Here is a 53914-nt window from a genome sequence, read left to right on the forward strand (position 1 = left end):
CGGTCATTCTCAGGCCCTGGGCGGTCTGGAAGCACTGGCGCGTCGTGCGCTCGAGCGTCGCCTGGAACACCAACTTGTTGGGATCAGCCGTGCCGTCAGGGCCCTTCTTGACGCCGCGCTCATATTCGCGGAACACCGCGGTGCCTTCCCGGAGATAGATCTGCGGGCACTGGCCCTGCACGACGACCTGGGCCGGGGTGGCGTTGGCCGGCGCGGGCTCGGCCTTCACGGTCGGCTTGAAGCCGCGATTGCTGTCGGGATAGGACGGAGCCGTGCAGCTCGCGAGGACCGCGAGAGCGGCGAAGGAAGAGATAAGTCCGAGAAGTCTCCGAGACACGTGCTACGCCCCACCCTGATGTGACCACGCCGCGCGATGCGGACGATTCACCACTGTTTTCTTTCTCTTTCGGACCTTTTCATGGCCCGGCGATGTGGTCTATACCAGCGGCCAAACAAAAAATCGATTGGCCGAGATAAAGATTCAGCCATTTTCCGGGGCTTTCCGGACGCAAAATGGACAATCGCGCGGAGCCCGCGCTGATAGGTTTCACCCGGCTCAAGCGACATCAGGAGAGGCAGCACGTGCGCTATATTTCCACCCGGGGCGAAGCCCCCAAGCTCGGTTTCTCGGACGCCCTGTTGACGGGCCTGGCGCGTGACGGCGGCCTCTACATTCCCGAGGAATGGCCGCATTTCTCCAAAAAAGAGATCCGCTCCTGGCGCGGCCTTTCCTACCAGGACATTGCCTTCAACGTGCTCTCCCCCTTCGTCGGCGGCGAGATCGACGACGCGGATCTGAAGCGGATGATCGAGGAGGCCTATGCGACCTTCAAGCATCCCGCCGTGGCGCCTCTTGTGCAGTCCGGGCCGAACGCCTTCATTCTCGAACTCTTCCACGGCACCACGCTCGCCTTCAAGGATGTGGCGATGCAGCTCCTGGGGCGGCTGATGGACCATGCGCTGGCTGTCCGCGGCGAACGCGCCACCATCGTCGGCGCCACCTCGGGCGACACGGGCGGCGCTGCGATCGATGCCTTCGGCGGCCGGGACCGCACCGACATCTTCATCCTCTTCCCGCATGGCAAGGTGTCGCCGGTGCAGCAGCGCCAGATGACCACGACCAGCCACGCCAATGTGCACGCCATCGCCATCGAGGGCGATTTCGACGACTGCCAGAATCTCGTCAAAGCGATGTTCAACGACATCAAATTCCGTGATTCCATGGCGCTCGCCGGCGTCAATTCGATCAACTGGGCCCGCATCATGGCCCAGATCGTCTATTATTTCACGAGCGCGATCGCGCTCGGCGGCCCCGACCGCAAGATCTCCTTCACCGTGCCGACCGGCAATTTCGGCGATATTTTCGCCGGTTACGCCGCCAAACGCATGGGCCTGCCCGTGGGCAGACTGGTGATCGCCACCAATGACAACGACATTCTCACCCGCACGCTGAAGACCGGCCGCTACGAGATGAAGGGCGTCAAGGCGACGACCTCGCCGTCGATGGACATCCAGATCTCCTCGAATTTCGAGCGATTGCTGTTCGAAGCCTATGACCGCAAGCCGGAAAAGGTCCGCCGCGCCATGGAAAGCCTCAAGCAATCGGGCGCTTTCGAGATCGAGGCCGAGGCGCTCGCCTTCATCCGCAAGGACTTCAAGGCGGGCCGCGCCACCGAGAAGCAGGTGGCCGAAACCATCAAGACCCATCTTGCGGAAACCGGCTATCTTCTCGATCCCCATACGGCGATCGGCGTGCATGTGGCGGCGAAATACGAGAAATCCAACGCCCCCATGGTGACGCTGGCCACGGCGCATCCGGCAAAATTCCCCTTGGCGGTCGAAACCGCTTGCGGTATTAATCCTGCGCTGCCATCGTGGCTTGCAGGTCTGATGCAAAGGGAGGAGCGCTTCGAAGTGCTGAGTGCGGACATCGAGACGGTGGAGAATTTCATCGCCAAACATGCCCGGATCAGGTCCTGACCGAGGCGACTTGAATATTGGTCATGAAAGTTGAGTCCACCAGACTTCCTTCGGGATTGACTGTCGTTACCGAGGATATGCCGCATCTGGAGAGCGCCGCTCTCGGCGTGTGGGTGAAGTCGGGGTCGCGTAACGAAGCCGCCGATGAGCATGGCATCGCCCATCTTCTCGAGCACATGGCCTTCAAGGGCACGGCGCGCCGGACGGCGCGCCAGATCGCCGAGGAGATCGAAAATGTCGGCGGCGAGGTCAACGCCGCGACATCCACCGAATCCACCTCTTACTACGCCCGCGTGCTCAAGAACGACGTGCCCTTGGCTGTCGACATCCTCGCCGACATCCTGACCGAGTCGGCTTTTGAGGAAGAAGAGCTCGAGCGCGAGAAGAACGTCATCCTGCAGGAAATCGGCGCGGCCAACGATACGCCCGACGACGTGATCTTCGACAAGTTTTCAGAGCGCGCCTATTTCGGACAGACGATCGGCCGGCCGATCCTCGGCACGTCCGAGACGGTGATGACGTTCACGCCTGACCAGATCCGCCGCTATCTCTCGCGCAATTACGTGGCCGATCGCATGTTCGTGGTCGCCGCTGGAGCGATCAAGCACGACGAGTTCGTCGAGCAGGTGGAGCGCCGCTTCTCCTCTCTTCCGACATCGCCGTCGGCGCCGATCATCATGGATCCCGCCCGCTATATCGGCGGCGACATCCGCGAAGGGCGCGACCTCATGGACGCGCAGGTGTTGCTGGGCTTCGAGGGCAAGGCCTATCACGCCCGCGATTTCTACTGTTCGCAGATCCTCGCCAATGTTCTCGGCGGCGGCATGTCTTCACGACTGTTTCAGGAAGTGCGCGAGCATCGCGGCCTGTGCTATTCGATCTACGCCTTCCATTGGGGCTTCTCGGACACTGGCATTTTCGGCGTGCATGCAGCCACCGGCGGCGAAAACCTGCCGGAACTGATGCCGGTGGTGATCGAGGAACTTCGCCGCGCCTCCGAAAAGATCAACCAGCAGGAAATCGACCGCGCCCGCGCCCAGATCCGCGCGCAACTGCTGATGGGCCAGGAAAGCCCGGCCGCGCGCGCCGGCCAGATCGCCCGGCAGGTCATGCTCTACGGCCGTCCCATTCCCAATGACGAACTGATGCAGCGGCTGAACGACATCACCACGGACCGCCTGACTGATCTCGCCGGTCGACTGTTCTTCGACACGACGCCGACGCTGTCCGCCATCGGACCCGTGGAGCAGCTCGCGCCGATGGAAGACATCCTGCAATCGCTCGGCAGCGCGCGAGCAGCGGAACACAAATCCGCCGCCGAATGACGGCGGGCTTCTTCCGGGGCGCGTCGCATGGCAAGATCAGTGTTCGGCTTCTTGTCGCGTCAGGGTTCCGGGGAAGAAATCTCTGGCCCGGATCATTATCTCCGGCTTCCGCGCAACAGCGATTACAAGGCCTGGTATAAATTGCGCAGCGAAAGCCGGGCCTTTCTCGAGAAATGGGAACCCGCCTGGGATCCGGACGCGCTGACCGAAGGCTCGTTCCGCACGCGCGTTATTCGCGCAAACCAAGAGTTCGCCTCCGGCGTGGCGGCACCTCTCCTGCTTTTCCACCGCGACACGGAAGATCTTCTTGGCGGCGTCACCATCGGCCATATCCGCCGCGGAGCCTCGCAAAGCTGCATGATCGGCTATTGGATGGGCGAGAAACATGCGGGAAAAGGCCATATGAGTCAGGCCATAGACCCCGTCATCAGCTACATCTTCATCCGCATGAACTTGCACCGCATCGAGGCAGCCTGTATTCCGGACAACGACCGCTCCATTCGCTTACTTGAAAAAGCCGGATTCGAGCGCGAAGGCTATATGAAGTCGTATTTGAAAATTCGGGGCGAATGGCGTGATCACCTTCTCTATGCGCTCGTCCCCAATAAGAACAACAGGTACGGGGCGTTAGGCATTTGACCCTTCTGATTGGAAAGCCGGTTGCCGGCGGCCGGGCACTGTTGTTTTGCCTGCTGACGCTCATGGCGCTCGCGGTCTCGACCCTGTCGGCGCTGGCGCTGGAGCCGGTGAAGATTTCCCGCGAGGACAAGGCGCTCGATCTCACCAAGATCGCCGAAATCTACGCCAACCAGGGCGAGGCCTTCCAGGTGTCGACCGCGGCGGGCACAGACGGCATCGTCCGCCGCATCGAAGTGCGCGCCTCCTCACCCGGCCATAATGGCGACTGGGCGGTGTTCGCGCTCGCCAATGTCTCGGACGAACAGCTCGAACGACTGATCGTCGCGCCGCATTACCGGCTGGTCAATTCGCATGTGTTCTGGCCGGATCTCGGCTCCGACCGCATTCTCTCGATCACGCCGTCCGAAGGTTTCGCGCTCGATCGCGTGCCGTCGAACGACGCCGATGTCTTCGCGATCACGCTCAACCCGGGCGCCGTCATCACCTTCGTGGCCGAGATCACCTCGCCGCAGCTGCCGCAGCTCTATCTCTGGGAGCCGGAGGCCTACAAGGACACGGTCAACGCGTTTACGCTTTATCGCGGCATCGTGCTCGGCATCGCCGGCCTACTCGCCGTCTTTCTCACCAATCTCTTCGTGATCAAGGGCACCTCGATGCTGCCGGCCACCGCGGCGCTCGCCTGGGCGGTGCTCGGCTATGTCTGCGTCGATTTCGGCTTTCTCGAACAATTGTTCGGCGACAACACGCTCGACGAGAGGATATGGCGCGCCGGCGCGGAAGTGGCGCTCGCGTCAGGACTGGTGATCTTCCTGTTCACCTATCTCAATCTCAGCCGATGGCACGCCAATCTCGCTTATGCGACGCTCGCCTGGGTGTTGGGTCTGGGCACGCTGTTCGGGGTGGCGATCTATGACCCCTCCATCGCCTCGGGCATCGCGCGGCTGTCCTTCGGCCTGACGGCGGTCGTCGGCGTGGCGCTGATCATCTTCCTCGGCTTCCGCCGCTATGACCGCGCCATTCTCTTGATTCCCTCCTGGCTGACCATCATCGCCTGGCTGTTCGGCGGCTGGCTGGCGGTGACGGGAGAGCTCGACAACGACATAGTGCAGCCGGCGCTCGCCTTCGGCCTGGTGCTGATCGTGCTGCTCATCGGCTTCACCGTGATCCAGCACGCCTTTGCCGGCGGCGCCTATCAGCAGGGGCTGTTCTCCGATCTCGAGCGCCAGTCGCTCGCTCTGACCGGCTCGGGCGAGACGATCTGGGACTGGGATGTCAGCCGCGACCGCGTGACCACCATTCCCGACATCGCGCTCAGGCTTGGCGCCACTCCCGGCGCCCTCCATGGACCGGCGCGCAACTGGCTGCCGCGCCTGCATCCCGACGACCGCGATCGTTTCCGCGCCACGCTCGACATTCTGCTCGCTCAGAAAAAGGGCCGGCTCTGCCATGATTTCCGCGTCCGCGCCGAGGACGGCCAATATCACTGGCTGTCGATCAAGGCCCGGCCGGTACTGGCCGGAAACGGCGAAATCGCCCGCTGCGTCGGCGTTGTCCAGGACGTGACCGAGCAGAAGAACATCGTCGACCGGCTGTTGTCGGACGCGCTCAACGACAATCTCACCGGCCTGCCGAACAGGCAGCTGTTCCTCGACCGCCTGCAATCGATCCTGGCGCTGACCGGGCAGGAAGAGAAGCTGCTGCCGACCGTGCTCACCATCGACATCGACCGCTACAAGCAGGTCAACGATTCCCTCGGCATCGCCGCCGGCGACAATATCCTGATCGCGCTCACCCGCCGGCTTCGCCGCCTGCTCAAGCCGCAGGACACGCTCGGACGTCTTGCGGGCGACGAGTTCGGCGTGGTGCTGGTCTCGGAAAGCGATCCCAAGCGCATCGCCGATTTCGCCGATGCGGTGGTGAAGGCGGTGTCGGCGCCGATCAATTTCGCCAATCAGGAGATCATCCTCACCGCCTCGATCGGCGTGGCCTCCTGGACCGATCCGTCGATCTCCGCCGAGGGTCTGCTCAACGACGCCGAGCTTGCGATGTATCGCGCCAAAAAATCCGGCGGCGACCGGGTCGAACCCTTCCAGCCGGCCTTCCGCATGGCGGTGTCGGACCGGCTGCAGCTCGAAAGCGACCTGCGCCGCGCCATCGAGCGCAAGGAATTGTCGATGGTCTATCAACCGATCGTCAGGCTCAACGACGCCGAGATCGTCGGCTTCGAGGCGCTGATGCGCTGGGACCATCCCAAACGGGGCAATGTGCCGCCAGGCGAATTCATTCCGCTGGCCGAAAACGCCAATTTCATCGGCGACCTCGGCCAGTTCGCCATCGAGCGCGCCACGAGCGACCTGTCGGGCTGGCTGGCGCAGACCGGCGACGTGCCCTATTTCGTCTCCGTCAATCTCTCCAGCGCGCAACTGATCAACAGCGCGCTGACCGACGACATCAGGCGCGCGCTCAACCGCGCCGGCTGCCCGCCGGAACGGCTGAAGCTGGAGCTCACCGAAACCGTGGTGATGGAAAATCCGGAGCAATCGCGCCTCGTGCTCGAAAAGATCCGCGATTCCGGCATCGGCCTGTCACTCGACGATTTCGGCGCGGGCTTCTCGTCGCTCGGCTACATCACCCGCTTCCCCTTCGACACGATCAAGATCGACCAGGCGCTGGTGCGCGACCAGAGCGACAAGCGCGACGTGCTGTTGCGCTCGATCGTCTCCATGGGCGTCGAACTCGGCATGACGCTGGTGGCCGAGGGCATCGAGAGCGAGGAAGACGCGATCAAACTCGGGCAGATGGGCTGCCATTACGGCCAGAGCTTCCATTTCGGCCCACCGATCGGCGCCGACGCGGTGGCTCGGCTTCTGAAGGAGCGCTTTCCGCTGACGCGGAAGGGGTAATATCGCTGCGAATTCATGGGGTTGACGCCAAGGGCGTGCACGGCCCCTCATCCGGCTGCCGCCACCTTCTCCCCGTAGAACGGGGCGAAGGGCGAAGTGGCACGGTCAGCGCTCCATCCTCCTTCGCCCCGTTCTACGGGGAGAAGGTCCCGGCAGGGGGATGAGGGGCAGCGCACGACGATTACTAGAATGCAGCTACAAAAGCCTTCACTGAGGCAACAGATTACCCATGCCCGGCTTCCATCGACAGCATGGCCGGATTGACGCCCATCAGCGCCAGAGCGCGGTTGTATTTGTCGTCCAGCATGCGGTCGAAGATCAAGGTTTCGTCGGCCGGGCAGTTCAGCCAGCCATTGTTGGCGATCTCGTTTTCGAGCTGGCCGGCGCCCCAGCCGGCGTAACCGAGCATCAGCGCGGCCTTGGTCGGCCCCTTGCCGCGCGACATGGCGCGGATGATGTCGACGGTGGCGGTAAGGCAGATCTCGTCGCTGACGGGGATGGAGGATTGCGTGAGGTAATCGTCGCTGTGCAGCACGAAGCCGCGGCCGGTTTCGACGGGGCCGCCGCGCTGGATCGGCATACTGCGGGCGGCGTCGGGCAGAAGAATGGCGTCTTCGTCGCCGATCACCTTGAGATGCAGGAGAATGTCGACGAAGGTCATCTGCTGCGGCTGATTGATCACAAAACCCATGGCGCCTTCGGCGGAATGAGCGCAGATATAGACCACCGCGCGGGCAAAATTGCTGTCAGCCATACCCGGCATGGCGATCAGGAAGTGACCGTCAAGAAAACCGCGTTCGCCTTTGCTCTTGAGCGTCTTAATATCGACCATGATCCCAGCCTATCAACTCATGGTGAAATTGAAAGGTCGAAGATGCGTTCCATCGGTTTTTTTCGTAATCCGCTAAAAGACGCAAAAGCGAGGCGCGACAGGATGACAAGAATAAGACCGATGGGATTGAAGACAGCGCTTTGGGCCCTGCTGCTCTCCGCGCTCACGGCGCCTGTCGCGCATGCCGCGGCGAGCGACTGGGCGGTTTCGGATGGCGGCCGCATGCGCCTGGTGGCGCTGCCCAACCAGCAAGGCGGCTATGACGCAGCGCTGCAGATCGAGCCCGCGCCCGGCTGGAAGACCTATTGGCGTCATCCCGGCGAGGCGGGACTGCCGCCGCTGATCGACCTCGCGGGCTCGGACAATCTGGCGCTCGCCTCGACGGGCTTTCCCGCCCCCGAAATCGGACATGACGAGGGCGGATTGTTCTATGGCTATCACCGGTCGGTCAGCGTGATGCTGACGCTGAAGAGCGCTGCGACTTCGGGCCCCTCGCGGCTGAAGGCGGCGACGATGATCGGGCTCTGCAAGGAAATCTGCCTGCCGTTTCAGGCCGCGTTCGATTTGCCGCTCAACCCGGACGCCCGGCCTGAGGGCGATGAATTCATGGCGCTGGCGATGGGCCGTTCGGCGCTGCCCGAGACGTCCTCGGAGGAGTTCGGCGTCAGCGGCCGCCGCATGAGCGCGGATGGCAAGACCCTTCAGCTGACGCTTCGTCTGCCCTCGGACCAGACGCCGGAAATCGCGCTGGCGCCCTCGCCGGGACTGTCGTTCGGACCGATGCGCTTTGCGCCCACGGGGCCGAAGCAAGCCACGCTCGAACTCCCGATCGCGCGGCGACCCGAGACCGGGGCCGCGCATGTGACGATCCTGATCAAATCGGGATCGCGGGCGATGGAAACCACGCTTGCGGCTGAGTGAGAGCGCCCTATAGTGGCGCGCGAAGAATCCCGCATAACAATGGAGAGACGTTCATGACCATCGCCATCGGAGACAAGATCCCCTCCGTCAAGCTCAAGGAAAAGACCGCCGACGGCGCAGCCGACATCGACAGCGCCGAATTCGCCAAGGATCGCACCGTGGTGATCTTCGCCGTGCCCGGCGCTTTCACACCCACCTGCTCGCTCAACCATCTGCCGGGCTTTCTCGACAAGCGCGACGAAATCCTCGCAAAGGGCGTCGATGAAATCGCCGTCGTCTCGGTCAACGACCATTTCGTGATGGGAACCTGGGCGAAGAGCTCGGGCGGCGAAGGCAAGATCCGCTTCTTCGCCGACGGCAACGGCGATTTCGCCAAGGCCGTAGGCCTCGACATCGACCTCTCCGGCGGCGGCCTCGGCCTGCGCTCCAAGCGTTATTCCATGCTGGTGAAGGATGGCGTGGTGACGCAGCTCAACGTCGAAGCCACCCCCGGCACGGCCGACACATCGGGCGCCGAAACGCTGCTCGGCCAGCTCTGAGATCTGGCGCGGCGTTTCCGGTGTTCGGAAGCGCCGCTGTCGCCCGTCACGCCTGCGGCCCGCGCCGGGATGCGCGGGTGGCTTCATACCAGACTTCGCCATGCTCGGCGCCTGCGATCGCATAGGGCCAGTGCGGATGCTCCGTGCGGCAGTAGCGAAGCCCTATCTTCTCCATGACCCGGCGCGAGGCGTGGTTGACCGCCATGGTCGAGGCGGTGATCCTGTCATAGCCGGCCTCGGAGAACCCCCAATCGACCAGCGCCATCGCCCCTTCCGAAGCGAACCCCTTGCCCCAGGCGTCGCGCCGCAAGCGATAGCCGAGCTCCGCCTCGCTTTCCGTATCGGGCCACAGGCAGAACCATCCGACGAAGCTGTCATCGGCGTTGGGCCGCGCCGTCCAGACATGCGGCTCGCTGCCGCGCGGCATCAGATAATCGGCGTCGAGATCAGTCCGCTCGGGATCGAGATCCCGCCCGCCATTGAGAAAACGCATGACCTCGGGATCGCGCTCCAGTGCGATGAAGTCGGCGCGATCCTGCGGCTGGCAGGGCGATAGCGTCAGGCGCTGGGTGTGAAGTCGGGTCATGAGGGGCTCACGCGTCAGTGGATTGCCCCACTATGGCCTGCGGAGCGCCCGTCGCAAGCCCTGAGACGACGTTACCTGTCCCAGGTGATCAGGATCAGCGCCACGAACATCGCCGGCACGGCTGTAAGCGCCGGGATGATGATGGCGGGATAGCCGAAGGCCAGGATGGCGAGCAGCCAGCAGGCGAGAAGATTGACGATGAACAACAGCTTCGTCGCCGCCGGCCCCTCGGCCGCCTCGCGCAGCGCCCAGCCAAAAACCGGAATGTTGTACACCAGCGTCGTCATCTCTCTCTCCTTTTGTCCTTTGAGGTTGCGAGAGTTGATAAATGACAGATCGGCGCGCACGGAGAGGACGCGGCGCCGCAGGGCGGATTGACGCAGGGCGGGCCGATCGTCGACGCCTCGATCTGGTCCGATCGTCCTTCCCTGCCCGGCCGAGCGGCTAGACGCGGTCGTCACCCAGAATATCCTCGAGCGCCTCGAGGAAGGCCTCGGGATTTTCCACCTGCGGCAGATGCCCGGCGCCTGGGATAGTGACCATCCGCGAAGCCGGATACGCCGCGCACAATCTGCGCCCATCGGCGAGGCTCAATTCAGGCAGGCCGTCTCGCTCGCCCCAGATGAAATCCAGTTTGGTCTTCGGCGGCCCGGCGTTTTCGGTGACGCTGGAGAGAAGCCGAAACATCACCGCCGCCATTTCGGGACCTTTGCTGGTGAGATTTGCCCTGACATCCAGGGGAATGTTGGTCGGGTCGAAGAATGCGGTCCTGAACACTTGAGGACTGTAGAAATTGGTCGTGAGGCTGTTGAGGGCCAGACGCCGGAGCGGCGGTCTGGTCAGGATCGCTCGCATCGGCAAGGGTCGCGGCGGAAAGCCGTTGACCATGATCAGCCGCCGCACGATCTCGGGGCGATCCAGCGCGAGCCGCCAGCCAATGCTCGCTCCGAGGGAATTGCCGATCACCACGACGTCCCTGACGTCGAGCGCCGCAAGAAGCTCGGCGCATGCGCGGGCATGGTCGTAATAGTTCCGCGTCGGCGCGTCGAATTCCGTCCACAACCCCTTGAGTTCGATCGCGATTACGTCGCGCCGCTCGGCGAGATCGTTCCAGACGGGGCCCCAATGCGCCTCCGCGCCAGCCCATCCGCCATGCAGCAGGAGCACGGGCGCGCCACGGCCGCCACGCCAATAGTCGCAGGGGCCGGATGCGATCGTCGTGTTACTCAGACGCATCCCTGCTCTCCACGCCGAAATAGGCCCCGAACGCCGTGAGAACTCTCACGGCTGCGCCGATATCCTCGTCTTGCATCTGGGCCAATGCGAGAGCGGAGACGCTGGCTTCGCTCGCAAGAACTTCCGTGATCATGCGAGAGCCCGGCTCCGTCAGGCCGAACCGGTGGGATCGCTTGTGCGCCGGGTTGGGCTCCCGTGCGACCAGTTGCTTTGCCTCGAGTTCATTCACCAGGCGCAGCGCGAACTGCCGTCGAACGAGCAAGCGCCGCGCCAGCATCGGAACCGTCTGCGCGCCGTGCTCCAGAAGGCATTGCAGCATGCCGCGCTGAGGCACGGAGATCGAGAGGCCGCGCAGGTTCGCCTCCGACGCCGCATAGAGCCCGTGAAACACCGGTCTGATCAGATCGATGATCGCCTTGATGTCCTGTTCTCGCGCCATTCGAACCTCCATGGACAACCAGATTGTCATATTGACAATTCGGTTGTCAATATTGCCGGAGGGCGAGCGTTGCGCTCGGGTCTGACCGTGCTCCTGGGGCCGCAGCCACGCCTGCGCCGCATTGCCGTGGCATTCCGATGGCCGGCCGAAGTCGGCTGCGCATCCCGATATTCTCCAGAGATCGAGGCGACGTTTAGAATTTGCTTACCATATTTGTTCATTCTTATCCCGTTCGGTCGGGTTGCGGCGGCTTTCGCCCCGCATGCTCCGGCCCTTGTAGCGACGTTGGGACGGCTGAGTTTTGTCCGCGTCGGGTAACGAGTATCGGGTAACTGGTGTCATGGCGTCTGTGTTGAAGTCTCAGCGTTCTCCGGCGAAGTCCGGTGGCGGTCGTCCGCTGGTCATCGCTCTCGGGGCGGCCCTCGTCCTCGGCGTGGCGGGCGGCTCCGTCTGGGGGCTGGCCTCCATGCTCGGCGCCATGCATGAGGCGCGACAGGCGCTGGCGGAAGGGCCGCACACGTTCCTGCCCTCGCCTCGCCCGCTCCAGGTCGCGGCCGTCGACGCATCCGCCCGTGAACGCCGGGTGAAGATCGCCAAATTCTCGAGCCTTTCGACATTCGCCGGCCTGCCGCTCGACCGGACGCAGATCGCCTCGGCCGCCGACAGGCTCGCGCATCAGCGCCAGATCGACATTCAGCTCGCGCTCGCCGAGCAGAAGAAAAAGGCCGAGCAGACCAGGATCGCCGCGGCCGAGGCGGCCGAGGCTGCCAAGGTCGTCGCGCAGGCGCCTGTCGCCACCGATGCGCCCTCCATGGCGACGGCGATGTTGGAAAACGATGCGAAGACCGACCTCCAGCCGTTCAACCTGGTGCTGGCGAAACCCGAAACGGAAGAAGAATTGGCGCTTCCGACCGTGGTTCCGTTGCCGGAAGCCAAGCCGCTGGTCGAAACCGCCTCGCTCGAACGCGAGCCGGCCGAGGACAAGCCCGCCGCGCCGAGAACGATGGGCGACCGGCAAGACAGCGCGCGGGAAAAACCGAAACGCTCGCTGTTCAGCGATCTCTTCGGCGGCGACGACAATGGTCGCGGCTGGCCGGGCAAGAACACCAAAGTGGCGATCTACGACGTCTCCAACGCCACCGTCTACATGCCTGACGGCACGAAGCTGCGCGCCCATTCCGGCATCGGCCGCATGCGCGACAATCCGCGCTTCGAGCATGTGAAGATGACGGGCCCGACGCCTGCGGGCATCTATCGACTGTCGATGCGCGAAAAGCGCTTCTATGGCGTCGAAGCCATCCGCATGACCTCGATCGACGGCCGCCACCCGAAGAACCGCACCGGCCTTCTCACCCACACCAATCTGCTGCGCGGCCAGATCGGCTCGCATGGCTGCGTCGCCTTCCAGAATTACGAGCCCTTCCTGCGCGCCTTCAAGCGCGGCCATATCACCATGATGGTCGTCGTGCCGGAACTGCCGTCGTCGCGCAACCAGCTGGCGGCGCTCTATCGCAAAGCGGGGGCGTGAGGGCTCTGAATTTTGCGCTGTGCGCCCGATCTTCTCAAACTTTGCAGAATGGAAGGATATTTCATTGATTACATGCCATGTCCGGTATGTCATCGATCCCTACAAGGTCGGTGAGTTTGAAGAATATGCGCGTCTCTGGCTGCCGATCGTCGCCCGCATGGGCGGAACCCATCACGGCTATTTTCTGCCTGCCGAGGGCGCCAACAATATTGCGATCGCGCTTTTCAGCTTCCCTAGCCTCAGCGCCTATGAAGATTACCGTCAGCTGATGGTGAACGACCCCGAATGCATCGAAGCGTTCGAACTGGAAAAGCTCAACCGCAGCATCCTCAGCTATGAACGGAGCTTCATGAGACCGGTTCTGCCCTGAAGGCAGGGCCTGCTACCCCTCAGGATCGAGGCGCATCACAGATGGGAAATATCCTCCGCCCGGTTAGCCGACGCTCACGATGACTGATGATTTTCTCGCTCTCAAAGCTCCGCCGACGTCGACAGCCATTGCCCTCCTGCATTAACTTGTCATTTGAGCGCCCCCAGCGGCGGCGCCGGAGCGAATGGGAGGACGCATGCTGATCGGATCCTGTCATTGCCGCAAAACCGGCTTCACGCTGACAGGCGATCCCGGCTCGATCACCGCCTGCAACTGCACGCTCTGCCGCCGCTATGGCGCGCTCTGGGCCTATGACTACGAGGGCGAGCGGATTGCCATCACCGGCGAGACGGCGTCTTATACGCGCGTGGACCGCACTGAACCCAGCCTCGAAATCCTGTTCTGCCCATCTTGCGCATGCGTGGTGAGCTGGCGGGGTCTCAGAAACCAGGCTGACGGACGCAGGCGCATCGCCGTCAATGTCAGGCTCGCGCCGCCGGAGGCGGTCGCTCATCTGGCGATCGATCATTTCGACGGGCTGGAAACCTGGGAGGATCTGCCCTCGCAGGGCAAGTGCGTGCGGGATTTGTGGTTTTGAAGCAGGGAGGCACATCCGCGCTTGACCTGTCAGTCGACGGCTGCGTAGCTGGTGGCGATTGCGGATCAAGAGGAGCCCGTTCGGCACTCAGTTCCTCCTGTTAGGGAGACGCGCTGTCTATGGTCTGAATCGCAATCCATGTCTCGATCTTAGGTATTCCATATGTCGATATTTGATTGGCTCAAACATGACAGACCACGAAAGCAGGCACAACCAAAGCCAGAGCAAAGCGGCTATCAGGTCTATTGTACCGAATATGACCGCATCATTCCCGCCACAAAAATAAACGAAGTTCTCGGCCCGCTCTGGATTGGCGGGGAGACGTCGCTGAACGAAGCGTGGAATGCCATGCTATTCGGCATGGCTCCAATCAGAGAGCTGTGGCAATCACATTTCGTGACGGTATGCCAGAAGCTGCGCGGAGCGCTGTCCCCAGAAGACCTAGAGGACTGCGTTGTCTGCATTCTCATCGATCACTCCGGATCGATGCGGGGCAGGTCAATAACCTTCGCCGCATTGGCCGCCGATGCCGTGCAAAAAGCTCTGCGTGATCTGGATTGCAAGGTGGAGGTGCTGGGCTTCACCACCTCGACCTGGCATGGAGGCCTCTCACGCTCTCGCTGGGCGCGAAAAGGAAAGCCTCGAAATCCGGGACGCCTGTGTGATCTGCTGCACATCGTATACCGTTCGGCGGATGACATGCGATCAGCACCAATCGGGCTTCCTCTAAAGGACATGCTGCGTGATGATCTTTTAAAAGAAAATGTTGACGGCGAAGCCCTCGAATGGGCTGCAGGAAGACTGAGGCTGCGTCCGGAAACGCATAAATTCCTGATCGTTATGTCGGATGGCGCCCCCGTCGATAATGCGACGCTGACTGAAAATCCCGGTTCCTACCTCTGGGATCATCTCAACGAGACCATCGGCAGCATTCGCGCGGCGGACGATATCGCTCTGATCGGCATAGGCTTGAGTTATGACGTCCAGACGCTTTACCCGAACTCTGTCATGGTGGAAGACTATGGGACGCTCGGCGCCGAGATGTTCGATGTTCTAGGGCGAACTATGCTCGCACGGATTCCGAACAACAGCGCCGAAAATCCTGACAGAACAGAGGCTGATACCTGGCTTCCAGGCCTATGGAAAAAAGCGGAAGACGAGACAGATGAGGCCTATGCCCAGCGTCTCCGCGCGAATGGAGATATGCCCCTCGACATCATCAAGGCCCTGCGCAGCAACACCAAGATGGGTCTGGACGCAGCCCACAAACTCGTCGTGTCGGATCGCGAAATCGAGATATTCCTGAGGGCGAATAGGGAGCGCGGCGTCGAGAGGCGCGGCATGATCCGTCTGTTGCGCCGGGTCTATGGCTGCACAAATCAATCAGCCATCGCCCATATCGATCGAAGCGGGCTTTGGAGGGAGACCGAAAGCCTCCCCTGACAATCAAAAAGGCGGGAGCGCCCCCGCTCCCGCCTTCGACCGTCCTTGTATGACCAAAGACGCCCCGTGTTACATGCCGGCCTTCATCTGCACGGCCCAGAACATGGTTTCGCCCGAGGCGTCGTCGAGGCCGTCATTGTCGGTCACGGCGAAGGGCTTGCCGGCGGCGTCGAAGGTGAAGCCTTCGAGCTTGTCGAGCACATAGCCGTTGGCGGTCTTGAGATCGGGCAGGAAGTCGTGGACTTCTTCCTTGGTCACCACCGGCAATTCGCCGCCGAGCTTGGCGGGCTTCAGCTGGTCGAGCGAGACGCGATAGAGCTTCTTGATCTTGGCCTTGTCGCCGATCTGGTTGTCGCGCTCGACGATATAGGCGAAGCCGTCATGGAAGGTGAGTTCGGACAGGCCGACCCAGCCGTCCTCGGCCTTGTCGAGCGGATAGCGCACAGCGCCCCATTCTTTGCTCGAAGGCTTGTAGGAGACGAGCTTGACATGGCTCTTGTCGTCGTCCTTCCACGGGCGCTGCACGGCCATCCACAGCACCGTGTCGTCGCCCTTGCCGGAAATGGCGACGCCTTCGAAGCCGAAGCGGGTCTCGTTGGCGGTCAGCTCCGTCGGCAGAGCGATCTCTTCCTTGATCTCGCCCTTCTTGTTGACGTGATAGAGGGCGTGCGGCGTCAGCTTGTCGCTATTGCCTTCCGAGGCCAACCAGAACCAGCCTTCCTCATCCACGGCGATGCCTTCGATGTCGAGCTTCTGGGCGTTGTCGCCATTGCGCTTGACCACCAAGCGGTCGACGATCTCGGCCGGGCTCTTGGTCGCGTCGATGGTGAAGATCGACGGCTGGTTGCCGTAGAAGCTGTCATTGACAGCATAGAGCACGCCGGGCTTTTCCGGCACGGCGGCGAGACCAGAAAGCGCGCCCCAGCCGATCACTTCGCCATCCTTGTCCTTGGAGACGAGCTGCGGATAGGCGGCTTTGCCGTCCTGCAGTTCATAGAGCATCACATGGCTGCGCGCGCCGCCGTCTTCGACGAGATCAAGCTCGTTGGCGGTGGCGAGCAGCTTGCGGCCGGGGATCGCCACGCCGCCTTCCGGCGAAATGCCCGAGGGTAGCAGCTGGACGAATTCAGGCTCGGCGCCGGTGTCCTTGTAGACGGCGACCAGCGAGGCGCGCTCTTCCAGCACGAAGATGTATTTGACGCCGTCGATGGTGGCGACTTCGAGGCCTTCCGGCTCGACGCCCTTCTTGCCGGCGCGCTTTTCCGGATAGTGGCCGATGCGGGCGGCTTCGAGCTCCAGCGCATTGCCGGAGTCGAACAGCACTTTGCCCTTGGTGTCGAAGATGGTGAAGCTGCGGCTGCCGCCTTCCCAATCGCCCTCGTTGGCGACGACGAGGCGGTCATTGTCGAGCCACTTCACGGCGTCGGGCTCGCGCTTGACGTCCTCAACCTTGCCAGTGAAGTCGAGCTTGCCATTGGTCTTGGCGTCGGTGTTTTCGATCGTGACCGAACCGGCGGAGAAATGGTTGACGATCGAACCGGTCTTGCCGTCAACGATGACGATATGGTTGTTTTCCTGCAGCGTGAGCGCGATCTGGCCGGCGTCGTTGATGGCGACGAATTCGGGCTCGGGATCCTCAGGCGCGATCGCGGCAAGGCCGGTCATGGCAACATGCTTGAGACCCGCGCAATCGGCGGCGCCGTCCTTGATCGGCACGATCACGAGATCGCCGGCGGGCATCTGCGGTAGAGCGCCGTCATTGACGTCTTCGTCGCGCTCGTTTTCAATCGCGATGGCGACGAAAGACTTGTCTCTGGCGAGCGCGATGGAGTCTGGCTGACCGCCGAGATCGCAGGTCGAGGCGACCTTCTTGCCCGCCATGTCGACGGTTTCGAGCTTGCCGGCCGGCTTGGCCTTGCTCTCGCCGGTGTTGACGGCCACCAGCGCGGTCTGACCGAGAATGGTCACCGAGGTCGGCTCGCCATCGAGCATGACCGAACCCAAAGCCTTGGGCGCCTTGGCGTCGGTGATGTCGATCATGCCGACGGCCTTGAGCGGGCTGGAGGTGTAGACGAGCGTCTTGCCGTCTTCGGTGGCGGCGATGATCTCGGCCGAGGTCTGGGCCTTCTGGTCCTGATCGGCAGGCGTGTTGGACGCGACCGGGAAAGAGGCGATGCGGTTGAAGACAGTCTCGGCGAGCGCGCCCTGCGCAACGGATGCGAGAAGCAGGGAAACGAATGCGGCTTTCGAAAGTCGGCTGGTCATGAAACTCTCCCTCTTGGCGGTGGTAACTCCGCCGTCACATGCGGCATGGACATGACAGAGGGATGACAACCACCCGACGCCGCGAACAGCCGGGTCAATTCTTCGCATTGCGGTCGGCAAGTTGCGCCAGACCGACGAGCTGATGGCGCGACGAGGCAATCTCGCTCCTTTGACAGCCTTGCGGATTGCCATCGAAACATTTCAGAGGTACGTACATCATTATTGCTGGAACATGGCGCGCGCCATAGGCGCCCCGTCTGGCGCGCCGGCGAAACGGGAGGAGAAAGCCATGAGTGACTACACGCCCAAGCCGGAGCACCGGATCACCGACGAGGCGTCGTTGAGACAGTTGTTCGGCGCCACCCATGATCTGGCGATGCGCAAAAGCCTGGACAGGCTGAGCGGGCATGCCCAGGATTTCATCCGGCGTTCGCCCTTCCTCTGCATCGGCACGCAGAGTGCGGATGGACGGGCCGACGTCAGTCCTCGCGGCGATCCGGCCGGCTTTGTCACGATCCTCGACGATCGGACGCTGGCGATCCCCGATCGGCCCGGAAACAACAGGCTTGATACGCTGGTCAATATCGTCGCCAATCCGAGCGTCGGCCTGCTGTTCATCATTCCCGGCTTCGACGACACGTTGCGGGTGAACGGGAGAGCCTCTGTCGTCACCGATCCCGATCTTCTCGCCGGCATGGCGATCCAGAACAAACCGCCGAAAGTCGCCATCGTGGTGACGGTCACGGAAGTGTTCATGCATTGCGCCAAAGCCTTCCGGCGGTCGCATTTGTGGGATCCCCAGCATTTCCAGGATCGATCGGAGATGCCGTCGCTGATCAAGATTATCCTGGACGAAACGTCAGGCGCGCCGGCCGACGACAAGGACATGCGCGCCCTGGACGAAGCGCTCGAGCAGGACTACCAGAAGACCATGTATTGACGATATGCGCGGCGCGGGCCGCTTTCACGGCCCGCATGCAAAAGCAACGATCTATCCCCAGGACTGGGGGATCGGCGAAGTCAGAAACTGACTCGCGCCATCGTGGCGCGGTGATCGGCCGGCCAGGGTGTGACGACGATATCGGCCTCGGGCGCCTTTTCACCGACGACGCCGGCCTTCAGCACTTTGAGGTTCTTGGCGCGGCCGAGCGTATAGTCGATGCGGTCGTGATGGTCGTCCTTGGCTGATGGCTCGGATGTCGGCGTCCAGGTGAAGGCGGGTTTGGCCGCGACATCCGGCCAGGCGGCCCGGAACAGATCGACAAAACCCCAGCTTTCAATGCGCTTGGCCGAGGGATAGGCGACGACCATCGGCTGCAGCTTGGCCTTCACCGCGGCTTCGGTCCAGTCGAGATGCGAGGGTTCGTTGAAATCGCCGAACACGAAGGCGGCGTCGGCGCTGTCGGCGGCCTTCATATCCTGTTCGAGCAGATCGAGCGCCGGGCCGCGCGCGGCCTTGGCGGCGGCGACCGCTTCGTCGCCGGTCTTCAGGAAAGGCGCCGTTCCATATTCGATGTTGAGCAGCTGATAGGGCTGATAGGGAAAATCGGTCAGGTGGATGTTGTAGGCCATGATCCGCTTGCCATCGATCGTGATCTCGACGCCGAGATCGTTCTTGGTGGCCTTGCCGATCGGATAGCGCGACAGAATGGCGTTGGCCCAGAGCGCAGGATTGGTCGCAGACTGGTCGTAGTAGTAATAGCCGAGCGCCTTGGCGAGATCTGCAGCCACGGACTTGCCGGTGGGAACGCAGTTTTCGGCCGTGCAGGGATCGGGTTCCGGCTTGGTTTCCTGAATGCCGATGATATCCGGATTGACCGCCTTGATCGCCGCGACAGTCTCGTCGATCGGCTTTCCGGCATTGGCGCCGCCGCCCCAGATGTTGAAGCTCATCACGGTCAGTTCGGTCGCCGAGGCGGACAAAGGCGACAGGAGGAGCGCCGCAACAGCGGCCATGGGCACAACGATCTTCATGCGGGTTCTCCAAGAGGCAGCGGTTCTCATGACCGGTTCAGGCGCTTCTATCGCTCGAAGATAACATCACGAAGACAGCCGACGGCAACCAATTCTTAAGCATGGGCTCCAAACAAATTCGCTGTTTTAGATTCATATCAAACTTTTCTACGTATGAGAGGCGACCTCTCATCCACAGCGGACGCCATGATCACCATTCTCGATTGCCTCTTCAATGAACACGACTTGCGGCTCGTCTTGGTTGCAGCGCTGATATGCCTCGCCGGCAGTTGGACGGCGATCAGGCTTTATCGACGCGGCAAGGCGGGAGAAGGCGCGGAACGGTTCGGATGGCTGTTCCTGGGGGCGACGGCGGCGGGCTCGTCGATCTGGTGCACGCATTTCATCGCCATGCTGGCCTATGAGGCGCCGACCGGCGTGAGCTTCAATCCCGTGCTGACGGTGATCTCGCTCCTGGTGGCGATCGTCGGCGGCTTCGCCGGGTTGGTGATCGCGGGCGGCCTACCCGTCCGTTTCGCCCCGGCTGTCGGCGGCGCCGTGTTCGGACTGAGCATTGCCGCAATGCATTATATCGGCATGACCGCCTATGTGGTGGAAGGCGTAGTCGATTGGGACCAGACATTGACCTCGGCCTCCGTCTTGCTCGCCGCGCTGTTGTCGGCGGCGTCCATCCAGATCGCCAGCCGAGATCGGACGACGACCCGCAAGAGCATCGCCGTGGCGCTGATGGCGGCCGGCGTCGTGCTGCTGCATTTCACCGGCATGGCGGCGTTCAAGGTGACGCCGCTGTCGATCGGCGTGCATTACAGCGATCCAACCGCGATGCACGGCATGGCGATTTCCGTGGCCATGGTGGGCCTCATCGTGCTCGGCGCCGCTTTCGCCAGCTATCTCATCGACGGCCAGACCCAGGCGCGATCGCTCAGCGAATTGCGCCGGATGGCGCTGAGCGACATGTTGACCGGCCTGTCCAACCGCGCTCACTTCACCGAACAGCTCGAGGACAAGGCCCGTCGCAGCAAAAAGAGCGGCCAGGGCTTTACGCTCGCTGCGATCGACCTCGACCGTTTCAAGGAAATCAATGACATGCGCGGACACGCGGCCGGCGACCGCACCCTTGTGGTGATCGCCGAGCGCATGCAGGCGTTCGTGGCCGAAGGCGTGCATGTGTTTCGCATCGGCGGCGACGAATTCATCGCGCTGCTGGACACCGCCGACCAACGGGCCGCCGCTTCGCTTCTGACACGCCTGCGCGCAACCATTATCGAACCCTTCGTCATCGACGGTTATGAACTCAGCGTCGGCGCCAGCATCGGCGCGGCGCGGTTTCCGGTCGACGCGACGGATGTGGAGCTATTCCAGCGCAACGCCGATCTCGCGCTCTATCGCGCCAAGGCCGACCCCGCCGACAAGATCTGCTTCTTCGACACCGGCATGGACGAGGCGGCGCGGCTGAAGCGCGAATTGGCGATTGACCTGCGCCGCGCCATCGAGAATGACGAATTACGCCTGCACTATCAGGTGCAGACTTCGGTATCCTCCGGTCTCGTCACCGGCTTCGAGGCGCTGCTGCGCTGGACGCATCCGACCCGCGGACGGATTGCCCCCTCCGACTTCATTCCGCTCGCCGAGGAGAACGGACTGATCTTGCCGCTCGGCGAATGGGCGCTAAAAACCGCCTGCCGCGAATGCGCGCATTTCCGCAAACCGCTCAAGGTGGCGGTCAATCTTTCGCCCGTGCAATTCCTCCATCCCGACCTCCCGGGACTGGTGGCCGCGACGCTTGCCGAGACCGGAATGCGGCCGGAATGCCTGGAGCTGGAACTGACGGAATCGGCGATCATCGCCGACAAGGCGCGTACGCTTGCCACGCTGCAGAAAATCCGCGCGCTCGGTGTGACCATCGCGCTCGACGATTTCGGCACCGGCTATTCGTCGCTTGAGACACTGCGGAGCTTCCCCTTCGACAAGATCAAGCTCGACCGCTCCTTCATGAACGAGCTGGAAAGCAACCATCAGGCCCGCTCGATCATCCGGGCGGTGCTGGCGCTCGGCCGTAGCCTCGACATTCCCGTGCTCGCCGAGGGCATCGAGACGCGCGATCAGCTGGAAATCCTGCATGAAGAGGGCTGCGACACGGCGCAGGGCTATCTGCTCGGACGCCCTGCCCCGTTCGAAGAAATCAATCTCCTGACCGACCACGCGGTGCATACGCTGCGCAACACGCTGTGGGAACTCCGCGCCAAGCCCGTGACGCCGCGGAGCCTCGCGATCTGATCAGCGCTTCTTGAACGGCTCCATGCCCTTGCGGGCCAGTTCGTCGGCGCGCTCGTTTTCGGGATGGCCGGCATGGCCCTTGACCCAGTGCCACTTGACCTTGTGGCGCTGGTTGGCGGCGTCGAGCGCCTGCCAGAGTTCGCCATTCTTGACCGGCTTCTTGTCGGCGGTCTTCCAGCCGTTCTTCTTCCAGCCGAAGATCCATTTGGAAATGCCGTCCATGACATATTTGCTGTCGGTGTGCAGATCCACCTCGCAAGGGCTCTTCAGAGCGTCGAGCGCGGTGATCGCCGCGAGCAGCTCCATGCGATTGTTGGTGGTCTCGGCCTCGCCGCCGCACAGTTCCTTCTCGACCTCGCCATAGCGCAGGACAGCGCCCCAGCCGCCGGGGCCGGGATTGCCGGAACAGGCGCCGTCCGTATAGATCTCGACATGCTTCATGCGTCTGCCTTCACTTCGAGGCCATATTCGCGGGCATGCTCCACCTTCTGGTGGAAGCGCAGCTTGCGCAGATATTCCTTCGGATCCTTCTTGGTGACCATCGCGCCCGGCGGCGTCATGATCCAGTCATAGAGGCGGGTGAGGAAGAAGCGCAGCGCCGAGCCGCGCGCCAGAATCGGCAGCGCCTCGATCTCGGGCGCGGACAGGGGCCGCACCGACTGGTAGCCGGCGATCATCTCCATGCCCTTGGTCAGGTTGAAGGAGCAATCCTTCTCGAAGCACCAGGCGTTGATGCAGACGGCGAGATCATAGACGAGATAGTCGTTGCAGGCGAAATAGAAATCGATCAGCCCCGAGAGCCTGTCGTTCAGGAAGAAGACATTGTCCGGGAATAGATCGGCATGGATGACGCCCGCCGGCAGATCTTTGGGCCAATGCGCCTCGAGTAAATCGAGTTCCGCCGGAATTTCCGCCGTCAGCCCCGCCTCCACCTCATCGGCGCCATCGACCGATTTTTCCCAGAGCGGCCGCCAGCCGGATACCGACAGCGCATTTTCGCGGCGGATCTCGAAGCCTTCGCCGGCCAGGTGCATGCGGGCGAGCGCCTCGCCGACATCGCGGCAATGCCGCGCCTCGGGCTTTCTCAGCCACATGCCTTCGAGGAAGGAGATGAGCGCAGCCGGACGGCCTGCCAGCTCGCCCAGTTGCGCGCCGTCCCTGCGCGGCACCGGCAGCGGGCAGGACAGGCCGCGATCGGCGAGATGCTGCATCAGGCCCAGAAAGAACGGCAGGTCGTTGCGATCCACCCGCTTCTCATAGAGCGTCAGAATATAGGGCGCCGTGGTGGTGTGCAGCAGGAAATTGGAATTCTCGACGCCCTCGGCGATGCCCTTATAGGACATCAGCTCGCCCGCATCATACTGGGTGAGGAAAGTCTTGAGTTCGTCCTCGGAAATATCGGTGTAGACGGCCACGGCGGCGTTCCCATGCTGAAGGCTCGGATGCCGAACGCATAGCGCGGGCGTGGGATGATCGCCAGTCCCGCTGCGACACGGGGCACAGGTTTTCGGAGGCGAGACTGGAAATCGCTCTTGACGACATCATTGCAATTCGTCGCCCTTTTGCACAAAATCAGCCCAACGTCTTAGCGCCTAAACGATGAAACGCACTCGCATGAACAATAGCGACGAAACGAGCGAAGAGGCAATTGGCATCGTAGCGACTGCGGCGTGCGCGGAAAATGACATTAGGCAATTCGCGTCCACGTGCTTAAAGCCAAGCGATTATGATGCGTTCTTTGGCGCCTTGGACAATCCGCCAGCGCCGACAAAGAAGCTTGTTCAAGCGTACCGTCGATACCGCGGAACAGTCATCTCTCGCTGAATGGCCCTCACCCGTTCACCCAGGCCATGTCCTCATGGGTGAGTTCGATGTGGCGAATTTTGCGGTTGACGGGGAAGTGTTCGTTTTCCTCGGCCATTTCGGCGAGTTCCACGGTGGCGTCATAGCGCTCGCGGAAGGCTTCGATGATTTCGTTGACGATCACTTCGGGCGCGGAGGCGCCGGCGGAGAGGCCGACGGTGGTGAGCGGCCCATAGGCGGCCCAGTCGATCTCGCTGGCGCGCTGGACGAGCGCCGCCTGACGGGCGCCGGATTTCAGCGCCACTTCCACCAGACGCTTGGAATTGGACGAGTTGGGGGCGCCGACGATGAGGAACAGGTCGCAATCGGGCGCGGCCATCTTCACCGCTTCCTGGCGGTTGGTGGTGGCGTAGCAGATGGAATCGGCGGCCGGGTCCTGCAGGTTGGGGAAGCGTTCCTTGAGCTTGGCGATCACGCCTTCGGTGTCGTCGACCGACAGCGTGGTCTGGGTGACGTAGCCGAGATTGTCGGGATCGACCGGCTGGTATTTTTCCGCGTCCTCGACCGTGTCGACCAGCGACACCGCCCCTTCCGGCAATTGGCCCATCGTGCCGATGACTTCCGGGTGACCTTCATGGCCGATCAGGATGACGTGGCGGCCGAGGCGGCGATGGCGCAGCGCCTGCTTGTGGACCTTCGACACCAAGGGACAGGTGGCGTCGAGATAGAAAAGATTGCGCGCCGTCGCATCCGCCGGCACGGATTTCGGCACGCCATGGGCGGAAAACACCACCGGCTGGGCGCGATGCTCTTCCGGGATCTCGTCGAGTTCTTCCACGAAGATCGCGCCCTTGGCCTCGAGCCCCTCCACCACATAGCGATTGTGGACGATCTCGTGGCGGACATAGACCGGCTTGCCATAGGCTTTGAGCGCAAGCACGACGATCTGGATCGCGCGGTCGACGCCGGCGCAGAAGCCGCGCGGAGCGCAGAGGCGGATGGTGAGCGGCGTCTTGGTCATGTCGGGGCGTGCCTTAGAATCTGTCGTTCAGCCGGAGACCGGCGCAACCGCCATATAGGGATTGGCGAAGGCCAAGGTAATAGCCAGCGCGATGAATGCGGGCAAGCCTTGAATGATCAGGATGCGGCGGGAGACCGACAAGGCGCCGTATAGCGCCGCGACAATCACGCAGCCGAGGAAGAAGGCTTTCAACTGAAAGGCCATGACGGGATCGGGGTGAACGAGCGACCAGAAGAGGCCGGCGGCGAGGAAGCCGTTATAGAGGCCCTGATTGGCGGCCAGCACCCGGGTCAGCGCAGCTTTCTCCGGCGTATTGCGAAAGGCTTTGAGGCCCTGCGGCTTGGTCCAGAGGAACATTTCGAGGATCAGGATCCAGACATGCAGCAGGGCCACGAGCGCGACGAGGATGGTGGAGAGGTGGTGCATCTGAGGGGCCTTTCTTAAATGGTTTTGGGTTGAGCATTCTTGAAGTGGAATTGCTTCTCGAGAGAGGTCGTGCTTCGCCCCTCATCCCCCTGCCGGGACCTTCTCCCCGCAATCGCGGGGCGAAGGGGCATGGAGCGCCAGCTTCGCCACAATCGCCCTTCTCCCCGTTTCACGGGGAGAAGGTGGCGGCAGCCGGATGAGGGGCGAAGCGCGACCTCTCATTTTGCCCCGCCCCGCCGCTTGCGCCAGCTGAGCGCCCCGATGATCAACAGCACTGCAGCCAGCCCGTACCAGGTCAGCGCATAGCTCAGATGGTTGTTGGGCAGATCCACTTGCGTCACGCCGCCTTTCGGCCAGCCGCCGGGATTGGTCGCGGCGTCGGCGTCGATGAAATAGGGTTCCAGAAGGCCTTCAGAGACGCCAGCGGAGGCCGCCATGGCGTGGATGTCCTTCCAGAAATAGATGCGCTTGGCGGGTTCGTTTTCAGGCGTCACCCAGGATGGCTTTGCGGCAAGGGGCGCGCGGTAGAGACCGGTGATGGTCGCCTCGCCCGCGACCTGCCCTTCGGCGCGCTTGGCCGGATCTTTCAGCGCCTCGGGCACGAAGCCGCGATTGATGAAGACGACATGGCCATCGGGCCGGATCAGCGGCGTATAGACGTGATAGCCGACATCGCCATCAAACGTGGCGAAGAAGTATTGCTCATGCGCATGATCGAAACGGCCGGTGACAGTGACGCGGCGATACTCGCCTTCAACATCCGGGTTCGGCAGAGCGCGGATCGTCTCGACCGGGACGGGCGCGGCGTTGCGGTTTTTGTCGATCTCGGCGAGCAGCGCCTGTTTCCATTGCAGCCGCTCGACCTGCCAGGTGCCGAGGGCCAGCAGGGCCCCGAATACGACCACAAAAGCGGCGATCCAGCCCAGCGGCAGCGAAGGACGCTCAGCCATGATCGATCTCGCCGGGCTGCGCCTTGTTCTTGTATTGCAGCGCGATCAGCAGGCTCTTCATCACCCGGAGCAGCCAGAGGCTGAGCCCGATGGCCAGTGGAATCCACAGAAGCAGATGCAGCCAGATCGGCGGATTGTAATTGACCTCCATCCACAGCGCGAGGCCGACCACCACAAAGCCGATGATCAGGATCACGAAGACAGCGGGACCGTCGCCGGAATCGGCGAAGGAATAATCCAGCCCGCAGGCCGTGCAGGCGGGTCGCACCTTGATCAACCCGTCATAGAGCTTTCCCTGACCGCAGCGCGGACAGGCGCAGGCGATGCCCGCCTTGACGGGATCGATGGGCGCGAACAGGGCTTTGTCTTCGGTCATTGTATTGTCTCCCCTCGCCTCTTCCTACAGGCGATAGACCCGAGCGAAAAGGCGGCAAATCGCGTCATCGGCTGATGACGTCCGCCCATTCGGGATGCCGCTCGACCTGCGCTTTGAAAAAAGGGCAGAGCGGGATGATCTTCCAGCCGCCCGCGCGGGCGGCCTGGACGGCGAAGTTGGCGAGTTTCGCGCCGACGCCCTGGCCGCGATAGATGTCGGGCACGCCGGTGTGGTCGATGATGATGAGACGCGGCGAGGCGCGGGAGAAGGTCATCTCGGCCGCCGCGCCCGGCTCGCCGGTCACGTAGCGGCCGCCCTTGGGTCCGTCTTCGGTTCTGATATCCATGGCCGTCTCCTCATATGAGAAAGGCGTCCGGATGATCCGGACGCCTCGATGGTCAGGCGCAGGCGGCTTTCGCCCCCGAATTCTCAGCCATGCACCGGAGCGCCCCAGCCGCCCCAGATATAGATCGAGAAGAACAGGAACAGCCAGACCACGTCGACGAAGTGCCAGTACCACGCGGCGGCTTCGAAGCCGAAATGCTGCTGCGGCGTGAAATGGCCGGCGGCGGCGCGGAACAGGCAGACCAGCAGGAAGACGGTGCCGACGAAGACGTGGAAGCCGTGGAAGCCGGTGGCCATGAAGAAGGTGGCGCCATAGATCGACTCCGAGAAGGCGAAGGGCGCATGCATATATTCATAGACCTGGACGAAGGAGAACAGCACGCCGAGCAGCACGGTGAGCACGAGGCCCTGGATGACGCCCTTGCGATCATTGTGCAGCAGCGCGTGATGCGCCCAGGTGACCGTGGTGCCGGAGAGCAGCAGGATCACGGTGTTGTAGAGCGGCAGGTGCCAGGGGTCGAGCACTTCCATGCCCTTCGGCGGCCACTGACCGCCGGTGAACTCCACGCGGCTCGCCTGTATCGCTTCAGCCGGGAACAGGCTGGCGTCAAAATAGGCCCAGAACCAGGCGACGAAGAACATCACTTCGGAAGCGATGAACATGATCATGCCGTAGCGAAGATGCAGCGACACGACGCGCGTGTGGTGGCCCTCATGCGCTTCTTTCACGGTGTCGGCCCACCAGGCATACATCGAATAGAGGGTGATGATCAGGCCGACGGCGAAGACCCAGTATTTGGCCCCGGCGAAATCAATGCCGAACAGATGGAAGGGCGAATCGTGCAGCCAGCGGAACATGCAGACCGCGCCGAACATCAGCACGAAGGCGCCGATGGAGCTCAGAAGCGGCCAGGGGCTCGGATCTATGATGTGATAATCGTGGTTCTTCTGATGCGCTGTGGCCATGTCTCTTCCCCTCTTCCAGTCCCTCTGACGACTGCCTCTCCCGGCAATGGTCGATTACAGTTTCGCAGGTTCCGCGTCTTTCACCGGCTTCGCATCCGCGACAGGCTTGGGCTTGTCGCTCGGATAGAAGGTGTAGGACAGCGTCAGCACCTTGAGGTCCTTCGTTTCCGGCGTGTTGACGATTTCCGGATCGACGAAGAACACCACGGGCATGTCCCGCGTTTCGCCCGGCTTCAGCGTGATGTCGGTGAAGCAGAAGCATTGAAGCTTGTTGAAATAGGCGCCGGCCACCATCGGCGTGACGTTGAACACGGCCTTGCCGGTTTCCGTCTCGCTGTTGGTGTTGGTCACACGGTAGTTGATCTGGACCGTCTCGCCGATCCTCGGCGTCACGGCCTTGTCGACGGCCTCGAATTTCCAGCCGAGCGTCTGGGCGGAATTGGCGTCGAATTCGACGCGTATGGTCTCGTCGAGTATCCGATCCGAGGCCTGTTCGACGCGTTGGGTCGTGCCGTTATAGCCGGTCACGCGGCAGAACATGTCGTAGAGCGGCACGGCGGCATAGGCCATGCCGACCATGGCGGTCACGAAGGCGCCGCAAGCGATCACCACGGTGCGATTGCGCCTCGCCGCTTCCTTCGCATCCGGCCGAACCACGCTCTCCTCCCGCATGATTCAGCCTCCCGCGCCCGGCGTCATCTTGATGATGGTGATGGCGTAGAAGATCACCACCAGCGCCGCGAGCGAAACCCCCAGCGCGATATTGCGATTTCGGCGTGATCGCCGCTGCAGTTCCGTCAATTCGATTCTGTCCATTCTCATACCTCCCCGTAGAGACCTGACATCAGAGACACCGCGAAATGATCGAGCATCAGGCACGAAAAGATCGCGAAGAGATAGAGGATCGAATAGGCGAAGAGCTTCTTGGCGGGCCGCATGGCTTCGTCGCCATCCGGCATGCGGCGACAGAGGACGCCGTACCACACGAAGCCCGCGCCGAGCAGAGCCGCCGCCACGCCATAGACGGGGCTTGCAAGGCCCGTGAAGGCGGGCGCGACGCCGACGGCGGCAGTCAACACGGCGTAAATCAGGATCTGGTCCTTGGTGACTTTTTCGCCGGCGACATTGGGCAACATCGGCACGCCGACTGCGCCGTAATCACGCATCTTGAACAGCGCGAGCGCCCAGAAATGCGCCGGCGTCCACAGGAAGATGATCAGAAACAGGATGACGCTGTCGAAGGACACGTCGCCGGTCACGCAGGCCCAGCCGATCATCGGCGGGAAAGCGCCGGCGGCGCCGCCGATGACGATGTTCTGCGGCGTCCACCGCTTGAGCCACATCGTGTAGATGACGGCGTAGAAGAAGATGGTGAAGGCGAGCAGGCCGGCGGCGAGCGCATTGACGGCGAGGCCGAGCACGGCGACCGAGAAGCCTGAAAGCGTCACGCCGAAGGCGAAGGCTTCGCGCGGCAGGATGCGGCCGGACGGAATGGGGCGGCTGGCGGTGCGGCTCATGACGGCGTCGATATCGGCGTCATACCACATGTTGAGAGCGCCCGACGCGCCCGCGCCGACGGCGATGCAGAGAATGGCGATCAGCCCGATGATCGGATTGATATGACCCGGCGCGGCGACCATGCCGGCGACGGCCGTGAAGATGACGAGCGACATCACCCGCGGCTTCAGAAGCGCGAAATAATCCCTGAACGTCGCCTCGGAGATGACGATCGATTCGCTACCAGCCAGATTGTCGCCGTCGACAAGCGCCATTGTACTTCTCTATTCCTGACTTCGGGAGTCGGCCGCGCCTTCGAGGCGCGGCCGACCTTATGCGTTACTTGATGCGGGGAAGCTGTTCCCACTGGTGGTAAGGCGGCGGAGAAGACAGCTGCCATTCCAGTGTCTCGGCGCCCTGGCCCCAGGGATTGTCGCCCGCCACGCGCTTCTTCGAGAAGGCTTCGAAAATGCCGTAGAAGAAGATCAGGAGGCTGACGGCCGAGACGTAGGAGCCGATCGAGGAGATCAGGTTCCAGCCGGCATAGGCATCCGGATAGTCGATATAGCGGCGCGGCATGCCGGCGAGACCGAGGAAGTGCTGCGGGAAGAACACCAGGTTGACGCCGATGAACATGACCCAGAAATGCAGCTTGCCGATGAACTCGCTATACATGTAGCCGAACATCTTCGGGAACCAGTAGTACCAGGCCGCGAAGATGGCGAAGACCGCGCCGAGCGACAGCACGTAGTGGAAGTGGGCCACCACATAATAGGTGTCGTGGATCACGCGGTCGAGACCGGCGTTCGCCAGCTGCACGCCGGTGACGCCGCCGACGGTGAACAGGAAGATGAAGCCGATCGCCCAGACCATCGGGGTCTTGAACTCTATCGAGCCGCCCCACATCGTGGCGATCCAGGAGAAGATCTTCACGCCTGTCGGAACCGCGATCACCATGGTGGCGAACACGAAGTAGCGCTGCGCATTCAGCGACAGGCCGACCGTGTACATGTGGTGCGCCCAGACGATGAAGCCGACCGCGCCGATGGCCGCCATGGCGTAGGCCATGCCGAGGTACCCGAAGACCGGCTTCTTGGAGAAGGTCGAGACGATGTGGCTGATGATGCCGAAGCCCGGCAGGATCAGGATGTAGACTTCCGGATGGCCGAAGAACCAGAACAGATGCTGGAACAGGATCGGGTCGCCGCCGCCTTCAGGCGCGAAGAAGGTCGTGCCGAAATTGCGGTCGGTCAGCAGCATGGTGATGCCGCCGGCGAGAACCGGGAGCGACAGCAGCAGCAGGAAGGCGGTGATCAGCACGGACCAGGCGAAGAGCGGCATCTTGTGGATGGTCATGCCGGGGGCGCGCATGTTGAGGATCGTGGTGATGAAGTTGATCGCGCCGAGGATCGAGGATGCGCCGGACACATGCAGCGCGAAGATGGCGAGATCGACCGCAGGACCGGGCGTGCCGGCCGTGGAGAACGGCGGATAAAGCGTCCAGCCGCCGCCGACGCCGTGGCCGCCGGGCGAACCTTCGGCGAACAGCGACAGGACGAGCAGCAGGAAGGCCGGCGGCACGAGCCAGAACGAAATGTTGTTCATGCGCGGAAACGCCATATCGGGCGCGCCGATCATGATCGGCACCATCCAGTTGGCGAAGCCGCCGATCAGCGCCGGCATGACCATGAAGAAGATCATGATCAGTGCATGCGCCGTGGTGAAGGCGTTGTACATCTGCTTGCCGGCGTCGAGCGCCGCGCCTTCATCCACGCCATAGACCATCTGGGCGAGGCCATGGAAAATCTGGATGCCGGGCGCCTGCAGCTCCATGCGCATCGCAAGCGACAGCAGGAAGCCGACCACGCCCGCGAAGATCGCGAAGATCAGATAGAGCGTGCCGATGTCCTTGTGGTTGGTGGAGAAGAACCAGCGCGACCAGAATCCGGGCGTGTGATGGTGTTCTTCATGGGCGGCGTCGTGATGACCCGCATGTGCGTCGTGTGAGCTATGTCCAGCCATTGCGATAACTTTCCTCTGCGCGCTCAGTTTGCGGCGTTCTGCGCGACGTCGACGGACTTGTCAGCCTCGACGGCGGCGATCAGCGCCTTGTTGGCGCCGGGAAGGTCGGTCGCGGCGGCGGCGAGCCAGGCCTTGTATTTGTCTTCTGGGACGACGCGGATCGCGATCGGCATGAAGGCGTGATCCTTGCCGCAAAGCTCGGAGCACTGGCCGTAGAACAGGCCTTCCTTCTCCGCCTTGAACCAGGTCTCGTTCATGCGGCCCGGCACGGCGTCGACCTTGACGCCGAAAGACTGCATGGCGAAGGAATGGATCACGTCGGTGGGGTCGGCGGTGACGATGACGCGAACCACCTTGTTGACCGGCACGACCATTTCGTTGTCGACAGCGAGCAGACGCGGATAAGCTTCCGGATCACTCTTGCCGAGCGCAGCGCGATCCTTGTCCTCAAGCATCAGCGAATCGAATGAAACAGGCGTTTCACCCGGATATTCGTAGGACCACTTCCACTGCGTGCCGATGACCTTCACGGTGAGGTCGGGATTTTCCGGCTGCGTCAGCTGGTTGGTGAGAAGCTGGAAGGAGGGGATGGCGAAGAACAGAAGAATGATGACGGGCGCGACCGTCCACACCACCTCGATCAGCGTGTTGTGGCTGGTCTTGGACGGAACCTGGTTCTTGCTGGCGCGGAAACGCAGCATCACCACCAGCAACAAGCCGAGCACCAGAAGCGTGATCGGAATGATGAACCACAGCGTGTAGTGATTGAACCAGCGAACCTCTTCCATGATCGGCGTGGCGGCCTGCTGTAGGTCTATCTGCCAGTCGACCGGCTTGTCTGCAAAGGCTGAGGACGCTGTCCCAAGACAGAATAGCGTCGCCAACGCCCCAAGAGCTTTGTTCTTCACGGATACCTCTCCCCAAGCGTTTGATCGAGATCAAACAATACCGCAGAATCCCTGCTATGGTTGAATTTAAAACCATATATCGCGACCCGCCGCAACCTCGGGCTCGCGCGGATCGTGCGTCATTTTTGCGCAACGTCAGTTCCGCCGCGAAAAAACCGGATTCTCCTCCAAAAAATTCGATTTTCGAAGCGCAGCAAGGGCTTGTCGCGCTTTCGCCGCACTGGCGCCCATGATGAAGGTTCCGCCGTTTACGCCGCCGATTCTTTCCTCTAGAGACGTCGACGGGTGAACGCTTGGCTTGATTCGACACCGAGGTTTTCATGGATTTCCGCGCCATTTCGCGCCTTGCCGCCACGACGATTGTTCTATCCGGCCTCATCGCCGGAGCGGGGAGCGCGCTCGCCCAGACGGCGACAGCGCCGGCGACGGCTCCGAAGCCTGCCCAGCCGCAGCAGAACGCGCAGCAACCGGGCACGGTGAAAGCCAATCACGGCGCATGGTCGATCGTCTGCGACAAGCCAGCCGGCGCCAATGAAGAACAATGCGCGCTGATGCAGAACGTCATTGCCGACGACCGGCCGGAAGTGGGCCTGTCGGTGGTGATCCTCAAGACGGCCGACCGCAAGGCCAAGATCCTGCGCGTTCTGGCCCCTCTCGGCGTGCTGCTGCCCAACGGGCTGGGCCTCAATATCGACGGCAAGGATATCGGCCGCGCCTATTTCGTCCGCTGCTTCACCGATGGCTGCTATGCCGAAGTGGTGCTCGAGGACAATCTCCTGAAAGCCTTCCGCGCCGGCAAGACCGCCACCTTCATCGTCTTCCAGTCGCCGGAAGAGGGCATCGGCATCCCCGTCGATCTCGCCGGCTTCGGCGAAGGGTATGACGCGCTGCCTTGAAGAAGCGACGCAGTATAGCCGACGCATTCCTTCAATGGTACAATCACAATTGGAGGCGCTGATGAACGACATGACCGTGACATTACCTGAAGACCTCAAAGAGCGGCTGAAACTGCGGGCGGACGCCCATGGTTTTTCAAGTCCCGAGGATTATGTGGTTGATCTCGTCGCGCGCGATCTGAAGTTCACCGATGCGGAGAGTCGATTGCGCGCACTGGACGCCGCCATCGCAGAAGGGCGCGCCGATGTGGCCGCCGGTCGGACCATAGACATGGACGACGTTTTTGACGCTCTGGAAGCCAAGCTTGCCGGGATTGGCGCACGGTGAAGGTGGTTCTGACGCTCAAAGCTGCGTCGGACCTTCGAGCGATCAACGACTATATTTCCCTGACGGATCCAAACGCCGCGCTTTCCGTCGTTCGCCGCCTCAGAGCATCGATGCGCGCACTGGGCGACATGCCAGAGAGGTTTTCAGTCCTTCCTGGTTATGAGGAGACCGGCCTGCGCAGGCGCGTCGAGGGCAACCACCTCATCATCTATGAAATCTCCTTGGGCCGCGTATACATCGTTCACGTCGTCCATGGCGCAAGCGATCTCGACGCATTGCTCAGAGGAAGGGGCCGCGAACAGCCCAGTGATGGCGGATGAACAGGTACCGAAACCAGCCCTGCCCTTGCCCCAAACCCCGCGCATGCCTAGTTTACACTCCTGATTCAAATCGTAGAAAAGCTCCCGATGACCCACAGCCTTCTTTCCAAATTCGATCTGTCCGAAGCCGGCGCGCAGGCGCTCGTGTCCGAAACGCTGGCCCAGGCCGACGATGGCGAGCTCTATCTCGAATATGGCGAGGCCGAGAGCCTGAGTTTCGACAATGGCCGGCTCAAGGGCGGCAGCTTTAACACCGACCAGGGGTTTGGCTTGCGCGCGGTGGCGGGCGAAGCTGTCGGTTACGCCCATTCCGGCGAGATGACCGAAAGCGCGCTGAAGCGGGCGGCCGACGCCGTCTCCGCCGTCACCCGCGGTTATTCCGGCACGATGGCGGCGGCGCCCGTGCGTTCGAACTCCCGCCGCTATGGCGAGGAAAACCCGATCGGCGCGCCGTCCTTCGAGGAGAAGGTCGCGCTGCTCGGCGAGATCGACGCCTATCTGCGCGCCAAGGATCCCAAAGTGCGTCAGGTGACGGCGTCGGTGACGGCAGGCTGGAAGATTGTCGAGATCCTGCGCGGCGACGGCGAGACGTTCCGCGATGTCAGGCCGATGACGCGGCTCAATATCTCCGTGGTCACCGGCGACGGCGACCGGCAGGAAAGCGGCTCCTATGGCGTCGGCGGACGGCGCGGCTTCGGCGATTTCGTCTCCCCCGAAAACTGGCGCTTCGGCGCCGATGAGGCTCTGCGGCAGGCGCTTGTCAATCTCGAGGCGCGAGACGCGCCGGCGGGATCGATGGATGTGGTGCTCGGCAACGGCTGGCCGGGCGTGATGCTGCATGAGGCCGTGGGCCACGGCCTCGAAGGCGATTTCAACCGCAAGAAAACCTCGGCCTTTGCCGGCCTGATGGGCGAAATGGTCGCCGCGCCCGGCGTGACCGTGGTCGATGACGGCACGATCGATCAGGCGCGCGGCTCGATCAATATCGACGACGAAGGCACGCCCGCCGCTTATAACGTGCTGATCGACAACGGAAAACTGGTCGGCTACATGCAGGATCGCCAGAACGCCCGGCTGATGGGCATGAAGGCGACCGGCAATGGCCGCCGCGAATCCTATGCGCATACGCCGATGCCGCGCATGACCAACACCTATATGCTCTCGGGCGACAAAACCAAGGACGAGATCATCGCCTCGGTCAAGCGCGGCCTCTACGCCGTCTCTTTCGGCGGCGGCCAGGTCGACATCACCTCCGGCAAATTCGTGTTCGGCTGCACCGAGGCCTATATGATCGAGGACGGCAAGATCGCCTATCCGGTCAAGGGCGCGATGCTGATCGGCAACGGCCCCGAGGCGATGAAGCGCATCACCATGATCGGCAACGATAGTAGCCTCGACACCGGCATCGGCAATTGCGGCAAGGGCGGCCAATGGGTCCCCGTCGGCGTCGGCCAGCCGCATCTGAGGATGAACGATGTGACGGTGGGCGGGACCAAGGCTTGAGAAACATCACGGCGAGAAGCGCCATTTGCGGAGAATGGCAGCTTCGAGATCAATCGAATTGTGGTGCGCGAAAAGCAGCAGATGCCCAAGAATGTCGGCAGTTTCATCGGCGAGTTGCATGTGCAATTCGTCGATATTAATTCCCTTTTTCCGACCGCGGCCGCTGACCTTGTTGGCCACCTGAACTAATTCCCCGACTTCTTCGATCAACTTGAGGAGAAACCAATCCGCGTCACGTTCGATGCCATGACTTTCGACATGAATCGAAGACGCTGTTTCAAATCGCTGAGTGAGTTCCTTTAGCATCAAACCCTCGCTTGTTCATTTTTTGTTCCAAATCTAGAGTGAGTCTCTTGTGCCGTCACGCGATAGATTATGAACTTTTCGCGTTGGATCGATGACGGGATGGCAAAAGACTATGCTCAGCCTGCCGCTCCCCTACCCCTCCCCCAACAGCCAATCCTTCAACAGGCGCGCCGCTTCGCGCTCACCGGCCCCGAAGGCGGACACAAGATAGAAGCCCTCGCGGGGGACGACTTGATCGGTGGTCGCCGCCACCAGGCGTCCTTCGCGCATCAACCCGCCGGTGATCGATTCCCAGCCCAGCATCACGCCCTGCCCGTCGAGCGCGGCTTGAGTGGCCTGGACGTAATTGGTGAACTGGCGACCCGAGGACAATGGCTCGGGCAGGCCGCGCTGTTTTAGGAAAGCCGGCCAGCCGAGCCAGGTCGGATCCTCGGCGCGGACATGGATGAGCGGGGCGCGATCGAGCCGGATCGAATCGCCACCCGCCTCGTCGATCAGGCGGGATAAGAAGGCCGGGCTGCAGACCGGCGTCACGCGCTCGGGAAACAGAAGCTCCACCAACCCGTCGCCCCATTGCCCCAGACCGTAGCGAATGGCGAGATCGATGCTCGGCGTCAGCCGCGGCGCGCCTTGCGGCGTGGTCATGACATTGACGGCGACATGCGGATGCAGCGCAGAAAACCGGGCGAGACGCGGCATCAGCCAATAGGTGGCGACGCCGACCGAACAGGCGATGGTGACCGCATGGCCCGCCGCCTCCAACCCGCGGATCTGCTCGACGGCGTCGGCGATGCGGCCGAGGCCGTCGACGACCGCAGCTTCCAGGATTTCCCCGGCCCGGGTTCGCGCGGCGGGCCGCGTGCGCCGATCGAGAAGGCGGGCGCCGACATGATCCTCCAATTGCCGCAGAGCCTGGCTGATCGCGGGCTGGGTGACGTTGAGTTCGTGCGCGGCGGCGCGCACGCCGCCGGTGCGTAGCACGGCCTCGAACACGCTGAGAAGACGTAAAGGGGGGAGGTTTTTCGCCAAGAGTATAACCGTACGCTTATCTTATGATTAGAGCTTCCGCGCTTCCAGAAGACGCCCATGCTTGCTAAAAATCAAGCCGCAAGCCGCTCCCAAGGCTCAAGAAAACATCAGACGCAAGTTAATTCCAGAGGATAGGATAATACCAGATGGACGCTCATCTCAGCCATAGCGTGAGCCTGACCGCGACAGGCGTAAACGTGCCGATGCTCGATGGCACGGTGGCCTATTTCAACAATTACTGGCTGCGCGACAATTGCCCGACCTCGTTCGACAGCCAGACGCGCGAACGCACCTTCGACATTTTCCACGAAGCCGACGCGCCGAAGCCCGCCAAGGCGACCATCCAGGACGAAGCGCTGGTGATCGAATGGGCCGGGTCCGGCCATGTGTCGCGGCATGCGCTGTCTTTCCTCGCGCTCTACGCCAAGGGCGAGAAGCGTCATGACCCCGCCGACCTGCCGCGCCGCGCCTGGTATTCGGACCACTATCCCGCCATCGCCCGCTTCTCGCAGCCGGCGCTGAAGGCAGACAAGGCCCTCGTGGCCCAATGGATCGAGGCGATGCTGGTGGAAGGCGTCGCGATCATTACCGATATGCCCGACAGCAATGAAGGCCTCGATGATCTCGTCAAGCTGATGGGCCATGTGCGTCCGACCTTCTTCGGCGAATATTTCGACGTGCGCACCCATATCAAGCCGACAAACCTCGCCTACACCGCCAAGGCGCTCGAAATGCACACCGATACGCCGGCTGAAGACGAAGCGCCGGGCGTGCAGTTCCTGCATTGCCGCGCCAATTCCGTCTCCGGCGGCCAGAACCTGTTTCTCGACGGCGTGGCTGTCGCCAACGACCTTAAGAAGGAATTTCCGGAAGATTTCGCGCTGCTGTCGGGCACCGACATTCCCTATTACTGCGAGCACGACCATTACGACATGCGCTCGCGCCAGCGGGTGATCGAGCTCGACCAGCATGGCGAGGTTTCGGGCGTGACCATCAGCCAGCATATGGCCGACATTTTCGACCTGCCGCAGGACTTCCTCGACACTTACTACCCGGCCTTCTGCCGCTTCGGCCGCATGCTGCAGTCGGACAAATATCTGATGCGCTTCCGTCTCGAAGCCACCGAATGCATCGTGTTCGACAATCACCGCATCGTACATGGCCGCTCGGCCTATTCGGCCACCGAAGGCGACCGTTATCTGCGCGGCTGCTACGCCGATCGCGGCGAAATGCGCTCGACCTATCGCGCGCTGGTGTCGGAAGGCCGGTTCAAGGGCTGATCAGCCCTTCGGATCTCCGAACGCCGCCGCTTCGAAATTCCAGCCGGCGGCGCGGTTGCGGATGCGCCGGAACGCCGGCGACAGATCAGACAGCGCCCGGTCCCATTCAGGATCGGGCGTTTGGCTTTGCGCCAGCCGGAAAAAGATCGGCGTCAGCGCGGCGAGCGCGAAGGGATCGAAGAAGGCGCTCTTGATCGACCAGGCGAACAGGATGGCGCCCAGAAGCGACCAGCCCGACACGCTGTCCGGAAAGGACGAAAACAGCCCGCCCATCGGCGGAAGAAGGATCAGCAGGACGATCAACGAGGCCGTCCAGGTCGCAGCCGACGCCGCCAATCCGTTGACAACAAGTCGGCGGGAATTCTGACCGTACAAAACCAGCCCCTGTCGCGCCGCCTGCCAGGGATTGGCGGCGCGCAGATGCACGACATAGGCGTAGACCAGATCGACGATCGGCGTCATGGCGAGCGAGATCAGCCAGGTCAGCATCGCCGCCAGCCCCTCCATGCCGCGCATGGTGATGAACAGACGCACGCCGCCGATGAGACCGGGGATGGCGCCGGCGGCAGCGCGGATCTGCGGATCCATCTCCGCAAGCAGCGCCGGCCCGGCGAACCGATCCGCCACCAGCGCCTGGGCTTCGGCAACCTGATCCTCCCCCTCCGCCAGGGGAGCCTCGCCCAGGCTTTCCGAGAAGGCCGCAGCATGTGCGAGGCCAATCGCGAGCCGCACGCGCCAACGGATTCGACTGAGCAGAAAGGTTGCCCCCCAAAGCCCCATCAACCCGCCCCAGGCGCCGAACAGGCTGCCGCTCCCGGCGACGCTTTCGAGAAGCCAGGCGCCGAGGACTAGACCCAACAGACCGGCGAGCGCGGCCGCAAAACCGGCGGCGAGCCGGAGAAACAGGAATGGCCAGGCGCGGCTGTAGATCGCCCAGGCGCGCTCGGTGGAGATCTCCAGCATCCCGCTCGGCCTCCCCCTGTTTCAATCAGACGCTGATGCGCCGCGCGAAGGCGCGCAAGATCGCAGCAATGCGGCTCCGGCCCCAGCGGAACGGCTGGCGCGCAAGTTTCTGCTTCGAGGCATCGACCGCGCCCGGATTTCAGGAAGACTTTCGAAACAGGCGACATCGTAGCTGAACGCCTCGATGTCAGGACCATCAAAAAGCGCTTGGCGCGGCGAGGGAGGAGCAATCACACCCTCAAGCGCCTGTCGCGCGTGTTCGTCGAGGGCGGCGAACCAGGGGGCCTTCCTTTCGAAACGCAAGAGACTGCGGCTGTCAGCGCCGATACGCGCGACCGTGTCCACGATTAGGGCCAGATCGTTCTCGTCATGAGATCGCAGGAAGCGTCGCCAGTAAAGGATATCGCGCTTGCCCACCTCAGCGCCGCCCGCTTTCGTGAGAATGCGCAGGTAATCATAAATTTCTAGCGGATGGCGCTCATTGCGCACGGTGCCGGTCGCAGGCTCCACGCCATCGACCTTCAAAATATCAGAACAAAAGGCGACGAAGATATCGCCCTTGTTCTTCCGGATTTGTTCGAAATCCAGAACCGTGACCGTGAGGCGCGGTTCGGCGAGCACCGGACCGAGTTCGACAAGACAGTTCAGCGCCGCCGACGCCAAAGGCGCCGCCAGTTGTCGCTCCGAATAAGCGACGAGAGAGTGCGTCTTGCCGCCCTTGACCGTTTCGCTCCAAAGCGAACACATCCGCGACACGGGATCCCGCAGGACATAGGCGATGCGGATTTCTTCCTGACCGAACAGCGCGCCAAGCGCCAAAAAATCCGCCGGCAGCCAACGATGAAAGCTTTCCGTCGAGATGAGGATGTTTGCCTTGTGCGCGGCGGCTCGGCGTCCGGCCTTGCGAATGGCGTCCGCCATCGGGCCTATGCCGGAGCGAATTTCGTCCAGCGCGGAGCCAATCTCGTGATGGGCGTTGCGAACCTTCAGCGACAGAACCGGATAGAGCCAACCTTGTTTCCAGAGCTTGCCGCGGTTGCGATAGAAATTGGCCTGAAGATAGGTCGAAGCGGTCTTTCGCGGTCCGACATGGATGATCAGCATAGGTCAGCCCCGGACACGCTTGACGAGACGCCGCCAGCCGATCAGCAGGCTGCGTGCGGAGTTGGCCAAAAGCACGCGTGGGCCTCGCGGCCGAAAGACATGGCTCATGTCGTCGAGCAGGGTAGTCACGGCCGGATCGGCCAAAAGACGGTTCTGCCGATAGAAGGCGCAGTCCTGCACGCCGTCGAGAAACAGCTTTTCGCTTTCCGGCTGCGGGACCATGCGCATGCGGTGTCCGGCAAGCAATTGCCGTTCGGCGCGCCGGATGACCGGATGCCCCCGGCGGACGTCGATACTCGCGCGCGCATCCGGCACGGCGGAGACCTTGGCGATGATGTCGCGGCGCACGCCCTCATCAAGGAAATGATGAAACATACGGCCGATATTGACGTCGGAAAAGGATCTCCAGTCTCCAGCCCGGATCAGCATCAACCGCATGAATTCGGCAAGCTCCAGGGGCAGCCGCTCATTGCTGGTCGAGCCTTCTTCAACATGCGGCAGCGGCGCGAGTCCCAGGATATCCGCCACAAAGACATCGAATATATCGAGATTGCGGCGTCGAATCTCGTCATAGACGAGCAAGGTCAGGCTGGAGCCCGTAATCCTGGCGAGTTGCCGAACCTCGATCATGGGATTGAGAATGCGCGACTTCTTGCCCGCCTTGAAATGCTGTTTTCGAAAGGCGGGAAACGACCGCTTCTGGCCGGTCTTGATCTGCTGCGCCCAGAAGGAATACAGCAACGACGCGGGATCGCGCAGGCAATAGACGATGCGCATCTCCTGACCCACGAGATCGCGCAGCCGGGCGATATGGGCGGGTTTCCAGTTGCGAAACCCTTCCGAAGACAGCAGCAGATTCAATCCCTGTGAGCGCGCACGTTCGGCAATGCGGCGGATTTCTGCGACCTTGGCCGACGCGTCGTCGAGAATCTCGTCAGCATTGTCGGATAGGTCGTGATGGGCCACGCGCACGCGCTCACCCGTCTGGGGATAGAACCAGCCCGCGTCTTCGAGAGCGCGGGCGTTGGCATGGAAATTGTGCTGCAGCCAGGTCGTCGCGGTCTTGTGCGGACCGACATGCAGCACAAACATCAGGTGAGCTCCGTCCGCGCGATCTTGATGCCGAAGCCCTCAAGCCCGACATAATGGCGCTCGCGCGACGCCATCAACTGGATCGAGCTGATGCCGAGATCCTTGAGGATCTGCGCGCCCAAACCGATTTCCAGCCATTCGCTGTCGCGGGCCTGGGCTTGTTCATGGCCTTCCCGGCCATGGCCGAGTTTGCGATTGTGTTCGGAGGCGCCGACGCCGACCGACCCTTCGCGCAGGTAGACGATCACCCCGCGTTTGGCGATCGCGATCTTCTCCATGAACTTGCGCACGGGGCGCGCGGCGCTGAACACGTCGCCGGCGACATTTTCGGTGTGCAGGCGCACCAGCACGTCCTCGCCGTCGCGGATGTCGCCGAAGACGATGGCGAGATGCTGCATCGGATCCCAGGGCAGCGTGAAGGTGTGCGCCTTGGCGATGCCGAATTCCGTCTCCACGTCGAAGCTCGCCACGCGTTCGACCAGCGTTTCCTTGCGTTGCCGATAGGCGATGAGATCAGCAACGGAGACCTGCTTCAGGCCATTCTGTTCGGCAAACGACGCCACCTGCGGGCCGCGCATGACCGTGCCGTCGTCATTGACGAGTTCGCAGATCACGCCGATCGGCGGCAGGCTAGCGAGCTTGCAGAGGTCGACGGCGGCTTCGGTGTGGCCGGAGCGCATAAGCACGCCGCCCTCGCGCGCCACCAGCGGAAAGATATGGCCGGGACGGACGAAATCGAAGGCGGAGGCGTTGGGATTGGCGAGATTGCGCACCGTCAGCGTGCGGTCATCGGCCGAAATGCCTGTCGTCGTGCCATGTTTGAAATCGACGGAAACGGTGAAGGCCGTGGTGTGGGCGCTGTCGTTTTCCGCCACCATCGCGTTGAGGTTCAGGCGCTTGGCTTCCTCGCGCGGCATCGGCGTGCAGACGATGCCCGAGGTATGCCGCACGATGAAGGCCATCTTCTCAGGAGTGCAGTGGACGGCGGCGACGATCAGGTCGCCTTCATTCTCGCGGTCGTCGTCATCGGTGACGACGACGATTTCTCCCTTTTCGAAGGCGCGGATCGCGTCGACGACGCGCTTCTGGTCATAGGCCATTGGATACTCCCTATTTCAAACGGCCCGTCTGGCCCCTGTCCCGCAGATAATGATCGGCAATCGCGCAAGCCAGCATCGCCTCGCCGACAGGCACCGCCCTGATTCCGACGCAGGGATCGTGACGACCCTTGGTGCGGACATTGACCTCGCGTCCTTCGGCGTCGATGGAGGCGCGCTCGGTGAGGATCGAGGAGGTCGGCTTGACGGCGAAACGCGCCACAATCGGCTCGCCGGTGGAGATGCCGCCCAGCACCCCGCCGGCGTTGTTGGACAGGAAGACCGGCTTGCCATCCGGCCCGATGCGCATCTCGTCGGCGTTTTCCTCGCCGGTGATTTCGGCCGCAGCGAAACCGTTGCCGATTTCCACGCCCTTGACGGCGTTGATCGACATCAGCAGCGAGGCGATGTCCTGATCGAGCTTGCCATAGATCGGCGCGCCGATGCCGGCCGGCACATTTTCCGCGACGACCTCGATCACGGCCCCGATGGAGGAGCCCTTCTTGCGAATGTCGGAGAGATAGTCTTCCCAGACCGGGACCATGGCGGGGTCGGGGCAGAAGAAAGGGTTGCGATCGACTTCGGCCCAATCCCAATTGGCGCGGTCGATCTTATGGACGCCGATCTGCACCAGCGCGCCGCGAACGGTGACGCCCGGAACCACTTTGCGGGCGAGGCCGCCTGCGGCGACGCGGGCGGCGGTTTCACGGGCTGAAGAGCGGCCGCCGCCGCGATAGTCGCGGATGCCGTATTTGACGTCATAGGCGTAATCGGCATGGCCGGGACGATATTGCCGGGCGATTTCGCCGTAATCCTTGGAGCGCTGGTCGGTGTTCTCGATCAGCAGCGAAATCGGCGTGCCGGTGGTCACATAGGTCTCGCCGTCAGCCTCGGGCATCACGCCCGAGAGAACCTTGACCAGATCCTCCTCGCGGCGCTGGGTGACGAAGCTCGACTGGCCGGGTTTGCGCTTGTCCATCCAGTGCTGGAGTTCGGCGAGCGTGAAGCGGATGCCGGGCGGGCAGCCGTCGACGACGCAGCCGAGCGCCGGTCCGTGGCTCTCCCCCCAGGTGGTGACGCGAAACAGATGGCCGAAAGTGTTGTGCGACATGAACTGACTTTTCCGATCGAGACGGCCGCCCGCCTGAACGGCGCCGGGGGCACACATAGAGCCTCATTCGGCAAATTTGAAGCCTTTTTGACGCCTTGAACCGGTAAATCGGCAGAAGCACCCAGAAGCGCCGGCTTGCATCCGCAGCCCTACATGCTAACCCTTTCTCCCAGGAAAATTCAAATCAAGGAAAATTTTCGCCACATTCTCGGGAGACACGGGATGTATGTTTTGCTGAAGACCATATTCGTGGGGACGAACATGCGCATTCTGATCGCCATGTTGATGGGAGCGGCCTTCTTTTTGTTTCCGCAGCCGGGCTCGGCCGAAAGCGCCGATGTGGAGGCTGTGATCGACAGCGTCGACGAAAACGAGCTGACGCTGAAGCTCGGCGACGGCAAGACTTATGTCGCGCCGGAGGAATTCAATTTCGACGGTCTGAAAAAAGGCGTGAAAGTCGTGGTCTTCTACACCGAGACCGACGGCAAGCGCGTGATCAACGATCTTCAGATCGTCCAGTGACAGTTTCAATCTTCAATTAACGGCTGAGCGATAAGGCTAGGGCAATCGCTCTCTTTTTTATGGACCGCTCATGACGGACGGGATCGTTAAAAGGTTCAGGCCCGTCGCCCGACAGGCCGCCATCACTGCGGGACTGGAGCTCGCAGCCATTCTGTCACGCTTCGGCGTGGGCAAGGAGGCGGCCGGCGACGGCCTGATCTTCACGCTACATCACGTGCGACCCGCTGCTCAGCTTCCCTTCCAGCCCAATCGGCATCTAGACGTGACGCCCGGCTTTCTCGACGCGGTGCTGGTGGCTTTGCGCGAGCTCGGCTATGACTTCGTCTCGCTGGAAGCGGCCGGCGAGAGGTTGATGGCCCCGCCAACGGGCAGGCGCTTCGCATGCTTCACGCTCGACGACGGATTTCGCGACAACGCCGTGCACGCCAGCCCCGTCTTCGCCGCGCATGGCGCCCCCTATACGATCTTCGTCTCCAAGGGGTTGAGCGAGGGCAGCCATAGCGCCTGGTGGGAGACGCTCGCGGCGCTGCTGCAAAAGACCGACCATATCCAATTCGATTTCGGAGGCGGGCTCGAGAACCTGCCGACGGCGACCACGGCGCAGAAAATGGTGGCTTTCGAACGGCTGTCTAACTTCGTCGGCGACGAAGCCGAAGCCGCCGCAGTAACCGCCATCGACGCGCTCGCAGCGCGCCACGACGTCGACGCGCTCGGCGTTTGCCGGGATCTGGTCATGACACGCGCGGAATTGCAGGCGCTCGCAGACGATCCGCTCGTCAGCTATGGGGCTCATACAGTCAGCCATCGCGGCCTGGCGCGTCTCGACGACGCCGAGGCGGAAGCGGAAGTGGCGAATTCGGCGGCGTATGTGGCCGAAATCACCGGTCGCCCCTGCCGCACATTCGCCTATCCCTATGGCGACGCGCGGTCGGTGTCCGCCCGGGAAGCCGAGCGGCTGAAGCGACACGGACTGATCGGCGTCACCACCAGGCCGGGCACGCTGAGAGCCGGCGGGACCGCGGATCTGCAAGCCCTGCCCCGCGTATCGCTCAACGGGCTTTACCAGAAGGCCCGATATGTGCGGGCGCTGGCGTCGGGGCTGCCGTTCCGGATGATGGGCTGAAATTTACGGATATTTCCGCACCTTCTCCCAGCCGGCGTCCGCGCGCTTGAACTCCACCCGGTCATGCAGGCGGAAGGGGCGGTCGTGCCAGAACTCGATCGACACCGGCTTCAGCCGGAAACCGGACCAGTAATCGGGACGCGGGATCGAGCCGATGCCGAATTTGGCGGTGTATTCGGCGACCGCCTTTTCCAAAGCAAAACGGCCTTCCAGCGGACGCGACTGCTTGGAGGCCCAGGCGCCGATGCGCGAGCCGCGCGGGCGGCTGTCGAAATAGGCGTCGGCCTCGGCGTCGGAGACTGGCTCGACCGGCCCGCGAATGCGGATCTGCCGGCGCAACGACTTCCAGTGAAACACCATCGCCGCCTTCTTCCGGCCCAGAAGCTCCCTACCCTTCGCGCTCTCATAATTGGTGTAGAACACGAAACCGTCGGCGTCGAAGCCCTTCAGGAGCACCATGCGCACATTCGGCAAGCCATCCTCATCGACCGTGGCCAGAGCCAAGGCGTTGGGATCATTGACTTCCGCGGCTTCGGCATCCTTCAACCATGCGCCAAACAGGGAAAAGGGCTCATTTTCCTCGGTGAAGTCACCGCTTCTTAACTCATTGTCGCTCATAGTCCGCCAAATGCCTTATCGTCAGTTTGAGTTAATCGGGCCGTAGCTGTTGCGACACATATCAAAGCGAACCGGCGCCCAAAAGGGTCATATTGTCGCCGTCCTCCGGACGGTCGCAGTGATTCTGGCGCCAGTCTGCCTGTCGGGATGCTTCGGCGGCGGCATGATGCCGGGCCTCGACAGCGCCGACCGCTCTCTCACCACCGGATCCGTGCCCGCGCCGACTCCAGCGCAGACGGAAAAGGAGTCGGACGAAAACACCGTCCGCAACGCCGTGAGTTCGGCCGACCTGTCAAAAATGGGAACGGCGTCCATCCCCTGGGCGAATGCGAGCACCGGCAGCGCCGGCGTCATCAGTTCGATCACGGAAGAAACGAATGGCGGCTTTGCCTGCCGGACATTCACGACGACGCGCCATTCCTATCGCGGCATATCCAATTTCGCTGGGCAGGCCTGCCTTGTCGGCGAAGGAGAATGGCGATTGGTGCGTTTCAAGGAAGCCGGCTGACCGCCCGTCGAAGGGAGCGGCGGAGGCGGCAGCGTTAGTCAGGGTGGACAGTCATGCGTGATCCCTATTCGGTTCTCGGCGTCGGCCGCAATGCCGACCAAAGCGAAATCAAGGCGGCCTGGCGCGCCGCCGCCAAGGCGCTGCATCCGGACCAGAATCCCGACGACCCCAATGCTGCGAGCCGCTTCAGCGAAGTCGGCCGGGCCTATGACATTCTGCGCGACCCCGACAAGCGCCGCCGCTTCGACCAGGCGCGCGCCCGCGCGACCGGCCAAACCACCGCGGCCAAGGAAAAGACCTTCATGGAGCAGCGCGCCGAACGGGCGCGGATGGAGGCCGAAGCGCGAGCCGCCCGCGCCCGCGCGGCGGCGGCCGCTGCGGCCCTGGATGCGGAACAGGCCGAACTCGGCGTCGACAACAAGGAAAGCGCGGAAGACATTCTCGCCAAGATGTTCGGCGGCAAGAAGCCTCCCGAGCAGGCGGCCGCCAGTGCGGCCAAGAAAGCGGACGCCCGCCCCGAACCGGCCTCGCGCGCCGATGCCGCCGGCGCATCCCGCGCCGCCGCCCGTCCGGAGCCTTTTTCCGAGCCGGAGCAGGATTCGCCCGAGACCAAGGCCTCGCCGGCCCTCGACCTCATTTCCTACGTCTTCAAGCGTCTGATCCGCCCTGCCGCAGCCCCCGAACGCGCGCCCGACCTGGTGCTCGACGCGGCCGTCAGCGTCGAGGACCTGCTCAAGCGCCTCAATCCGACAGTGACGCTGCCGGATGGCAAGATGATCAGCATTCCGCTTCCGGAAGACGCTCGCGACGGCAGTGTGGTCAGGGTGGAAGGCTATGGCCATCGCCTGCCCGGCATGAAACGAGGCGACGTGGTGGCGACGCTCCGGATCAAGCCGCACAAGTGGTTTCGCTGGGACGGAAACGACCTCCTCACCTATGTGGACATCGACATCGAAAACGCCGTCCTCGGCTGCGAGGCCACAGTAACGACGCCGGATGGCGAAACCAAGGTGACGATTCCGCCCTGGTCGGGCTCGCAATACAAGGCGCGCATCGCCGGCAAGGGCCTGCCCAGAAACAGGACAGAGCGCGGCGACCTGATCGCCGAGGTGCGGGTGTTGCTTTGGGACCATCCCGACCAGAAAGTGATCGATTTGATGCGATCGATGAAGAACGGCCTGTATTTGTGACGTTTTTGTAAAAGAATTCAGCATTTACGACGCTTCGTCCGCCTGATCAGGCCCGTCAAAGGCGCGAAATAGCCAATTCTTACATTTGCAAACAATTGATGAAGCAGGCGAAGCTTGAACCGCTTTCCTCCCTGTGCCATAGGCCTTCGACATTCGTCTTATGTGGAGAGGTCTTCATGGTAAATTCTGCCGGACTGATGGCGGGCAAGCGCGGCGTCATCATGGGCGTCGCCAACAACCGTTCGATCGCCTGGGGCATCGCCAAGGCCATCCATGCGCAGGGCGGCGAGATTGCTCTGACCTATCAGGGTGAAGCGTTGAAGAAACGCGTCGAACCGCTCGCCGCCGAAATCGGCGCGATTGTCGCCGGTGATTGCGACGTCTCCGACGAAGCCAGCATCGACGCCGCCTTCGCCGAGATCGAAAAGATCTGGGGCAAGATCGACTTCCTGGTGCACGCCATCGGCTTCTCCGACAAGGACGAGCTGACCGGTCGCTATGTCGACACGACGCCGGGCAATTTCGACAAGACCATGCGCATCTCGGTCTATTCCTTCACCTCCGTGGCCCGTCGCGCCGAAAAGCTGATGACGGATGGCGGCGCCATGGTGACGCTGACCTATTACGGCGCCGAAAAGGTGATGCCGAATTATAACGTGATGGGCGTCGCAAAGGCCGCGCTCGAAGCATCGGTGAAATATCTCGCCGTCGACCTCGGACCGAAGAACATCCGCGTCAACGCGATTTCCGCTGGCCCGATCAAGACGCTCGCCGCCTCGGGCATTGGCGATTTCCGCTATATCCTCAAGTGGAACGAGTACAACGCGCCGCTGCGCCGCACCGTCACCATCGAGGAAGTCGGCGATGTCGGCCTTTACCTGCTGTCGGATCTGTCGCGCTCGGTCACTGGTGAAACCCACCACGCCGATTCCGGCTATCATGTCGTCGGCATGAAGGCGGTGGACGCGCCCGACATCAGCGTCGTCAAGGACTGATCCTTTTTCGGGAGCCCCCGTGAGCCTCTACATCATCCGCCATGGCCAGACGGCCTGGAACGCCGAGTGGAGGCTTCAGGGCCAGAAGGATATTCCGCTCAACGATCTCGGTCGCCAGCAGGCGGCCGAAAACGGCAGGGCGCTCGCCCGCCTCGAGGCCGACCTCACCGGCTTCCACTTCGTCTCCAGCCCGCTCGGCCGGGCGCGAGAGACGATGGAGATCCTCCGCCGCTCCGCCGGCCTCGATCCCCTCGCCTATGACATCGAAGACCGTCTCAAGGAAATCTGCTTCGGCGATTGGGAAGGACGGACCTCGGCAGAAATCTCCGTCGACACGCCGGACAAGGTAAAGGCGCGCAAAAGGCAGAAATGGGATTTCATCCCGCCGGGCGACAATGCCGAAAGCTATGAGATCCTGTCCTGGCGCGTCGGCTCCTGGTTTCGCGCCATCAGCCGCCCCACCGTCGCCGTCTGCCATGGCGGCGTGATCCGCTGCCTGTTCAAGCTCTCGGGCACGCTGGACAAGGACGCCGCCGCCAAGATGGACGTGCCGCAGGACAAGATCCTGCGCCGCGCGGACGACGGCACGCTTGCGTGGGTGTAGGGACGGCTCACTCCCGTCCCAACAAATCCCGCGCCGTCGCTCGCGCCATCTCCGCCAGCACGTCGTAATGCGATTTGCGGGCGCTCGAGGCTCGCCAGTAGAGGCCGACCTCGCGGGAGATCGGCCAGTCGCGGATGCGGGCGAGCGCGACATTCTGCTCCTTCAGAAATTCCGAGCGGATATAGAGTTCCGGAAACAGCGACATGCCCATTTCGATCCCCACCATTTGGCGGATGGCGTCGAGGCTGGTGCCTTCGTAATTTTCGGCGAAGACCGCGCCGGAGGCGTCGGCGAGTCCGCGGACATTTTCGAACAGGCGGTGGCCGCGGCCGAGCGTCAGCAGGGTTTCGCCGGAGAGTTCGGCCAGCGTGATCTCCTCGCGCCCGGCAAGGCGATGGCCGCTCGGCAGGCCGAGCATGATTTCCTCCGTGCAAACAGGCGCATAGGCGAAACTCGTCTCGTCGGCGGGACGCGGCCCCAGCGCGCAATCGATATCGCCAGTGCGGATACGGTCTTCCAGCGCGGTCGGCCGGTCTTCTCGCAAATGCACTTTCAGCGCCGGATAGCGGGCATGCAGCGAGGGCAGGAAATAGGGTATCAGATAGGGCCCGACCGTGGGCGCGATGCCGAGACGGATGAGACCGCCGAGATTCTTTCGCCCCGATGACGCCAGCGCAACGATCTCGTCGAGGCCGAGCAGCAGCGTGCGGGCGGCGGCGATGACGTCTTCGCCGATCGGCGTGGGGACGATCTGCGAGGCGGAGCGATCGATCAGCGTCACGCCCAACTGCTTCTCGAGCAGCGCCACCTGCACCGAAAGGGTGGGCTGCGAGACATGGCAGCGCCGGGCCGCTTCGCCGAAATGCCTGACATCACCCAGAGCGACGAGATATTCCAGCTGGCGATGGGTGGGGCGATAGGGCATTCGATAGCTCCTCTCTATCGAATTCATATAATCAATCAATTGGCGCAATCAAGCGACGCAGCCCATATTCATACTCGTAACCAAGGAGACCGATATGAACCCGCTACTGAAAGCGTTGCGCGTCCGGCATGAAATCCTGCAGAGCAAAATCGAGGGCGAGATGAAAGCCAAACAGCCCGATACGATCAGGATCACGGCGTTGAAGCGCATGAAGTTGAAGCTGCGCGACCAGATCGCCGCGCTGGAGCGCGCGGGCGCGGCCTTCCAACAGGATCGTCTGAACCGCCGCCACGTAAGGACGATCCCCATCAAGGCGTAAGCCACTGGTCCGGTTCCTTGCCCGGACCTTCCCCCCTTAGGCTACGCCTGCCGCCCCTCGCCTCTACAGCGAGGGGCGTATCTGTTTGGGCGGTCAACGCTCCAGCAGCGCCACCGCCTCGACATGCGAGGACCACAGGAACTGGTCGATGGGGGTGACGCTCTTCAGCTTGAACCCGCCTTCGACGAGAATGGCGAGATCGCGGGCGAGCGTGGTCGGATTGCAGGACACGGCGGCGATGCGGGCGACTTTCGAGCGACCGAGTTCGCGGCACTGCGCTTCAGCGCCGGCGCGCGGCGGATCGAAGACGAGCGCGTCGATCTGCTTGAGGTCCATCGGCTGCATCGGCCGGCGGAAGAGATCGCGGCGCTCGATGGAGACGGGTTTCAGCCCCTGCGTGTTGCGGGCGGCGTGATCCAGCGCGGCGAGCGCCGGACCGTCGAATTCCACCGCATGCACATGCGCCTTGCGGGCCAGGCGCAGCGAGAAGGTGCCGCAACCGGCAAACAGGTCTGCAACGCGTTTGGCCTTGCCGACATGGGCGAGCACGAGATCCGCCATCGCCTGTTCGGCGCGTTCGGTCGCCTGCATGAAGCCTCCGGGCGGCAGCACCACCGGGATCTGGTCGAACATGACGACCGGCTTGTGCGGCTCGACCAGGATCTCGTCAGCGACCGAAATGCGGGCGATGCCCTTTTCCTTGAGACAGAGATCGATGGCGGCCTGGCGCTTCTTCTGATCCGGCTTCTTCATCTCGTCGAAGGCGAGATCGAGGCCGGACGCCGTCAGCTGGATCGTCACCCGGAAAGGATCGGCGCCGGAGGCCAACGCGCCGGCGATGCGGCGGATGGCCGGCAGACGGCCGACGATGCCCGGATGGGCGATGGGACAGTCCTCGACCGCCACGATGTGATGGCTGCCGGCCTGCATGAAGCCGAGCATCAGCCCCTTGTCGGTCGGCCGACCGGACATGGTGACGCGACGGCGCTCGCCGGGCGCGCAGGCGATCAGCGGCAGGACGTCGGTTTCGATGCGATGCTGGCGAAGAGCCGAAACGACGAGGTCGCGCTTATAGGCCTGATAGGGCTCATCCGCCCAATGCTGCAACGAACAGCCGCCGCAGGCGCCGCCCAGGCCTTCCGGGCCGAAATGCTTGCAGGGCGGCGTCACGCGGTCGGGCGAGAGCTTCGACCAGGACAGCGCCGTGGCCTGGTTCTTGACCCGCGCCACCGCGACGTCCTCGCCAGGCAGGGTGAAGGGCACGAAAACGGGGCCCGCCGCGCCGCGGGCGATGCCGTCGCCCTCGGCGCCGATCGCGTGAATGGTCAATTGTTCTGTGCTCATTGTTTCCGTCCGGCCAGGAGATATTCGGAATTTCCGTCGCCGCCGGAAATTGGAGAGGGGCTTACACCGAGGCTTTCCCATCCGCCAAGGGAATTCAGCCATTCCGCCATATCGGAAGCTGTTTTCTCGGCCAGTCGCTTGTCGCGCACCACGCCGCCCTTGCCCACGCCTTCGCGGCCGACCTCGAATTGCGGCTTGACCAGCAGCAGGCACCAGGCGCCGGAGGCGGCGAGTTCGAGGGCCGGCGGCAGCGCCAGCCGGAGCGAAATGAAGGAGACGTCGGAGACGACGGCGCCGATCGTGCGGCCATTGATCTGGCCCGCCTCGAGCGCGCGGGCGTTCACGCCTTCGAGATTGGTGACGCGGGGATCTGTCGCAATGCGCGGGTCCATCTGGCCATGGCCGACATCGACGCCGACGACATGACGCGCGCCCTTCTCCAGCAGCACCTGGGTGAAGCCGCCGGTCGAAGCGCCGATATCCAGGCAATCGAGGCCCTCGGGCGTGAGGCCGAACGCGTCGAGCCCCGCCTTGAGCTTGAGGGCGGCGCGGGAGACATAGGCGCGGGCGGGATCGTCGACGGCAATCGCCGCCTCATCGGCGACAAGCGCGCCCGGCTTGGTCGCGACCGCGCCATCCACGACGACCGCCCCGCGCTTGATGGCGTCGGCGGCGCGAGAGCGGCTGTCGAACAGCCCGCGTTCGATCAGGAGTTGGTCAAGGCGCATAGGCCAGTCCCTGACCGCGATCGGCGTTTGCGCCGCGATGAAGTCTGAAATTGATCATGATCAGTTCTACAGCCGGTTTTTCACGCGTTCTTTTGATGAGGTTTCGGCAAGAATTATGCGTCAGCCCACCCTTAGATAAGGGCTCATTAATTTAACATGGTTAAATCTATCACCCAGACAATTGCTTTCGTTAAACAAGATGGTCGGCGTGCGAGGCCATCGAACCAGGGGCCAGGCATGAAAAGACCATCTGTCAAAGCTGCAATGATCGGCATGTTGTGTGCGATCATGGCGTCCATTGCAACTCTTTCCGCTTTCTCGCTGAACAGCGTGTCCTCCGTCGGGGCGGCCGCGCAGGATATCGGCGATTACTGGTTCGAACGGCTGCTCACCGCCCGCGAGATGAAGGGAGCCTTCGCCAATGTGCGCCTGACGCTGGCTCGCCACGCGATGGTCGCCAATGGCAGCGATTTCGACGCTGAACAGAAAAACTACAAGGATGCGCAGGGCGCGCTCGACAAAGCCATGGCGGCCTATGAGGCAGGCGTCCGAACCGAGAAAGGCCGAGCACTGATCAACGACATCAAACCGCTGGTCGCAGACTATTATGTCGCTGCGGAGAGCTTTGTCGAACTGATCAAAAACGACAAGAAGTCCCAGGCGTTTCCGGTGTTCAAGACCGAGTTGAAGCCGCGCGCCGACAAGATGAACGACAAGATCTCCGAACTCGTCGACTTCGTGATTTCAAGCGCCGAGCGTCGGGTCGACGAGGCGGACGCCGCCGCCCAGTCTGCGTTCACCTGGACCCTGGTGATTGCCTTGGCGGCGACCGGCCTGGCTGCAGGCGGCATCTATTTCGCCATCTTCGGCGTCGCCACCCCCATCCAGCGGATCACCAGATCCATGAGCAATCTCGCCGGCGGGGATGCGTCTGCCGAGATTCCCTTTGCCGGCCGCGCCGACGAAATCGGCGCGATGGCGGCAGCCGTCGAGGTCTTCCGCCAGAACGCGATCAACAATCGCCGCCTCGAAGAAGAAGCCTCGGCCTCTCGCAGCCAGACCGAGCAGGCGCGGGCAGCCGAACAGCAGCGCATCGCCCGCGAAGCGGAACAATTGCGCATTGCCACCTCGACGCTGGGCGAAAGCCTGAAGAAGCTCGCCTCCGGCGATCTCACCTGCCGGATCGACACGGCTTTCGCCGCCGAATATGAAAGCCTGAGGGCGGACTTCAACGTCACCGTCCAGCAGCTGTCGCAGACCATCGCCTCGGTGTCGGTCGCGGTGCAGAACATGGACTCGGGCACCCGCGAAATTTCCTCTGGCGCCTCGGATCTTTCCAAGCGCACCGAGCAGCAGGCGGCCTCGCTCGAAGAAACAGCCGCAGCGCTCGACGAGATCACCGCGAATGTGTCGAGCTCCAGCAAGCTGACCGACGAGGCGCGCAATGTCGCTCAGGCCGCCAACCAGAGCGCGACCCAATCGGCTGGCGTCGTCTCGCATGCCGAAGAGGCCATGCAGCGCATCGAACAATCGAGCCAGCAGATCTCCAACATCATCGGCGTGATCGACGAGATCGCCTTCCAGACCAACCTGCTGGCGCTGAACGCCGGCGTCGAAGCCGCACGCGCAGGCGAAGCCGGCAAGGGTTTTGCGGTCGTCGCCCAGGAAGTGCGTGAACTCGCCCAACGCTCGGCGCAGGCCGCCAAGGAGATCAAGGGCCTGATCCAGAACTCGACCTCGGAAGTCGAAAGCGGCGTCAAGCTGGTGCGCGACACCGGCGAAGCGCTGAAGACGATCGGCGGCTATATCGGCACGATCAACCGTCACATGGAATCGATCG

The 53914-nt window shown here is 62.6% G+C and carries 57 protein-coding genes (1 of these 57 only partly in view); 25 read left to right on the forward strand and 32 right to left on the reverse strand.

Translation table 11 applies throughout. From position 1 onward, the window contains the following. Positions 1-337, reverse strand: the 5' portion of a protein-coding gene (locus E8Q41_RS15750; RefSeq protein ID WP_246660210.1) for a hypothetical protein. 254 nt of this gene lie to the left of the window's left edge; the window shows 337 of its 591 coding nt (coding positions 1-337); the start codon lies at positions 335-337; its stop codon lies off the left edge, out of view. Between the two features lie 245 nt (positions 338-582). On the opposite strand from E8Q41_RS15750, the gene thrC reads away from it, so the two are divergent. From thrC to E8Q41_RS15770, 4 genes are all read left to right on the forward strand, one after another. Further along, the gene (thrC, locus tag E8Q41_RS15755; protein WP_137156505.1) at positions 583-1980 is read left to right on the forward strand and encodes a threonine synthase; all 1398 of its coding nucleotides are present in this window, start codon (positions 583-585) and stop codon (positions 1978-1980) included. 23 nt (positions 1981-2003) lie between these two features. Beyond that, positions 2004-3305 carry a pitrilysin family protein gene (locus tag E8Q41_RS15760; protein ID WP_137156506.1) on the forward strand — a complete coding sequence of 434 codons (1302 nt, stop codon included), beginning with the start codon at positions 2004-2006 and terminating at the stop codon, positions 3303-3305. Between the two features lie 27 nt (positions 3306-3332). Continuing rightward, positions 3333-3944 carry a GNAT family protein gene (locus tag E8Q41_RS15765; protein WP_137156507.1) on the forward strand — a complete coding sequence of 204 codons (612 nt, stop codon included), beginning with the start codon at positions 3333-3335 and terminating at the stop codon, positions 3942-3944. Positions 3945-4006: 62 nt separating this feature from the next. After that, positions 4007-6847: an EAL domain-containing protein gene (locus tag E8Q41_RS15770; protein ID WP_137156645.1), complete on the forward strand. Its 2841-nt coding sequence runs from the start codon at positions 4007-4009 to the stop codon at positions 6845-6847. A gap of 223 nt (positions 6848-7070) precedes the next feature. On the opposite strand, the gene E8Q41_RS15775 is transcribed toward E8Q41_RS15770, so the two are convergent. Further along, the gene (locus tag E8Q41_RS15775; protein ID WP_137156508.1) at positions 7071-7679 is read right to left on the reverse strand and encodes a YqgE/AlgH family protein; all 609 of its coding nucleotides are present in this window, start codon (positions 7677-7679) and stop codon (positions 7071-7073) included. 120 nt (positions 7680-7799) lie between these two features. On the opposite strand from E8Q41_RS15775, the gene E8Q41_RS15780 reads away from it, so the two are divergent. Then, complete coding sequence (locus E8Q41_RS15780) at positions 7800-8600, forward strand: protein-disulfide reductase DsbD domain-containing protein (protein WP_170976509.1); 801 nt, start codon at positions 7800-7802, stop codon at positions 8598-8600. 53 nt (positions 8601-8653) lie between these two features. Continuing rightward, a complete protein-coding gene (locus E8Q41_RS15785; RefSeq protein ID WP_137156510.1) occupies positions 8654-9139 on the forward strand; it encodes a peroxiredoxin in 486 nt (161 codons plus the stop codon). Between the two features lie 46 nt (positions 9140-9185). Here E8Q41_RS15785 and E8Q41_RS15790 read toward each other — a convergent pair whose 3' ends face one another. The 4 genes from E8Q41_RS15790 to E8Q41_RS15805 form a co-directional block, all read right to left on the reverse strand. Further along, on the reverse strand, positions 9186-9725 hold the full coding sequence (locus tag E8Q41_RS15790; RefSeq protein ID WP_137156511.1) for a GNAT family N-acetyltransferase: 540 nt from the start codon (positions 9723-9725) through the stop codon (positions 9186-9188). 71 nt (positions 9726-9796) lie between these two features. Continuing rightward, entirely contained in the window at positions 9797-10012 is a 216-nt protein-coding gene (locus E8Q41_RS15795) for a hypothetical protein (RefSeq protein WP_137156512.1), read from the reverse strand. A 157-nt stretch (positions 10013-10169) separates the two neighbouring features. Then, a complete protein-coding gene (locus E8Q41_RS15800; protein ID WP_137156513.1) occupies positions 10170-10961 on the reverse strand; it encodes an alpha/beta hydrolase in 792 nt (263 codons plus the stop codon). Next, positions 10948-11400 carry a MarR family winged helix-turn-helix transcriptional regulator gene (locus tag E8Q41_RS15805; RefSeq protein ID WP_170976510.1) on the reverse strand — a complete coding sequence of 151 codons (453 nt, stop codon included), beginning with the start codon at positions 11398-11400 and terminating at the stop codon, positions 10948-10950. Before E8Q41_RS15805 ends, E8Q41_RS15800 begins: the two co-directional genes overlap by 14 nt. A 340-nt stretch (positions 11401-11740) precedes the next feature. Here E8Q41_RS15805 and E8Q41_RS15810 point away from each other — a divergent pair, with 340 nt between their 5' ends. The 4 genes from E8Q41_RS15810 to E8Q41_RS15825 all read left to right on the forward strand — a co-directional run bounded on the left by E8Q41_RS15810 (position 11741) and on the right by E8Q41_RS15825 (position 15339). Next, positions 11741-12928, forward strand: a complete 1188-nt coding sequence (locus E8Q41_RS15810) for a DUF2778 domain-containing protein (protein WP_137156515.1) — start codon at positions 11741-11743, stop codon at positions 12926-12928. Between the two features lie 64 nt (positions 12929-12992). Next, positions 12993-13298 carry an NIPSNAP family protein gene (locus E8Q41_RS15815; protein WP_137156516.1) on the forward strand — a complete coding sequence of 102 codons (306 nt, stop codon included), beginning with the start codon at positions 12993-12995 and terminating at the stop codon, positions 13296-13298. A gap of 196 nt (positions 13299-13494) precedes the next feature. Further along, entirely contained in the window at positions 13495-13896 is a 402-nt protein-coding gene (locus E8Q41_RS15820; protein WP_137156517.1) for a GFA family protein, read from the forward strand. A 162-nt stretch (positions 13897-14058) separates the two neighbouring features. Next, positions 14059-15339 carry a hypothetical protein gene (locus E8Q41_RS15825; protein WP_137156518.1) on the forward strand — a complete coding sequence of 427 codons (1281 nt, stop codon included), beginning with the start codon at positions 14059-14061 and terminating at the stop codon, positions 15337-15339. A 69-nt stretch (positions 15340-15408) separates the two neighbouring features. On the opposite strand, the gene E8Q41_RS15830 is transcribed toward E8Q41_RS15825, so the two are convergent. Beyond that, positions 15409-17604: an esterase-like activity of phytase family protein gene (locus tag E8Q41_RS15830; protein WP_137156519.1), complete on the reverse strand. Its 2196-nt coding sequence runs from the start codon at positions 17602-17604 to the stop codon at positions 15409-15411. A gap of 289 nt (positions 17605-17893) precedes the next feature. On the opposite strand from E8Q41_RS15830, the gene E8Q41_RS15835 reads away from it, so the two are divergent. Next, positions 17894-18544, forward strand: coding sequence for a pyridoxamine 5'-phosphate oxidase family protein (locus tag E8Q41_RS15835; RefSeq protein ID WP_137156520.1), 651 nt, complete (start codon positions 17894-17896; stop codon positions 18542-18544). A gap of 80 nt (positions 18545-18624) precedes the next feature. Here E8Q41_RS15835 and E8Q41_RS15840 read toward each other — a convergent pair whose 3' ends face one another. Next, entirely contained in the window at positions 18625-19578 is a 954-nt protein-coding gene (locus tag E8Q41_RS15840; RefSeq protein ID WP_170976511.1) for an endonuclease/exonuclease/phosphatase family protein, read from the reverse strand. 186 nt (positions 19579-19764) lie between these two features. On the opposite strand from E8Q41_RS15840, the gene E8Q41_RS15845 reads away from it, so the two are divergent. Further along, positions 19765-21855, forward strand: coding sequence for an EAL domain-containing protein (locus E8Q41_RS15845; RefSeq protein ID WP_170976512.1), 2091 nt, complete (start codon positions 19765-19767; stop codon positions 21853-21855). Here the strand turns inward: E8Q41_RS15845 and rnhA are convergent, their stop codons facing one another. The 13 genes from rnhA to coxB all read right to left on the reverse strand — a co-directional run bounded on the left by rnhA (position 21856) and on the right by coxB (position 32169). Further along, a complete protein-coding gene (rnhA, locus tag E8Q41_RS15850) occupies positions 21856-22296 on the reverse strand; it encodes a ribonuclease HI (RefSeq protein WP_137156523.1) in 441 nt (146 codons plus the stop codon). It lies immediately after the preceding gene. Beyond that, positions 22293-23270 carry a homoserine kinase gene (locus E8Q41_RS15855; protein WP_137156524.1) on the reverse strand — a complete coding sequence of 326 codons (978 nt, stop codon included), beginning with the start codon at positions 23268-23270 and terminating at the stop codon, positions 22293-22295. Before E8Q41_RS15855 ends, rnhA begins: the two co-directional genes overlap by 4 nt. Before the next feature lie 416 nt (positions 23271-23686). Beyond that, positions 23687-24679, reverse strand: a complete 993-nt coding sequence (ispH, locus tag E8Q41_RS15865; RefSeq protein ID WP_137156526.1) for a 4-hydroxy-3-methylbut-2-enyl diphosphate reductase — start codon at positions 24677-24679, stop codon at positions 23687-23689. 27 nt (positions 24680-24706) lie between these two features. Beyond that, complete coding sequence (locus E8Q41_RS15870; protein WP_137156527.1) at positions 24707-25105, reverse strand: DUF1304 domain-containing protein; 399 nt, start codon at positions 25103-25105, stop codon at positions 24707-24709. 218 nt (positions 25106-25323) lie between these two features. After that, complete coding sequence (locus E8Q41_RS15875; RefSeq protein WP_137156528.1) at positions 25324-26055, reverse strand: SURF1 family protein; 732 nt, start codon at positions 26053-26055, stop codon at positions 25324-25326. Next, the gene (locus E8Q41_RS15880; RefSeq protein ID WP_137156529.1) at positions 26048-26431 is read right to left on the reverse strand and encodes a DUF983 domain-containing protein; all 384 of its coding nucleotides are present in this window, start codon (positions 26429-26431) and stop codon (positions 26048-26050) included. Before E8Q41_RS15880 ends, E8Q41_RS15875 begins: the two co-directional genes overlap by 8 nt. Positions 26432-26495: 64 nt before the next feature. Then, entirely contained in the window at positions 26496-26777 is a 282-nt protein-coding gene (locus E8Q41_RS15885) for a GNAT family N-acetyltransferase (RefSeq protein WP_137156530.1), read from the reverse strand. Positions 26778-26860: 83 nt separating this feature from the next. Then, complete coding sequence (locus E8Q41_RS15890) at positions 26861-27742, reverse strand: cytochrome c oxidase subunit 3 (RefSeq protein ID WP_137156531.1); 882 nt, start codon at positions 27740-27742, stop codon at positions 26861-26863. A 54-nt stretch (positions 27743-27796) separates the two neighbouring features. Beyond that, positions 27797-28414 carry a cytochrome c oxidase assembly protein gene (locus E8Q41_RS15895; RefSeq protein ID WP_137156532.1) on the reverse strand — a complete coding sequence of 206 codons (618 nt, stop codon included), beginning with the start codon at positions 28412-28414 and terminating at the stop codon, positions 27797-27799. A 3-nt stretch (positions 28415-28417) separates the two neighbouring features. Continuing rightward, positions 28418-28558: a hypothetical protein gene (locus E8Q41_RS25610; RefSeq protein ID WP_170976514.1), complete on the reverse strand. Its 141-nt coding sequence runs from the start codon at positions 28556-28558 to the stop codon at positions 28418-28420. A gap of 2 nt (positions 28559-28560) precedes the next feature. Next, on the reverse strand, positions 28561-29514 hold the full coding sequence (locus E8Q41_RS15900) for a heme o synthase (RefSeq protein ID WP_137156533.1): 954 nt from the start codon (positions 29512-29514) through the stop codon (positions 28561-28563). A 64-nt stretch (positions 29515-29578) separates the two neighbouring features. After that, positions 29579-31261: a cytochrome c oxidase subunit I gene (ctaD, locus tag E8Q41_RS15905; RefSeq protein ID WP_137156534.1), complete on the reverse strand. Its 1683-nt coding sequence runs from the start codon at positions 31259-31261 to the stop codon at positions 29579-29581. 23 nt (positions 31262-31284) lie between these two features. Continuing rightward, positions 31285-32169, reverse strand: a complete 885-nt coding sequence (gene coxB, locus E8Q41_RS15910) for a cytochrome c oxidase subunit II (RefSeq protein ID WP_137156535.1) — start codon at positions 32167-32169, stop codon at positions 31285-31287. Between the two features lie 320 nt (positions 32170-32489). Between coxB and E8Q41_RS15915 the strand changes: the two genes are divergently transcribed. The 4 genes from E8Q41_RS15915 to tldD all read left to right on the forward strand — a co-directional run bounded on the left by E8Q41_RS15915 (position 32490) and on the right by tldD (position 35216). Continuing rightward, the gene (locus E8Q41_RS15915; protein WP_137156536.1) at positions 32490-33065 is read left to right on the forward strand and encodes an invasion associated locus B family protein; all 576 of its coding nucleotides are present in this window, start codon (positions 32490-32492) and stop codon (positions 33063-33065) included. Between the two features lie 61 nt (positions 33066-33126). Then, on the forward strand, positions 33127-33393 hold the full coding sequence (locus E8Q41_RS15920; protein WP_137156537.1) for a type II toxin-antitoxin system ParD family antitoxin: 267 nt from the start codon (positions 33127-33129) through the stop codon (positions 33391-33393). After that, the gene (locus E8Q41_RS15925; RefSeq protein ID WP_137156538.1) at positions 33390-33713 is read left to right on the forward strand and encodes a type II toxin-antitoxin system RelE/ParE family toxin; all 324 of its coding nucleotides are present in this window, start codon (positions 33390-33392) and stop codon (positions 33711-33713) included. Before E8Q41_RS15920 ends, E8Q41_RS15925 begins: the two co-directional genes overlap by 4 nt. Positions 33714-33800: 87 nt before the next feature. After that, positions 33801-35216, forward strand: a complete 1416-nt coding sequence (gene tldD, locus E8Q41_RS15930) for a metalloprotease TldD (protein ID WP_137156539.1) — start codon at positions 33801-33803, stop codon at positions 35214-35216. 6 nt (positions 35217-35222) lie between these two features. Here tldD and E8Q41_RS15935 read toward each other — a convergent pair whose 3' ends face one another. Both E8Q41_RS15935 and E8Q41_RS15940 read right to left on the reverse strand, forming a co-directional pair. After that, positions 35223-35522 carry a MazG nucleotide pyrophosphohydrolase domain-containing protein gene (locus E8Q41_RS15935; protein WP_137156540.1) on the reverse strand — a complete coding sequence of 100 codons (300 nt, stop codon included), beginning with the start codon at positions 35520-35522 and terminating at the stop codon, positions 35223-35225. 132 nt (positions 35523-35654) lie between these two features. Next, positions 35655-36551: a LysR substrate-binding domain-containing protein gene (locus E8Q41_RS15940; protein ID WP_137156541.1), complete on the reverse strand. Its 897-nt coding sequence runs from the start codon at positions 36549-36551 to the stop codon at positions 35655-35657. 146 nt (positions 36552-36697) lie between these two features. Between E8Q41_RS15940 and E8Q41_RS15945 the strand changes: the two genes are divergently transcribed. Further along, positions 36698-37831, forward strand: coding sequence for a TauD/TfdA family dioxygenase (locus tag E8Q41_RS15945; RefSeq protein WP_137156542.1), 1134 nt, complete (start codon positions 36698-36700; stop codon positions 37829-37831). Here E8Q41_RS15945 and E8Q41_RS15950 read toward each other — a convergent pair whose 3' ends face one another. The 5 genes from E8Q41_RS15950 to aroC form a co-directional block, all read right to left on the reverse strand. Then, entirely contained in the window at positions 37832-38794 is a 963-nt protein-coding gene (locus E8Q41_RS15950; RefSeq protein WP_137156543.1) for a hypothetical protein, read from the reverse strand. 21 nt (positions 38795-38815) lie between these two features. Continuing rightward, complete coding sequence (locus tag E8Q41_RS15955) at positions 38816-39715, reverse strand: hypothetical protein (RefSeq protein ID WP_205910394.1); 900 nt, start codon at positions 39713-39715, stop codon at positions 38816-38818. Positions 39716-39901: 186 nt separating this feature from the next. Beyond that, positions 39902-40990, reverse strand: a complete 1089-nt coding sequence (locus E8Q41_RS15960; protein ID WP_137156545.1) for a hypothetical protein — start codon at positions 40988-40990, stop codon at positions 39902-39904. After that, positions 40990-42090 (reverse strand): 3,4-dihydroxy-2-butanone-4-phosphate synthase, encoded by a 1101-nt coding sequence (gene ribB / locus E8Q41_RS15965; protein WP_137156546.1) that lies wholly within the window; start codon positions 42088-42090, stop codon positions 40990-40992. The genes E8Q41_RS15960 and ribB overlap by 1 nt, the downstream gene beginning before the upstream one ends. A gap of 10 nt (positions 42091-42100) precedes the next feature. Then, the gene (gene aroC / locus E8Q41_RS15970; protein WP_137156547.1) at positions 42101-43198 is read right to left on the reverse strand and encodes a chorismate synthase; all 1098 of its coding nucleotides are present in this window, start codon (positions 43196-43198) and stop codon (positions 42101-42103) included. Positions 43199-43459: 261 nt separating this feature from the next. On the opposite strand from aroC, the gene E8Q41_RS15975 reads away from it, so the two are divergent. Next, positions 43460-43720, forward strand: a complete 261-nt coding sequence (locus E8Q41_RS15975) for a DUF1344 domain-containing protein (RefSeq protein WP_137156548.1) — start codon at positions 43460-43462, stop codon at positions 43718-43720. A gap of 70 nt (positions 43721-43790) precedes the next feature. Beyond that, positions 43791-44843, forward strand: a complete 1053-nt coding sequence (locus E8Q41_RS15980; RefSeq protein ID WP_137156549.1) for a polysaccharide deacetylase family protein — start codon at positions 43791-43793, stop codon at positions 44841-44843. Between the two features lie 3 nt (positions 44844-44846). Here the strand turns inward: E8Q41_RS15980 and pdxH are convergent, their stop codons facing one another. Continuing rightward, complete coding sequence (gene pdxH, locus E8Q41_RS15985) at positions 44847-45461, reverse strand: pyridoxamine 5'-phosphate oxidase (protein ID WP_137156550.1); 615 nt, start codon at positions 45459-45461, stop codon at positions 44847-44849. A gap of 118 nt (positions 45462-45579) precedes the next feature. On the opposite strand from pdxH, the gene E8Q41_RS15990 reads away from it, so the two are divergent. The 4 genes from E8Q41_RS15990 (at position 45580) to E8Q41_RS16005 (ending at position 48758) form a co-directional block, all read left to right on the forward strand. Beyond that, positions 45580-45969, forward strand: a complete 390-nt coding sequence (locus E8Q41_RS15990) for an RT0821/Lpp0805 family surface protein (RefSeq protein WP_246660211.1) — start codon at positions 45580-45582, stop codon at positions 45967-45969. Between the two features lie 53 nt (positions 45970-46022). Continuing rightward, complete coding sequence (locus E8Q41_RS15995) at positions 46023-47159, forward strand: DnaJ C-terminal domain-containing protein (RefSeq protein ID WP_137156551.1); 1137 nt, start codon at positions 46023-46025, stop codon at positions 47157-47159. Positions 47160-47335: 176 nt separating this feature from the next. Continuing rightward, positions 47336-48154 carry an enoyl-ACP reductase FabI gene (gene fabI, locus E8Q41_RS16000; RefSeq protein ID WP_137156552.1) on the forward strand — a complete coding sequence of 273 codons (819 nt, stop codon included), beginning with the start codon at positions 47336-47338 and terminating at the stop codon, positions 48152-48154. A 19-nt stretch (positions 48155-48173) separates the two neighbouring features. Beyond that, positions 48174-48758 carry a histidine phosphatase family protein gene (locus E8Q41_RS16005; protein WP_137156553.1) on the forward strand — a complete coding sequence of 195 codons (585 nt, stop codon included), beginning with the start codon at positions 48174-48176 and terminating at the stop codon, positions 48756-48758. A gap of 7 nt (positions 48759-48765) precedes the next feature. Here the strand turns inward: E8Q41_RS16005 and E8Q41_RS16010 are convergent, their stop codons facing one another. Next, entirely contained in the window at positions 48766-49683 is a 918-nt protein-coding gene (locus E8Q41_RS16010) for a hydrogen peroxide-inducible genes activator (RefSeq protein WP_137156554.1), read from the reverse strand. 94 nt (positions 49684-49777) lie between these two features. On the opposite strand from E8Q41_RS16010, the gene E8Q41_RS16015 reads away from it, so the two are divergent. Next, complete coding sequence (locus tag E8Q41_RS16015) at positions 49778-50002, forward strand: YdcH family protein (RefSeq protein WP_137156555.1); 225 nt, start codon at positions 49778-49780, stop codon at positions 50000-50002. 93 nt (positions 50003-50095) lie between these two features. Here E8Q41_RS16015 and E8Q41_RS16020 read toward each other — a convergent pair whose 3' ends face one another. Together E8Q41_RS16020 and E8Q41_RS16025 are read right to left on the reverse strand one after the other, a co-directional pair. Next, complete coding sequence (locus E8Q41_RS16020; protein WP_137156556.1) at positions 50096-51346, reverse strand: class I SAM-dependent RNA methyltransferase; 1251 nt, start codon at positions 51344-51346, stop codon at positions 50096-50098. Further along, entirely contained in the window at positions 51343-52074 is a 732-nt protein-coding gene (locus tag E8Q41_RS16025; protein ID WP_137156557.1) for a TlyA family RNA methyltransferase, read from the reverse strand. The genes E8Q41_RS16020 and E8Q41_RS16025 overlap by 4 nt, the downstream gene beginning before the upstream one ends. Before the next feature lie 237 nt (positions 52075-52311). On the opposite strand from E8Q41_RS16025, the gene E8Q41_RS16030 reads away from it, so the two are divergent. After that, on the forward strand, positions 52312-53914 hold a 1603-nt coding region (locus E8Q41_RS16030), incomplete at its 3' end, for a methyl-accepting chemotaxis protein (RefSeq protein ID WP_246660212.1).

This window comes from Rhizobium sp. FKL33 (assembly GCF_005222915.1).
In the GTDB taxonomy this organism is placed as follows: Bacteria; Pseudomonadota; Alphaproteobacteria; order Rhizobiales; family Rhizobiaceae; genus Rhizobium_E.

Bases quoted from the DNA above. Each gene is read 5' to 3' on its own strand.
- E8Q41_RS15845 (WP_170976512.1), top strand. From the start codon at position 19,765: ATGATCACCATTCTCGATTGCCTCTTCAATGAACACGACTTGCGGCTC.
- E8Q41_RS15805 (WP_170976510.1), bottom strand. From the start codon at position 11,400: ATGGCGCGAGAACAGGACATCAAGGCGATCATCGATCTGATCAGACCG.
- E8Q41_RS15840 (WP_170976511.1), bottom strand. From the start codon at position 19,578: ATGAAGATCGTTGTGCCCATGGCCGCTGTTGCGGCGCTCCTCCTGTCG.
- E8Q41_RS15825 (WP_137156518.1), top strand. From the start codon at position 14,059: ATGTCGATATTTGATTGGCTCAAACATGACAGACCACGAAAGCAGGCA.
- E8Q41_RS15775 (WP_137156508.1), bottom strand. From the start codon at position 7,679: ATGGTCGATATTAAGACGCTCAAGAGCAAAGGCGAACGCGGTTTTCTT.
- E8Q41_RS15960 (WP_137156545.1), bottom strand. From the start codon at position 40,990: ATGTTTGTGCTGCATGTCGGTCCGCACAAGACCGCGACGACCTGGCTG.
- E8Q41_RS16010 (WP_137156554.1), bottom strand. From the start codon at position 49,683: ATGCCCTATCGCCCCACCCATCGCCAGCTGGAATATCTCGTCGCTCTG.
- E8Q41_RS15945 (WP_137156542.1), top strand. From the start codon at position 36,698: ATGGACGCTCATCTCAGCCATAGCGTGAGCCTGACCGCGACAGGCGTA.
- E8Q41_RS15995 (WP_137156551.1), top strand. From the start codon at position 46,023: ATGCGTGATCCCTATTCGGTTCTCGGCGTCGGCCGCAATGCCGACCAA.
- E8Q41_RS15895 (WP_137156532.1), bottom strand. From the start codon at position 28,414: ATGCGGGAGGAGAGCGTGGTTCGGCCGGATGCGAAGGAAGCGGCGAGG.
- E8Q41_RS15885 (WP_137156530.1), bottom strand. From the start codon at position 26,777: ATGGATATCAGAACCGAAGACGGACCCAAGGGCGGCCGCTACGTGACC.
- E8Q41_RS15875 (WP_137156528.1), bottom strand. From the start codon at position 26,055: ATGGCTGAGCGTCCTTCGCTGCCGCTGGGCTGGATCGCCGCTTTTGTG.
- E8Q41_RS15780 (WP_170976509.1), top strand. From the start codon at position 7,800: ATGGGATTGAAGACAGCGCTTTGGGCCCTGCTGCTCTCCGCGCTCACG.
- tldD (WP_137156539.1), top strand. From the start codon at position 33,801: ATGACCCACAGCCTTCTTTCCAAATTCGATCTGTCCGAAGCCGGCGCG.
- E8Q41_RS16025 (WP_137156557.1), bottom strand. From the start codon at position 52,074: ATGCGCCTTGACCAACTCCTGATCGAACGCGGGCTGTTCGACAGCCGC.
- E8Q41_RS16020 (WP_137156556.1), bottom strand. From the start codon at position 51,346: ATGAGCACAGAACAATTGACCATTCACGCGATCGGCGCCGAGGGCGAC.
- E8Q41_RS15890 (WP_137156531.1), bottom strand. From the start codon at position 27,742: ATGGCCACAGCGCATCAGAAGAACCACGATTATCACATCATAGATCCG.
- E8Q41_RS15760 (WP_137156506.1), top strand. From the start codon at position 2,004: ATGAAAGTTGAGTCCACCAGACTTCCTTCGGGATTGACTGTCGTTACC.
- E8Q41_RS15810 (WP_137156515.1), top strand. From the start codon at position 11,741: ATGGCGTCTGTGTTGAAGTCTCAGCGTTCTCCGGCGAAGTCCGGTGGC.
- E8Q41_RS15800 (WP_137156513.1), bottom strand. From the start codon at position 10,961: ATGCGTCTGAGTAACACGACGATCGCATCCGGCCCCTGCGACTATTGG.
- fabI (WP_137156552.1), top strand. From the start codon at position 47,336: ATGGTAAATTCTGCCGGACTGATGGCGGGCAAGCGCGGCGTCATCATG.
- E8Q41_RS15790 (WP_137156511.1), bottom strand. From the start codon at position 9,725: ATGACCCGACTTCACACCCAGCGCCTGACGCTATCGCCCTGCCAGCCG.
- E8Q41_RS15975 (WP_137156548.1), top strand. From the start codon at position 43,460: ATGCGCATTCTGATCGCCATGTTGATGGGAGCGGCCTTCTTTTTGTTT.
- E8Q41_RS25610 (WP_170976514.1), bottom strand. From the start codon at position 28,558: ATGGACAGAATCGAATTGACGGAACTGCAGCGGCGATCACGCCGAAAT.
- ctaD (WP_137156534.1), bottom strand. From the start codon at position 31,261: ATGGCTGGACATAGCTCACACGACGCACATGCGGGTCATCACGACGCC.
- ribB (WP_137156546.1), bottom strand. From the start codon at position 42,090: ATGGCCTATGACCAGAAGCGCGTCGTCGACGCGATCCGCGCCTTCGAA.
- E8Q41_RS15870 (WP_137156527.1), bottom strand. From the start codon at position 25,105: ATGCACCACCTCTCCACCATCCTCGTCGCGCTCGTGGCCCTGCTGCAT.
- E8Q41_RS15980 (WP_137156549.1), top strand. From the start codon at position 43,791: ATGACGGACGGGATCGTTAAAAGGTTCAGGCCCGTCGCCCGACAGGCC.
- E8Q41_RS15835 (WP_137156520.1), top strand. From the start codon at position 17,894: ATGAGTGACTACACGCCCAAGCCGGAGCACCGGATCACCGACGAGGCG.
- E8Q41_RS15785 (WP_137156510.1), top strand. From the start codon at position 8,654: ATGACCATCGCCATCGGAGACAAGATCCCCTCCGTCAAGCTCAAGGAA.
- E8Q41_RS15935 (WP_137156540.1), bottom strand. From the start codon at position 35,522: ATGCTAAAGGAACTCACTCAGCGATTTGAAACAGCGTCTTCGATTCAT.
- E8Q41_RS15765 (WP_137156507.1), top strand. From the start codon at position 3,333: ATGGCAAGATCAGTGTTCGGCTTCTTGTCGCGTCAGGGTTCCGGGGAA.
- E8Q41_RS15820 (WP_137156517.1), top strand. From the start codon at position 13,495: ATGCTGATCGGATCCTGTCATTGCCGCAAAACCGGCTTCACGCTGACA.
- ispH (WP_137156526.1), bottom strand. From the start codon at position 24,679: ATGACCAAGACGCCGCTCACCATCCGCCTCTGCGCTCCGCGCGGCTTC.
- pdxH (WP_137156550.1), bottom strand. From the start codon at position 45,461: ATGAGCGACAATGAGTTAAGAAGCGGTGACTTCACCGAGGAAAATGAG.
- E8Q41_RS15920 (WP_137156537.1), top strand. From the start codon at position 33,127: ATGAACGACATGACCGTGACATTACCTGAAGACCTCAAAGAGCGGCTG.
- E8Q41_RS15955 (WP_205910394.1), bottom strand. From the start codon at position 39,715: ATGGCGGACGCCATTCGCAAGGCCGGACGCCGAGCCGCCGCGCACAAG.
- E8Q41_RS15900 (WP_137156533.1), bottom strand. From the start codon at position 29,514: ATGGCGCTTGTCGACGGCGACAATCTGGCTGGTAGCGAATCGATCGTC.
- aroC (WP_137156547.1), bottom strand. From the start codon at position 43,198: ATGTCGCACAACACTTTCGGCCATCTGTTTCGCGTCACCACCTGGGGG.
- E8Q41_RS15795 (WP_137156512.1), bottom strand. From the start codon at position 10,012: ATGACGACGCTGGTGTACAACATTCCGGTTTTTGGCTGGGCGCTGCGC.
- E8Q41_RS15830 (WP_137156519.1), bottom strand. From the start codon at position 17,604: ATGACCAGCCGACTTTCGAAAGCCGCATTCGTTTCCCTGCTTCTCGCA.
- E8Q41_RS15950 (WP_137156543.1), bottom strand. From the start codon at position 38,794: ATGCTGGAGATCTCCACCGAGCGCGCCTGGGCGATCTACAGCCGCGCC.
- rnhA (WP_137156523.1), bottom strand. From the start codon at position 22,296: ATGAAGCATGTCGAGATCTATACGGACGGCGCCTGTTCCGGCAATCCC.
- E8Q41_RS15880 (WP_137156529.1), bottom strand. From the start codon at position 26,431: ATGACCGAAGACAAAGCCCTGTTCGCGCCCATCGATCCCGTCAAGGCG.
- E8Q41_RS15915 (WP_137156536.1), top strand. From the start codon at position 32,490: ATGGATTTCCGCGCCATTTCGCGCCTTGCCGCCACGACGATTGTTCTA.
- E8Q41_RS16015 (WP_137156555.1), top strand. From the start codon at position 49,778: ATGAACCCGCTACTGAAAGCGTTGCGCGTCCGGCATGAAATCCTGCAG.
- E8Q41_RS15770 (WP_137156645.1), top strand. From the start codon at position 4,007: ATGGCGCTCGCGGTCTCGACCCTGTCGGCGCTGGCGCTGGAGCCGGTG.